Origin of the sequence: Streptomyces sp. NPDC052036, assembly GCF_040680495.1 — a bacterium.
In the GTDB taxonomy this organism is placed as follows: Bacteria; Actinomycetota; Actinomycetes; order Streptomycetales; family Streptomycetaceae; genus Streptomyces.
This window is the reverse complement of the sequence record NZ_JBFAWW010000025.1, coordinates 1-57,671: the sequence shown is the minus strand read 5'-3', so window position 1 is coordinate 57,671 and position 57,671 is coordinate 1. Positions and strand designations below refer to the sequence as shown.

Here is a 57,671-nt window from a genome sequence, read left to right as displayed (position 1 = left end):
CCCGCCGAACTGCCCGCCGTCTCCCGGCTTCTGCTGGCCAGCGGCCCCCTGGACGAACAGGGCCGCCTTCCCCAGGACACGGCGGTCTGGCTGCGCGCCTGACCGCCGTCCCGCACCGCGCTATCCCACCACCCCCACCATGAAGGGATCAGCACATGCACGGGACCACCCGCACGGTCAGATCTGTCAGGCGCATGCCAGCAATCGGGGCGGCCGTCGCCCTCGCCGCCGGCATGCTCGTCACCCTCGGCGCACCGGCCGCCCACGCGGACGCGGGCGCCTCCCTGCCCTTCACCTCGGTCGAGGCCGAGTCCGCCACCACCAACGGAACGAAGATCGGCCCCGACTACACCCAGGGCAGCCTCGCCTCCGAGGCCTCCGGCCGCCAGGCCGTCCGGCTCACCTCCGGACAGCGTGTCGAGTTCACCGTGCCCCGGGCCGCCAACGCCGTGAACCTCGCCTACAGCGTGCCGGACGGCCAGTCCGGCACGCTCAACGTGTACGTCAACGGAACCAGGCTGACGAAGACCGTGGCCGTCACCTCCAAGTACTCCTACGTCGACACCGGCTGGATCCCCGGCGCCAGGACCCACCACTTCTTCGACAACGCCCGCCTGCTGCTGGGCCAGAACGTCCAGCCGGGCGACAGGATCGCCTTCGAGTCGACCGGTACCCAGGTCACCGTCGACGTCGCCGACTTCGAGCAGGTGGCCGCCGCCGCGAGCCAGCCCGCCGGATCGGTCTCCGTCACCTCCAAGGGCGCCGACCCCAGCGGCCAGGGCGACTCCACCCAGGCCTTCCGCGACGCCATCGCCGCGGCCCAGGGGGGAGTGGTCTGGATCCCGCCGGGCGACTACCGACTGACGTCCTCGCTGAGCGGGGTGCAGAACGTGACCCTCCAGGGCGCCGGCAGCTGGTGGTCCGTGGTGCACACCTCCCGCTTCATCGACCAGTCCGGCTCCTCCGGCAACGTCCACATCAAGGACTTCGCCGTCCTCGGCGAGGTCACCGAGCGGGTGGACTCCAGCCCCGACAACTTCGTCAACGGCTCGCTGGGCCCGAACTCCTCCGTCTCCGGGATGTGGATCCAGCATCTGAAGGTCGGCCTGTGGCTGACCGGCAACAACGACAACCTGGTCGTCGAGAACAACCGCATCCTCGACACCACCGCCGACGGTCTCAACCTCAACGGCACCGCCAAAGGCGTCCGGGTCCGCAACAACTTCCTGCGCAACCAGGGCGATGACGCGCTCGCCATGTGGTCGCTGTACTCGCCGGACACCGACAGCAGCTTCGAGAACAACACCATCTCGCAGCCCAACCTCGCCAACGGCATCGCGATCTACGGCGGCACGGACCTCGCGGTGCGCAACAACCTGATCTCCGACACCAACGCCCTCGGCAGCGGTATCGCGATCTCCAACCAGAAGTTCCTGGACCCGTTCTCCCCGCTGGCCGGCACCATCACCGTCGACGGCAACACGCTCGTGCGCACCGGCGCGATGAACCCCAACTGGAACCACCCCATGGGCGCGCTGCGCGTCGACTCCTACGACAGCGCGATCAACGCCACCGTGAACATCACCAACACCACGATCACCGACAGTCCTTACAGCGCCTTCGAGTTCGTCTCCGGCGGCGGGCAGGGCTATCCCGTCCGGAACGTCACGGTGGACGGCGCCACCGTGCGCAACACCGGCACCGTCGTCGTCCAGGCCGAGGCCCCGGGCGCCGCCACCCTCCGCAATGTCACCGCCACCTCGGTGGGCTCGGCGGGCGTCTACAACTGCCCGTACCCGGCCAACTCCGGCGGCTTCGCGCTCACCGACGGCGGCGGCAACTCCGGCTGGAACAGCACCTGGTCGGACTGCTCGACCTGGCCCCAGCCCGGCCAGGGCAACCCGCCCCCGGACCCGGGCCGCAACCTCGCCAAGGGCCGCCCGGCCACCGCGAGCGGCTCCCAGGACGTCTACACCCCGGGCAAGGCGGTCGACGGGGACGCGAACAGCTACTGGGAGTCGACCAACAACGCCTTCCCCCAGTCGTTCACCGTCGACCTCGGATCGTCGCAGGCGGTACGCCGGCTGGTGCTGAAACTGCCGCCGCTCTCGGCCTGGCAGGCACGCGCCCAGACCCTGTCCGTACTCGGCAGCACGGACGGCTCCGGGTACACGACCGTGGTCGGCTCCGCGGACTACCGCTTCGACCCGGCCACCGGCAACACGGTGACCGTCACCCTGCCCGGCGGCACGAACCTGCGCTATCTGCGGCTGAACGTGACCGCCAACACCGGGTGGCCGGCCGCGCAGTTCAGCGAGGTGGAGGCGTACCTCTCGTGATCCCGCGAGGAGCCGCGGCCCCGCGCGGAGTCCTGACGCCCTGAGGGCCGCGCGTCCCGCCGTCCGCCTCGCCCCGGGCGAGACGGACGGCGGGTGCGCATCTCACGCCCGGGGCAGCGGCGGCAGACGGCTGTCGTAGAGCCAGGCGCGCAGCAGCGGCTCGGTGACGAGGGGCGAGCAGCGCCCGGCATGGGCGACGAAGGCGGACGTGGTGGCACTGGCACCGCGATGGATACGGTGCCAGGAGCGCAGCATGGCGAAGAAGCGGTCCTCGCCCATGGTGAGACGCAGCGCGTGCAGGGTGCACGCGCCACGGGTGTAGACACGGTCGTCGAAGATACGGCGCCGGCCCGGGTCGGCGATCCGCAGATCCTGTGCGCCCCGTGCCAGTCTGTGCCATTCCGCGCGGGCGATGGTGTCGGCCGAGTCCTCGCCGATGTGCTCCGACCACAGCCACTCGCCGTAGGTCGCGAACCCCTCGTTGAGCCAGATGTCACGCCAGTCCCGCAGGCTCACGCTGTTGCCGTACCACTGGTGGACGAGTTCATGGGCGACGAGCGTCTCCCAGCCGCGCTCGCCGTCGATGTGATTGCTTCCGAAGACGGAGAGCGTCTGGTTCTCCACCGGCTCGTCCAGCTCCGCGTCCACGACCACCGCGCCGTAGGTCTCGAAGGGGTACGGGCCGAACCAGCCGGTGAACGCGCCGAGCATCTGCGGCTGGCGGCCCAGGTCGTGACGGGCCGGGTCCGCGAGCCGCGCCGGGTAGGCGTTGCGTCCGGCGACCAGGCGGCCGGTCGCGCTGTCCCGGGCCCTGAAGGTCTCGTGTCCGAAGCGCCCGGTGTACAGCGCGGCGAGATAGGGAGCCATGGGACCGGGGTGGTGGTAGGTCCAGCGCTCCTCGGGGCCGAGGGCGCGCCGTTCCCGCAGGGTGCCGTTGGCGAGCACCTGGTGGCCGTGGGGCACGGTCACCCGGAACGTGAACGCGGCCTTGTCGTCCGGGCGGTCGTTGCAGGGGAACCACGAGGGGGCGCCGAGCGGCTGGGCGGCCACCAGCGTTCCGTCGTGCGCGTCCCCGGTGCGGTCCCAGCCGATGGGCCCGAAAGGTGTGCGCAGGGGACCCGGCCGGCCGCCGTAGCCGATCTCCAAGGCAAAGGGGGTACCCGCCGCCAGCGGGCGCGGGGCCGAGAGGAACAGCTTGTTCCGCCGTCGCCGGGTGTGGACCTCCACCCCGTCGACCCGGGCGGTGTGCACCGCCAGCCGGGCGAGGTCGAGTTCCACCCGCCGCAGCGGACGGTCGGCCACCGCCCGGATCCGCGCCCGGCCTTCGAGTGTGCCGCCCGCCGGGTCGTAGGCCAGCCGCAGATCGTAGGAGAGGGTGTGGTGCCCGTAGGACCCATGGCTCGCGAAGTAGCGCTCGGCCGGTCTCGGGAGGCGGTCCGCGGCCGTGGCCGCGAGCGGAACGAGCACCGCGCCCCGGATCAGGGCTCGTCGGCTGCACCGTGTCATGCCGCCTCCCCTCCGGCGAGCACCGCCGTGGCACGGGTCGCGGTGGCGCCCGCGATGGGGTTGCCGGCCCAGCGCGTGCCGTCGGGCACGGTCTCGCCGCGCATCACGAGGGACGACGCACCGATCGACGCGCCGACGCCGACCGCGGTGCCGGGCAGCGCGATGCTGTGCGGTCCCAGGGACGCTCCCGCCGCCAGACGTACGGTGTCCATCCGCATGATCCGGTCGTGGAAGAGATGTGTCTGGAGCACACAGCCGCGGTTGACGCTGACCCCGTCGCCGAGGCTGACCAGATCGGTCTCCGGCAACCAGTAGGTGTCGCACCACACTCCGCGTCCGATGCGCGCACCGAGGCTGCGCAGCCACCAGTTGAGCGCCGGGGTCCCCAGGAAGGCCCCCGCTCCCCAGGGCACCGCCAAGGACTCCACGAACGTGTCGAACAGCTCGTTGCGCCACACGAACGACGACCACAACGGGCGCTCACCCGGTTGGAACCGGCCCACGAGCAGCCACTTGGCGCCGGTGGCCGTGAGACAGGCCGCCAGGCCCGCCGCCAGCAGCAGCGGGGCGCCGACGAGCGCCGCCAGCGGCAGCCCGCCCACATCCAGGGCGTCCTGCTCGCCGAGCAGCACGCACTCCGCCAGCAGCGTGCTCATCACCACCGGCAGCAGACGGCACAGCTCCACGGCCGCGCGGGCCGCCACCAGCCGCCGGGGCGGGGCGAACGTCCGTGCGGGATCGGCGTTCCCCGGCACCCGGGGCAGCGGCATCGCGGGCCGCCCGATCCACGACATACCCGGCCTGCCGTGCGCCGGCGCGTCGGACAGCACCCCCACCAGCTCTCGGTCGGCGACCTCACGGCCGGGGCCCACGATCCCGGAGTTGCCGACGAACGCGCGCTCACCGACGCGCACCCGCCCCAACCGCATCCACCCGCCGCGCAGTTCGAACGGTGCGACGAGCGTGTCGTCGGCGAGGAACGCCCCGTCCGACACCTCCAGCAGGGACGGCAGGGGCAGTACGGTCGAGATCTCGGTGCCCCGGCCGACCCGTGCGCCGAGCAGACGCAGCCAGAGCGGTGTGGCCAGGCTCGCGTAGAGCGGGAAGAGGCTGCCCCGGGCCCCGTCGAGCAGCCGGGTCACCAGCCACACCCGCCAGGCCACTCCACCGTCCGCGCGGTGCACACCCGGCTCGACGGACCGGCTCAGCAGCCGTACGGCGCCCGCGGTGACGAGTATCGCGCACACCGTCGTCACGACCGCGAACACCGGGGCGGCTGCCAGCAGACGCAGCGCCGCACCCGACAGGGTCGGCACCCGGCGCACCAGAAGATAGGTGGCTCCCAGGGCGGGGGCGGCGGCGAGCAGGGACAACAGCGGCAGTGCGGCGAGGGACAGCGCGTAGGCCAGGTCCCAGCGGCGCCGGCGCGCGCCCGCGGGCGTCGTCGGGCCGCCGTCCGCGATGCGTTCGGCCGGCTCGGCCGGGCGGGCGGGGGAGCCGGTCCAGGTCCGGCCGTCCGGGATCCGGGCGTCCAGACAGCTTCCGGCCGTGAGTTCCCCGTCCCGGCCCACGACGGCACCCGGCAGCAGCATGGCGCGGTGGCCCACCCGCGCCCCGGCGCCGACCGTGACCTTCCCGACGTGCAGCGTGTCCCCGTCGAGCCACCAGCCCGCCAGGTCCGCCCCGGGTTCGATGCCGCACCCGTCGCCCAGTTCGGCCAGACCCGTCACTGGGGGCATGGCGTGCAGTTGGACGTCACGGCCGGTGGTGCAGCCCAGCATCCGGGCGTACCGGGCGGCCCACGGCGTGCCGAGCAGGGACGGTACGCCGAAGGCCGCCACCGCCCGTTCCGCGCTCCACAGCCGCAGATGCACCCGCCCGCCCCGGGGATGGGCACCGGGGGCGATCGAGCCGGCCAGCGCGCGGGCCAGCCCCGCACCGATCAGACACCGTGACGGCGCGCTGAACAGCACCACCCAGCCCACAACCACCAGCCACCACGCGGTGTGCGGCGTCCAGGCACGCGGAGCGGCCCAGCCGAGCACATTGTCCGCCGCCGCGAGCCCGACCAGGCCGCGCAGCCCCGTGATGCCGTAGGCGGCCGACTGGACCAGGAACTGGACGAGGGCGGTCCGCCTCGGCACCGGCCGAGCCGGGCGCACCTCGTCGGCGGTGCCCGCCAGGGAGTCGAGGTGCGCGGCCATGCGGTGCAGCACCGAGTGCCGGTAGAGGTCGGCGACGGACACCCCCGGGTAGTGCTCCCGCAGCACCGACGCCATACGGGCGGCGGTCAGGCTGGTGCCGCCGAGGTCCACGAAGTCGCTGTCCGGACCGGGACGGAGGCCGAGCAACTGCTCCCACACGTCCGCCAGCCGGGCGGCCGTCCCGTGCAGCCGGGGCGCGGGGTCGTCCGCGCCGTGCTCGGCCCCGCCGAGCGGCACCGGCCAGGGCAGGGCGTTGCGATCGACCTTCCCGGAGGCCCGGGTGGGCAGATCCGCCACCTCCGCAAGGAGCGGCACCAGTGGGGTGGGCAGCCGCTCCACGAGCAGCGCCCGGGACTTGTCGGCCTGGAAGAGCGAATGCCCGTCGGCGGCCCGCTCCGGCACCACATAGCCCACCAGCACCTGGGCCTCGGCCGGCGTCGTGCGGACGGCCGCCGCCGCACCGCGCACGCCCGGGAGGGCGAGCAGGGCCGCGTCGATCTCGCCGAGTTCGACCCGCCGGCCGCCGAGCTTGACCTGATCGTCGGCGCGCCCCACGAACACCAGGCCCTCGGCGTCGGCGCGCACGAGATCGCCCGAGCGGTAGGCGCGCGGAGTGTCCAGCGCGGCGCAGGGCCGGTAACGGCCGGCGTCCTTGACGGGGTCGAGATAGCGGGCGGTGCCCGTCCCGGCGATGATCAGCTCGCCCTCCTCGCCGTACGCCACGGGCCGACCGGCCTCGTCGACGACCGCCAACTGCCAGCCGGCGAGCGGCAGTCCGATGCGTACCGGACGGCCGCGCCGCAGACGGGCGGCGCAGGCCACGACGGTGGTCTCGGTCGGACCGTAGGTGTTCCACATCTCCCGGTCCGAGTCGGCGAACCGGTCGACGAGCCCCGGAGGACACGCCTCACCGCCCAGGATCAGCAGCCGGACCCGCCGCAGCGCCTCCTCGGGCCACATCGCCAGCAGGGTGGGCACGGTGGAGACGACGGTGATGTCCTGTTCGGCGAGCCAGGGGCCGAGGTCGTGGCCGGCCCGTACCAAGGAGCGTTCGGCCGGCACGAGACACGCGCCGTGCCGCCAGGCCAGCCACATCTCCTCGCAGGAGGCGTCGAAGGCGACGGACAGCCCCGCGAGGACGCGGTCCCCCGGGCCGATCGGCCGCTCCCGCAGGAACAGCAGCGCCTCGGCGTCGACGAAGGCCGCGGCCGACCGGTGGGTGACCGCGACGCCCTTGGGCGCGCCGGTCGAACCGGAGGTGAAGATGATCCACGCGTCGTCGCCGGGAGCGGGCCCGAAGCGGCCCGACGCCGCCCCCGACGGGGCTGCGAGCCGCTCGGACTGCGGATACGGACCCAGCACCGCGCACACCCCGGCCTCGCGGAAGACGGTGGCGGCCCGCTCGTCGGGGTCGTCGGCGTCGACCGGTACATAGGCCGCTCCGCAGCGCAGCACCGCGAGGATCGACACATACAACTCGGCGGTGCCCGACGGCACCCGGATGCCCACCCGGTCGCCGGGACCGATCCCGAGATCGGCCAGCCGGCGTGCGCGGCGGAGGACCTCGGCGCACAGCTCGCGGTAGGAGAGCACCTCAGCGGCCGTCTGCAGTGCGGGCGCCCGAGGGTGGGTGGCGGCGGTGGCCTCCAGGACATCGATCAGGGTGCGCGGTGGAGGAGCCTGCCCGGTGCGGAAGAGGGCCCGGTCGCCGCGCGACACGAACGGTTCGGGGGACGGCGGGGAGAGGGGCGAAGGCAATGTGGTGCCTCTGTCTTTCGGTGCGGATGGGCGCAACGCCCTTGTCGACCCGTCAGATGAGGTGGCCGCGGAGGCGGTTCACCAACTCCTCGCAAGCAATGCGGCCCTGATTCTCGACCCGTGCATGGGAGAAAATTGATGCGCTGAAAACTTAACGTTCGCCCAGCTCAGAGGGGTTACGCATGGTCCTTGTGATGAGGGAAAGAAACTGCCGAGAGAATGGTTTGACTCTTGCTTCGATCCGCGGGGAGATCGCCGGAAGACGCCTTTCCCCTATTCCCCGGCCAGGGCGGAAGCGGTGGGCTCGCGCAGGGCTTTCCAGCAGGTGGTGACGGGGCTCGGGAGGGTTTTGGGGAGGTCTTGGTCCGGGCCGCATCTGCCGTACCGGCGGCTTTCACACGGGCGCCATCGCACCCTTTCCTGACGTTTGGTGTTCCTGGAACACTCCCTTCGCGCAGGTTCTCTCATCAACGGGCGTTCCATGCCCCGCTCAGGACAAGAGGTCACTCCGTCATGTCTCAAGTGAATCGGCGCCGCTTCCTCCAACTGGCGGGCGGCACCGCCGCGTTCAGTGCGCTCTCCGGCACCATCGAGCGCGCCGCGGCCCTTCCCGCGCACCACCGCTCCGGCACCATCGAGGACGTCGAACACATCGTCGTCCTGATGCAAGAGAACCGTTCCTTCGACCACTACTTCGGCACGCTCAGAGGCGTCCGGGGCTTCGGCGACCCGCGCCCGGTCAGTCTCCAGAACGGCAAGCCGGTCTGGCACCAGTCGGACGGCACCAAGGACGTCCTGCCGTTCCACCCGGACGCCGACGACCTGGGTCTCGCGTTCATCCAGGACCTTCCGCACGGCTGGAACGACGGTCACACCGCCTTCAACGGCGGCAAGTACGACAAGTGGGTGCCCGCCAAGTCCGCCACCACGATGGCGTATCTGACCCGCGAGGACATCCCCTTCCACTACGCGCTCGCCGACACCTTCACCATCTGCGACGCGTACCACTGCTCGTTCATCGGCTCCACCGACCCGAACCGCTACTACATGTGGACGGGCTACACGGGCAACGACGGCCAGGGCGGCGGCCCGGTCCTCGGCAACGACGAGGCCGGCTACAGCTGGACGACCTACCCCGAGCGCCTGGAGTCCGCCGGTGTCTCCTGGAAGATCTACCAGGACGTCGGTGACGGCCTCGACGCGAAGGGTTCCTGGGGCTGGATCCAGGACGCCTACCGGGGCAACTACGGCGACAACTCGCTGCTCTACTTCAAGCAGTACCAGAACGCGGCGCCCGGCGACCCGCTCTACGACAAGGCACGCACCGGCACCGACGCCCGCACGGGCGAGGGCTTCTTCGACCGGCTCAAGGCCGATGTGAAGGGCGGCAAGCTGCCGCAGGTCTCCTGGATCGTCGCCCCCGAGGCGTTCACCGAGCACCCCAACTGGCCCGCCAACTACGGCGCCTGGTACGTCTCCCAGGTCCTCGACGCGCTCACCTCCGACCCGCAGGTGTGGGCGAAGACGGCCCTGTTCATCACGTACGACGAGAACGACGGCTTCTTCGACCACCTCGTCCCGCCGTTCCCGCCGGCCTCCGCCGCACAGGGCAGGTCCACGGTCGACGTCGGCCCGGACCTCTTCGCGGGTGACGCCGGCCACCCGGCCGGTCCCTACGGACTCGGGCAGCGCGTGCCGATGCTGGTCGTCTCGCCCTGGAGCAAGGGCGGATACGTCTGCTCGGAGACCCTCGACCACACCTCGATCATCCGGTTCATCGAGCGGCGCTTCGGCGTCCACGAGCCGAACATCTCGCCCTGGCGGCGCGCGATCTGCGGCGACCTGACCTCCGCGTTCGACTTCTCCCGCAGCGACACCAAGCCGGTGTCGCTGCCGGCCACGGACGGCTACCAGCCGCCGGACCACAACCGGCACCCCGACTATGTGCCGACCCCGCCCGCCAACCCCGTCCTGCCCACGCAGGAACACGGCTCGCGCCCCACCCGTCCGCTCAGGTACGCGCCCGTCGTGGACGGCTCCGCGGACACCGCGAACGGGAAGTTCACGCTGGCCCTCGCCTCCGGCGCACAGGCAGGCGCCGCCTTCCTCATCACGTCCGGCAACCGCACCGACGGCCCCTGGACCTACACCACCGAGGCCGGCAAGACCGTCTCGGACACCTGGAACTCGGCTTACTCGGGCGGCTCCTACGACCTGACCGTGCACGGCCCGAACGGCTTCCTGCGCGTCTTCCAGGGGTCGAACAAGACGGCCGGCCCGGAGGTCGTCGCACGGCACACCGGCGACGACGTCGAGCTGACCTTCACCCACAAGGGTTCCGGCACGGTGCGGCTCAAGGTCGTCTGTGCGTACGGCGGTCATGCGCAGGCCGTCACGGTCCGCGCCGGTGCCACCGTGCGGCGCACCTTCGGCTTGGGGGCCGGCAGGCGCTGGTACGACCTCACCGTGACGTCCGAGGCCGACCCCGCCTTCCTGCGCCGCTTCGCCGGACACGTCGAGAACGGGCGGCCGGGCGTGAGCGACCCGGCGATCGTCACCGGCTGACCCGGGACCCGGGACCGCCGCGCGAGCCCCGGCGGCGGTCCCGGGCGGGGGCGGTGGAGGCACGGCAAGGGCGAGGGCGGCCTGATCGCCCCGTATCGAACGCCCGGCCGAGAACCGCCGGTCTCGGGGTAGTGTGCCCCGGTGACCACGCAATCGAACACACCTGCAGGTTGGTACCCGGATCCGCACGGTACGCCGGGCACCCTGCGGTACTGGGACGGCGCCCAGTGGACCCAGCACACCCACGCGGACCCGCAGGGCGGGGCCGCCGCCCAGCCGGCGCACCAGGCACCCCCGGTGCCGCAGCAGGCATACGGCCGGGCCGCCGCCGCCCCCGACTCGCGTGTCCAGCGTCAGGTGCAGCAGCAGGCCGGGGTCGCCCCCAGCGGCGCCGGCGGCGGCACCCTGTTCAGCGAACCGGTGCTGGTCGTGAACCAGAAGGCCAAGCTGATCGAGCTGACGAACGAGTACAGCGTCTTCGACCAGAACGGCAACCAGCTCGGTGCGGTCACCGAGGTCGGGCAGAGCGCGCTGCGGAAGATCCTGCGCTTCGTCTCCAGCATCGACCAGTTCCTGACGCACAAGCTGGAGATCCGGGACGCCTACGGGCAGCCGCAGCTCGTGCTGGTCCGGCCCGCGAAGATCTTCAAGTCTAGGGTGCTGATCCAGCGCCCGGACGGACAGCCGGTGGGCGAGATCGTCCAGCAGAACATGATCGGGAAGATCAACTTCGCGATGAACGCGGACGGCCGGCAGGTCGGCGCGATCAAGGCGGAGAACTGGCGCGCCTGGAACTTCTCCATCGTCGACCACGCCGGGAACGAGGTGGCCCGGATCACCAAGACCTGGGAGGGTCTGGCGAAGACGATGTTCACCACGGCGGACAACTACGTCCTGCAGATCCACTACCAGCTGCCCGAGCCGCTGCTGAGCCTGGTCGTGGCGACGGCGCTGACCGTGGACACCGCGCTCAAGCAGGACTCCCGGGGCTGGGGCTGAGCCCGGGAAGGGACGACAGACAAAGGGACGACAACGGAGGAGGCCGGCACGTACGCATACGTGCCGGCCTCCGCCCGTTCACAGCGTGGTGAGGTGCCCCGGTGACGGGGGTGCCGTCTGCTGGGGCAGCAACGGCGGCTCGAAGGGGAGCGGCTCGGACTCCCGCCCGAGCACCGCGGCCACGGGGCGGTCGGTTCCCGCCCCGGTGTCCGCCGCCGGGGCCGGGGCGGGGGCCGACCGGGACAGCGTCAGCACGCCCCAGGAGGCCAGAGCGGTGCCCAACGCCGTGAGCAGCAGGCCCGCCGCGCCGCCCTGGAGATGCTCGCCGAGGAAGGAGAGGCCGATTATTCCGGCCGCGACCGGATTGGCGAGGGTCACCACCGCGAGCGGTGCGCCGAGGCCGTCCTGGTAGGCCGTCTGGGAGAGCAGCAGACCACCCGTCGCGAACGCCGCGACCAGCAGCGCCACCACGACGACCTGGACACTGAGCACCGACTGCGAGCGGTCCGTCGCCGCCACCGTCACGGTCTGCGTCAGCGCCGAGGCGACACCCGAGGCGACACCGGAGGCGGTCGCGTGCCGCAGCCCGGGGCGGGAGCCCAGCGAGAGCCCCCCGGCCGAGCGGGAGTGGGGGAGGGTCAGTGTGCCGATCAGGCTGGCGGTCGCGCCCGCCACGGCCAGTGCCTCCGGCAGGCTGAGCACGTTGTCGGGCTCGGGTCCGGATGCCGTCACCAGCAGCGCGGCCAGACCGGCCAGGGTGAGGACGGTGCCTCGCCACTCCACCGCGCTGACCCGGCGTCCCGCCGCCCGCGCGCCGAGCGGCACCGCGGCGACCAAGGTGAGCGCGCCGAGCGGCTGGACCAGGGTCAGCGGGCCGAACTTGAGGGCGGCGACATGCAGCAGGGCCGCGGAGGCGTTGAGGAGGACCGACCACCACCAGGCGCCACTGGTGAACAGCCGCAGGGTGCCGGCGCCCGAGGACCGGGCGGCGAGTCGTTCCTGCGCCACGGCGGCGGCCGCGTAGGCGACGGCCGAGAACAGGGACAGGACGACGGCGAGGAGCGTGGCGCTCATCGGCCCGCTCCCACCAGGCCGGGGCCCCCGGCAGCCGGTGCGTCGGGCATGAGCGTCGAGCGCCGGGCGGCGGCCGGGGTGTCGGGCAGGGCTGCCGGGCGCCGAGTGGCCGACGTGTCCGCCAAGGCCGCCGAGCGCCGAGCGAGAGGTGCGGGCTGGGCGGGCCTCGGCGCGGGCAGCGTGGGGCGCGCCGTGCGCGATCCGTCCGGTGCCGACGACGGCGCGCGGACCACCGCGAGCGCGACTGCGAGCAGCGCGCCCGCCACGATCGCGTCGAGCCAGTAGTGGTTCGCCGTGCCGACGATCACGACCAGGGTCAGCAGCGGATGCAGCAGCCACAGCCACCGCAGCCGCGACCGGGTGGCCACGATCAGGCCGATCGCGACCATCAGGGCCCACCCGAAGTGCAGCGACGGCATGGCGGCGAACTGGTTCGCCATCGAGTCGGTCTGCGGCTCGGCCCCGTAGACCGTGGGGCCGTAGACCTGCCCGGTGTCCACCAGGTGAGCCACGTCCAGCATGCGCGGTGGGGCGAGCGGAAACGTCAGGTGCAGCGCCAGCGCGGCGCCGGTGAGCAGCGCGAGGACCCGGCGGGCCCACAGGTAGTGGTCCGGGCGCCGTAGGTACAGCCAGACGAGGAACGCGGCGGTGGCCGTGAAGTGGACGGCCACGTAGTAGAGGTTCGCGGTGCGGACCAGGACGTGCCCGTGCAGCAGCACGGACTGTAGGGCGCCCTCGCCCGGCAGATGCAGGGAGCGCTCCCAGCGCCATACGTGGTGGGCGTTGCGGTAGGCCTCGGCGGTGTGGCCGTTCGCCAGCTGCCGGCCGAACTTGTAGACGAGGAAGAGCCCCGCCACGAGAAGGAGCTCCCGGACGAGGGGCGGCCGGTGTATCGCGGCTGCCCCGTCACTTTCAGGCTCGGTTCGGGAATCCATCCCCCGACCCCTTTGCTGATGGTCTTGCGTGAGGTGGTGCGTGGTGAGCCCAGGAAAGGGTCCACTCGACAGACGATTGGGTCCTGTCCAAGGCTCATCGATACGACAGTGTACCGATACGCTCGCGTACCGGTACACTGTCGTATCGATATACTGGTGTGAAGCGGCCCACGGGCCGGGCGCACTACGGAGGAGGAGCCAGCCATGACGTCGCAGGCAGCGGAGGCACCGGATTCGGTTGCCGCTTCGCGCCGCTCCAAGCTCACGCCGCAGCGTGAGCGGGAGTTCTTCGACGCTGTGCTCGAGCAGATCCGCGAATGCGGCTACGACTCGGTCACCATGGAGGGCATCGCCGCCAGCACCCGGTGCAGCAAGTCGACGCTGTACCGGCAGTGGAAGACCAAGCCGCAGTTCGTGGCCGCCGCCCTCAGATCCAGCCGCACAAAGCGGATCGCGGGCATCGACACCGGTTCCCTCGCCGGGGACCTGCGCGGCGCCGCACGGGCCGCGGCCGCGTGGTCCCGTCGCGACACCAAGCTGCTCCAGGCCCTCGGTCCCGCCGTCGTGCAGGACCAGGAACTCGCCCAGGCGCTGCGCGAGGCGCTCGTCGAACCCGAGACCAAGGCGCTGCGGGAGATCCTGCGGCGCGGGGTGGAGCGCGGCGAGGTGCCCGCCGACCATCCGGCCCTCGAGTTCATCCCCGTCCAGCTGCTGGGCGTGCTCCGCGCCCGGCCGCTGCTGGAGGGGCAGTACGTGGACGAGGAGTACTTCATGCGTTACGTCGAGGTGGCGGTGCTCCCGCTGCTGGGACTGGCCTAGAGACCGGGCCGCCGTCCGTGGGATGACCGGACGTCGGCCCTCGCGCCGCACCGTGGGGACGGGGGCGGCGCACACCCCGGCCGGGTGGGGTTCCTCTTGAGCGGAGGGGAACCCTGCCCGGCCGCACTACGGCCGGCCGGGCGATGGTTCAGACGTTCTGCCCGTCGCCGCCCGCGGAGGCCGCCTTGATGCCCGCGGTGACCTGGTCGAGGACGGACGGCTGCGGCGCCTTCGAGCCGATGTCTATACCGAAGCGGACGACGACCAGCTGCCCTGAGCCGGCGGGCGAGGGGAACACCAGCGACTCGACATAGCCGTCCGCGCCTTTCCCGGTGACCGCCTTCCAGCGGACCAGATAGCCCTTCTGTCCCGCCACCGTCACCGCCTTCGAGGCGAGCACCTGGTGCGAGGTGATCCCGCCGTAGCTCGCGCCGCCGTAGGACTCCTCGGCATTCTTGGCGATGTCCTGCTTGGCCGCGGCCTCCGCCGTGGTGGCCGTCAGCCCCTGCGCCTTCGCGGACGCCGAGTACGCCCCGCCGGTGTTGCACGTCTTCGTCGTGTCACCGGGGCACTTGTACTCGCCCTTCGACTGGATCGCCGCGCCGCCCTCGATGAGGTTGCCGCTCCAGCCGCTCGGTACGGGGATGCTGATGCCGTTGAACGGGTCGGTGGCGTACCCGTCCTCGGTCCCCCCGGACCCGTCCGATCCGCCTGACCCGTCCGATCCGCCTGACCCGTCCGATCCGCCTGACCCGTTCGATCCGCCTGACCCGTTCGATCCGCCGGAGCCGTCCGATCCGCCGGAGCCGTCGGGGCCGCCCTGGCCGCCGAAGGGCCCGCCCTGGTCGCCGAAGGGATCGCCCTGGCCCCCCTGCCCCCCTTGCCCGTTCTGCCCGCCTCGGCCCCCCTGGCCCTCCGGACCGCCGAAGCCCCCCTGGCCCCCCGCTCCCTGGGAACGCGCGGAGTTCCCGCCGCCGCCGTTCGCGGTGAGCGCGTAGACACCGCCGCCTATGCCCGCGAGCACGGCGATCGCCGCCACGACGGCCGTCCCGGTCCGCAGGCCGCGCCGCGCCGGGGCGGGCGGGGCGGCCGGAACCGCCGGATACGGCGCGGCGGCGAACGGGCCGCCCGGATACGGTCCGACGCCCGGCGGCTGTGCCGGCGGAGCCCATGCGGCGGCCTGATCCGCAGGTCGGGTCCGGTCCGTCCACGCCTTGCCGTCCCACCAGCGCTCGGTGGCGGGCCCGTCACTTGTCTGCCCGGGGTCGGGGTACCACCCGGGAGGAGTCACCTGCGTCATGGGACCACCGTAGGAGGCATGCGTGAAAGAGGGATGAGAGCCCCCCGACCGGCCGGATCGCGCCGGTTCTCCGGCGGACCGTCAGTGGCCGCCGAAGGGACCCGTTTTGCGAGAAGTTGACCGACGAAACCTTTCCTCGGCTGGTCGGCGGCCCGTCGCGTCGCCCCAGGGCATCGCAAGTCACCCATCACGGCAACAGGTGCCCCGACCCGGCTCCGCCGGAGCCCGGGGGCGGCTAGGCTCGATGTCTGTACGTCGTTTGGGCGACCTGGGGAGGTACCGGGATGACGGAGGCACGGCCCGGAGCGGCCGCCTCGGCTTCCCTGTGGGAACGCGACGCGGAAATCGCCGTCGTCACCGAGGCGGTGGACGCCTTACGTGACGACGCCTCGCCCTCCGCGTCGGGGAGCCTGCTGGTGATCGGCGGGGAGGCCGGCATCGGCAAGACCGCGCTTCTCACCGAGACACGCCGTATCGCGGAGCGGCGCGGCTGCACGGTGTGGTCGGCGCGCGGGGGAGAGACCGTCACGTCCGTCCCCTTCAATGTCGTACGGCAGCTGCTCCAGCCCGCGTTGCTCTCCCTGATGCCGGAGGAGGCGCGGGAGTACCTGGGCGACTGGTACGACGTCGCGGGCCCCGCCCTCGGGATAACGGAACCGGGCGAACGGCAGGCCGACCCGCAGGGTGTGTGCGACGGCCTGGTCGTCGCCGTCTCCCGGCTCGCCAAACGGGAGTGGCCCCTGGTCCTGCTCATCGACGACGCGCAGTGGGCCGACCTGGAGACCCTCCACTGGCTCGCCGCGTTCTGCGAGCGCCTCGACGAACTGCGCGTCCTGGTCGTGGTCGCCCTGCGCACCGGCGAGGTCACCGGCGACAGCGCCCGTCACCTGGACACGATCGCCGCGGCCGCCCACCGCCCGATCAGCACGCTGAGCGAACTCACCCCGGACGCGACCGCCGGAATCACCCGCGCCACCCTCGGCGCGCACGCCGACGCGCCGTTCTGCCGCGAGGTGTGGGCCGTGACCGGCGGCAACCCGTACGAGACCGTCGAACTCCTCGCCAAGGTGCAGGACAGTCAGCTCGAACCGGTCGAGGCGTCGGCCGCCGAACTGCGCGCCCTGAACCGCTCGGCCCGCGGCAACGGTCTCGTCGCCCGACTGGAGAGCCTCGGCATCGAGGCCACCCGGTTCGCCTGGGCCGCAGCCATCCTCGGCACCGGCATCACCGTCGACCTGGTGGCCCAGCTCGCCACCATGCGCCATGAGGAGGCGGTGCGGTGCGCCGAACTCCTCGGCGCGGCCCGCATCCTGGCCGAGCCCGATCCGGCCGCCCGCCAGGCGGCCGAGGGCGAGCTGGAGTTCGTCCACCCGCTGATCGCCAGTGCCGTCTACCGCTCCATCCCCGACGGGCTGCGCACCGCCATGCACGGGATCGCCGCGCAGGTCGTGACAGACTCCGGACTCGGGGCGGCAGCCGCCTCCCGCCACCTCCTGGAGGTCCATCCGGACGACGACGAGGAACTCGTGGAGCAGATGCGCGAGGCGGCGCGCGAGCACCTCGCCGTCGGCGCCCCCGAAGCGGCCCGCCGCTGTCTGGAGCGGGCCCTGCTGGAGCCGCCGCTGCCCGAGGTCCACCCGCATGTGCTCTACGAACTGGGCTGCGCCACCCTGCTGACCTCGCCCGCCACCACCATCGACTACCTTCAGGCGGCCCTCGCCATACCCGGCCTGGAGGGCGCGGTACGCGTCGACGCCGTCTGCCGCCTGTCCCAGGCCCTGCTGCACAACGACCAGCTGGACGAGGCGGTCCGCACCGTCGACGAGGAGGCCGCCCGCCTCGAGCCAGGGCCCTCCCGGATGCGTCTGCAGGCCGTGCACTACATGTGGGAGGGCATCCACGCGGCCGAGGAGGACTCACCGGACCGCTCGCGGGAGCTGGCCGAACTCGCCCGCACCTGCGCCGGGCGGGACAACGCCGAACGCGCGCTGCTCATCCTGCGCGGCTTCGACGCGATGACCCACGGCGAGAACGCCGAGGAGATCGTGGAGCTGTGCGACCGCGCCCTCGTCAACGGCCGCCTCGCTCCCGGACTCGGCTGGACCGACACCGAGTGGGGCATCGAACTGCTGCTGATGCTGGGCAGTGCCTACGCTTACACCGACCGCCTCGACCGGGCCGAGAGCCTGTTCACGGAGGCCCTGCGCGCCTACGAGTCCGCCGGGTGGAGCGGCGGTCACCTCGCCCTGGCGCACGCCTACGTCGGACTGGCCCACCGCAGGCGGGGCCGGCTCAGAGAGGCGGAGACCTCTCTGCGTGAATCCCTGCGCCTCGCGGAGCGCGTCGGCCGCGGACTGCCTCTGTACTGGTCCGCGACCTGCGGGCTCGTCGACACCCTGCTCGCCCGCGGGCATGTCGAGGAGGCCTGGGCGCTCGCCGAGCGATACGGTTTCGCGCCGCCGTACCCCTCCACCATCGTGCTGCCCGACACCCGGTGCGTCCGCGGCCGGCTGCTGCTCGCCGTCGGCCGGACCGAGGAGGGAGTGGGCGAACTGGAGGCCGCCGAGAAGGCGGCCGCCGGGCGCGGTCACAACACCGTACTGGCTCCCTGGGCCGCCGACCTCGCCCGTGCACTGGCCGCCGACGATCCGCGCCGTGCCGCCGAACTCGCCCTGTCCGCCCGCCGGCAGGCCGAGCTGTTCGGCACGGATACCGCGATCGGAGAGGCACTGCGGGTGGCCGCCGCCCTGGAGACGGGCCAGCGCGCCGCCGCACTGTACGCCCGGGCGGTGACCTATCTGGAGGCGTCGCCCTGTGCCTACGAGCACGCCCTCGCCCGTGTCGAGTACGGCGTGGCCACCCGGTCGGCGGCCGAGCTGAAGAGGGGCCTGACGCTGGCGCGGTCGTGCGGGGCGGACGGGCTGGCGGCCCAGGCACAACGGGCGCTGGAGGACGGCCCGGGGATCGCGTGACGCTCGGCCGCGGCGCGGCCGGTCGATGCGTGACCGACCCCGGTGCCACGGCCGCGGGGTGATACCCCGTCGGCAGTCGGCGCCGAGCGCGTCGGCCGCGGCGAGCGCGCGGCGAGGCTGTCGGTGCCGCCCCCGCGCGTTGGGCCGTTCAGCGGACCGCGCCCACCGCTCACCGGATCACCGACCTAGACTGGCGGTCACGGCAGCCCCCGCATACGTATCCGGCAAGGAAGGCGGCACCCCGTGGACCGGACCCTCGTCACCGCTTCCCCGCACCCGGCCGCCGACTGGTGGGTCACCGCCGACCAGGCGCGGCACGCGGCGCAGAGCGGACTGTCCGATGCCGCGACGGCCCCCGATCTGCTACGTGCGCTCGCCGAACTCGACCGGGCTCGCCGGGAGACGGTGGTCGCCGTCGGTGCCGCCGTGGAGGCGCTGCTCGAAGGCGGTGTCGCCTGGGAGGCGATCGCGGCGGCTTTGGGACTCGGCTCGGCCGACGACGCCCGCACGGCGCTCGCCCCCGCCCGTCGTGACGCCGGTACGGCGATCCGACGCCGGCTCAGCCGCCGGGCGTAGAGCGGACGGGGTGACAGCGGCTCGCCCGCCCCGGCTCACTCCTTCGCGAGCACGACCCAGACCTGCCCCTGCGCGAAGTTCATCGGTGTGCCGTCCGCCGTGGTGAACCGTGTGCCGTCCGCCGCCGACGCCCGCCGCCACTGAACGTCGAACACCTTTCCGTCGCGCAGGACTTGAGCCTTCCCGGAGCCCACCGTCTCCGTGTACGGCGAGTTGTTGCCGAGGACGTCGTGGAGGCCGGACGTGCGCACCCGTACGGACTGCACCACCACGGTCGCCGGGGCCACCCGCGTCCCGTCCGTCGTCACCGTCGGGGTCCCGTCCATGGCCACCAGCCAGCGACTGCGCTCGACGGACCAGGTGAAGGTGAAGCGGGAGGACGGGAAGCGGACCGTGTGCGTGGTCTCAGGGGTGCCGCCCGCCGGTGCGGCGCCGAAGCGGAAGCCGGTGGTCAGCGCGGCGGCTCCCGGCGCGGACCTCATCAGGCGCTGCGGTCGCAGATAGAGGTTGTGCGGGGCGGCCTTGTGGGGGTCACGGAAGTAGGCGTCGGAGTTCCTGTCCGGCGGTGCCGGGGTCAGGGGTGCCTTGCCGATGAGAGGCAGAAGCTTGTGCTGCGCACCGGAGAAGGCGAGCGTCGGTCCGTGGAACTGGCGCAGCAGCTCCAGATCCGACTCACGGGCACTGCGCACCGGGCCGACCACCGTCGGCAGTTTCGTCGCGAACACCGCCATCAGCCGGCTGAGCCCGGCCTCGACCTGCTCGGCGTAGACGAGGTCCGCCTGGTCCAGACCCGTCTGCGGGCGCGCCGCGGCCACGTTGTCGATCTTCACCGCGAGTACCGGCCCGGAGGAGGCGGGTGAGGGGGATCGGCCGCCGTCCTGTCCATGGCCCCTGGGGGCACCGCCCCCGGTGCATCCCGCCACCGGGCCAACCGTGATCGCGACGGCCAGCAGCGCCGCCGTCGTCCTGCCGTGCCGTCTCCGCGCGGTCTGTCGCATGCCCATACTGAACCTATAAGCACACGATCGGTGTCGATAAACACTGACAAACACGTGTCAGGGTCAGTCGGCAGTGCCGAGGATCTCCGCGAGGTCGTACCGCACCGGCTCCTCCAGCTGGGCGTAGGTGCAGCTCTCGGGAGCGCGGTCCGGGCGCCAGCGGCGGAAACGGGCGGTGTGCCGGAAGCGCACCCTGTTCTCCATGTGGTCGTACGCCACCTCGGCCACCCGCTCGGGCCGCAGCGGCACCCAGGACAGGTCCTTCTTCCCCGACCAGCGGCTGGGCGCACCGGGCAGCCGGGCCGTTTCGTGCGCCGCCTCGTCCGACCAGGCCGCCCACGGATGGCCCCCGGCGTCCTCCATCCGCAGCGGTTCCAGCTCCGCCACGAGTTCCTCGCGCCGTTTCATGGAGAACGCGGCGGACACCCCCACATGCTGGAGGGCACCCCGGTCGTCGTACAGCCCGAGCAGCAGGGAGCCCACGACCGGGCCGCTCTTGTGGAAGCGGTAGCCCGCGACCACCACGTCCGCCGTGCGCTCGTGCTTGATCTTGTACATCGCGCGTTCGTCGGGACGGTAGGACAGCGACAACGGTTTGGCGATCACTCCGTCCAGACCCGCGCCCTCGTAGTGCCGGAACCAGTCCTGCGCCACCGCGCGGTCCGTCGTCGCGGGCGCGAGGTGGACCGGCGGCGTCACCGACGACAGCGTCTGCTCGAGCAGCGGGCGCCGTTCGGTCAGCGGGAGGGTGAGCAGCGACCGGTCGTCCAGCGCCAGCAGGTCGAACGCCACGAACGAGGCCGGGGTCCGCTCCGCGAGGGTGCGCACCCGGGAGGCCGCCGGATGGATCCGCTCCGTCAGCGCGTCGAAGTCGAGGTGCCCCTCCCGGACGATCACGATCTCCCCGTCCAGCACACAGCGCTTCGGCAACCGCTCCCGCAGCGCCTCCACCAGCTCCGGGAAATACCTCGTCAGCGGCTTTCCCGTACGGCTGCCCAGCTCCACCTCGGGGCCGTCGCGGAAGACGATCGCCCGGAACCCGTCCCACTTCGCCTCGTACTGCATGTCCGGCGGGATCTTCGCCACCGGCTTGGCGAGCATCGGCTTGACGGGCGGCATCACCGGCAGATCCATGGCTTTGACTCTAGGAGCGGATCCAGGCCCCCGCCTGTCGAGTACGCGCCTGAGTACGGGCCTTAAGTACGTGCCCGTCAAGCGGGGCCGGGGCGGCCACCGCCGCCCGCCCGCCGGCCGGACCGGCGCGGGGACGCGGGCGGAGCGGCGGCCGTCGGGTCCCTCACCGCTTGTGGCCGTTGCCGCGTCCGTTGGGATGCAGGACGACCTTGGTCCAGCCCTCGTCACGGGCGTCGAAGTGCTCGTAGGCGGTGGGGGCCTCGTCCAGGCTGAGTTCGTGGGAGACGACGAAGCTGGGCTGGGCCTTGTCGCCGGCGATGAGGTCCAGCAGCGCACGGGTGTACTGCTTGACCGGCGCCTGCCCGGTTCCCATCTGCTGGCCCTTGAGCCACATCATGCCGAAGTCGATCGGGACCTTGCCGTGCGCCTCCGGCCTCCTCGCCCAGACGCAGCGCGTTGAAGTCGCCGTAGGGCACACGCAGCAGTTCGGCCTGGCCGCCCTGGTAGGGGCCCATGCCGGCGGGCCCATGCCGGCGAATCCGTAGGCAGCTCCGGCGAGCGCCGGTTCCGGCTGCATGGTCAGGCAGTAGTTGGCGAGACCCCGCTCGCACTGCTTGCAGAGGCCGCAGGCGATGTTGAAGGGCAGGACCACGTACTGGCCGACCTGGACCTTGCGGACGGCCGAGCCGACCTCCACGACCTGGCCCATGTTCTCGTGTCCCAGGGTGCGGCCGGGCTCGAACGAGGTGCGGCTCTCGTACATGTGGAGGTCCGAACCGCAGATGTTGGTGGTGGTGATCTTGACGATGACGTCACAGGGGTGCTCGATCTGCGCGTCCGGTACGTCCTTCACCGTGACCGTTCGCGGGCCTTCGTAGACCGCTGCTTTCATGATTGCTTCCTTCGGTGCCGCGCGGCACGACCGCGGCGCGGCGGTGATGAGGTGGCGCGGAGAATCCTGAAGTGGTGTGGTTGCCGCCGGCCCGCCGCGCGCAGCCGCAGCGCTCCGGCGGCGTGCCGTCCGAGTCCCCCCACGGCTCCCGGCGCGAAACGGCCAGGCTCCGATCCGGGCGTCGACGGATCCCGGACGGTCCCGCGCCCGCCGCGCCGTGCCATGTGTCCGTTGTGCGGAGCATGTCCCGTGCGCCTACCGTGGCTCGCATGGGAGATGCGGTGGAACTGGAGGCGGCAGGCCGGACGGTACGGCTGTCCAGTCCGGGCAAGGTCTTCTTCCCGGAGCGCGGCTTCACCAAGCTGGACCTCGCGCAGTACTACCTGGCCGTCGGCCCCGGCATTCTGCGCGCCCTGCGTGACCGGCCCACCACCCTGGAGCGCTATCCGGACGGCGTGACCGGCGAGTCCTTCTTCCAGAAGCGGGCACCCAAGAACATGCCCGACTGGATCCCCACCGCCCACATCACCTTTCCGAGTGGCCGCAGCGCCGACGAGATGTGCCCCACCGAGGTCGCCGCCGTGGTGTGGGCCGCGCAGTACGGCACCCTCACCTTCCATCCGTGGCCGGTGCGCCGCGACGACGTCGACCGCCCCGACGAACTCCGCCTCGACCTCGATCCGCAGCCCGGCACCGACTACGCCGACGCGGTGCGCGCCGCCCATGAACTGCGCGCCGTACTTGACGAGTTCGGCGGACTTCGCGGCTGGCCCAAGACCTCCGGCGGCCGGGGGCTGCATGTCTTCGTGCCCATCGAACCGCGCTGGACCTTCACTCAGGTGCGCCGCGCCGCCATCGCCGTGGGGCGCGAGCTGGAGCGCCGGATGCCCCGGCACGTGACCATCGCCTGGTGGAAGGAGGAACGGGGCGAAAAGGTGTTTATCGATTACAACCAGACAGCGCGTGACCGCACCATCGCCTCCGCCTACTCCGTACGTCCCCGGCCGCACGCCCCGGTGTCCGCGCCGCTGTGCTGGGAGGAGGTCCCCGACGTGGTGCCCGAGGACTTCGACCTGGCGACCATGCCGGGGCGGTTCGCCCGGCTCGGTGACGTCCACGCGGACATGGACGACCATGCCTTCTCCCTGGAGGCACTCCTCGATCTGGCCCGCCGGGACGAACGCGACCACGGCCTCGGTGATCTGCCCTATCCGCCGGAGTATCCGAAGATGCCGGGCGAGCCGAAGCGGGTCCAGCCGAGCCGTGCCCGGCGGAACGACACGCCGCCGACATAAGACAAGTGTCGATATGGCCGCAATACGCGGCATTTGTCCTCAATGCGGATAAGATCACTGCATGCCGCTACCGCCCTCGGTTCGTCCCAGCGGCTCTTCTCCGTGAACTCGGAACAGGATGGGGAGTCCGGCATGGACAGACGCAGTTTCAACCGCCGGATGCTGCTCGGGAGTGCGGCCGTTGCGACGTCGCTGTCCGTGGCCCCGGAGGCCGCCGGTACGCCGCTGCGCACGGCGCCCCCCGGAGGCAAGGTCAGGCACATCACGCTGTACGCCGAGAGACTCCGCAACGGGGAGATGGGCTACGGACTGCAGCGGGGGAAGGCGACCATCCCCGGTCCGCTGATCGAGCTCATCGAGGGCGACACGCTGTACATCCACTTCGTGAACACGATGGATGTCACGGTGAGCCTGCATGTGCACGGCCTGGACTACCAGATCTCCCAGGACGGAACCCGCTGGAGCCGCAGTGCGGTACGGCCGGGCGCCACCCGCACCTACATCTGGCGCACCCATGCCCCCGGCCGTCGTGCGGACGGCACTTGGCGGGAGGGCAGCGCGGGCTACTGGCACTATCACGACCACATCGTCGGTTCGGACCACGGCACGGGCGGTATCCGCAGGGGTCTGTACGGGCCGGTGATCGTGCGCCGCGCGGGCGACATCCTCCCCCTCAAGACGCACACGATCGTCTTCAACGAGACGATGATCAACAACCGCAGCTCGCACACCGGCCCCGACTTCGCGGCGACGCTCGGGGACCGCGTCGAGTTCGTGATGATCACGCACGGCGACGACTTCCACACCTTCCATATGCACGGCCATCGTTGGGCGCACAACCGCACCGGTCTGCTGAGCGGACCGAGCGATCCGAGCCCGATCATCGACAACAGGATCGTGGGCCCCGGAGACTCCTTCGGCTTCCAGGTGCTCGCGGGGGAGGGCGTCGGGCCGGGGGCGTGGATGTACCACTGCCATGTGCAGCACCACGCCGACCGGGGCATGGCCGGGCTGTTCCTGGTGAAGAACCCCAACGGAACGATTCCGACCTACGAGGTGCACCGGCACTGACGGGCGTCGGAGGGCTCGGCGGTACCGGTCGAGCCCGGCGGGGAGCGCTCTCAGCGGGTAGTGCGGCGCGGGCTATCCTGATCCGCAACCGCCGAGGGAGGGGGCCCCACGTGACCGAGTCCGCGCCGCGTCCCACCCTGGAGGCCGTGGCCGCCCGGGCCGGGGTCTCGCGGGCCACCGTGTCCCGGGTCGTCAACGGCGGGGACGGTGTGCGCAAACCCCTCGTCGAGCGGGTGCGCCGGGCCGTCGAGGAACTCGGATACGTGCCGAACCAGGCCGCGCGCAGCCTGGTGACCAAGCGGCACGACGCGATCGCCGTCGTCATCGCCGAACCGGAGACCCGGGTCTTCGCCGACCCCTTCTTCGCCCTGCAACTGCGCGGTATCAGCAAGGAACTGACGGCACATGACTCGCAGCTCGTGCTGCTGCTGACCGAGGGGCGCGCCGACCACGCCCGGGTCGGCCGGTATCTCGCCGGCGGTCATGTCGACGGCGCCCTCGTCTTCTCGCTGCACCTGGAGGACCCGCTGCCCGAACTGGTGCGGCACGCCGGGGTGCCCACGGTGTTCGGCGGGCGGCCCGGCTGGGGCGACGGCACGGGCGGCGCGGTGTACGTGGACAGCGACAACCGCGGCGGGGCCCGCGAGGCCGTACGCCATCTCGTGGGCCTCGGCCGCCGTCGTATCGCCCACATCACCGGCGCCCTCGACCAGACGTCAGCGGTGGACCGGCTCGACGGGTTCCGGGACGTCATGGCCGACGCCGGCCCGGAGCTGATCGCCGACGGGGACTTCACCCCGGCCGGTGGCGAGCGCGCCATGCGGCGGCTTCTGGAGCGTTGCCCGGATCTGGACGCCGTGTTCGCCGCGAACGACCTGAGCGCGTCCGGCGCCCTGCGCGTGCTGCGCGCGCTGGGGCGCCGGGTGCCCGAGGACGTCGCCGTCATCGGCTTCGACGACATGCTGCCGGTCGCCGAGCAGACCGATCCGCCCCTCACCACGGTCCGCCAGGACATAGAGGAGATGGGGCGGCTGATGGCGCGGCTGCTGCTGCGCGGACTGGACCGGCGCGGTGGCGCGCCGGACCCGGGCGACACGTCCGCCGTGGGAGAGAGGCCGTCCGCTGTGGTGCTGCCGACGACACTGGTGCGACGCGCGTCCGCCTGAGCCCGGGCGCCCGACCGGTGGGCGGGAGCGGGCGAGGGCGGGCGCGCGGCCCGGGTGTCATGCGCCGACGGTCACCGTGAAACGCCTCGGGTTGCCGTCGTACGCCGCCCCCGACACGTCCGGCTGGCCGTCCGGGCGGACGTCGTCGTACGGGAACGCGTACCCGATCGGTGTGTTCGCGTGCACGACCCGCGCCCAGTGGTTGGTCACCTGGCCCTGGTAGTAGTCGGCGGCGGTCACACCGCCCGGCTGGTCGGGGTGGGTGAGCATCAGGGAGCGGTTGAAGCCGGCGGCGAGGCGGGCGAGCAGCGCCTTCCGGTCGTCCGGGTCGCCGGGGTTGTTGGCGAAGGGGCCGTGGTTGCAGGTGAAGATGTCCCGCGAGGTGGGCTTGGCGAAGCTGTGCCCGCCGGTGAAGGCGAGGATGTCCCCGGTGACCCGTCCGGTGAACACGCCCCGGCCGCCCTGGAGGTCGATGCGCAGATCGGTGCCGCGGTACTTCTGCCAGACCTGGTCGACGTAGGCGGTCCACAGATCACGGAAGGGCATCTTGTCGGGCTGGTCGAAGTACGGCGCCATCAGGTTCTGCGGAGAGATGACCCGGAGCACCTTGCCGTCGGAGCCGTGGACCACCAGCCGGTCCCAGGGCTGTCCGTCCTTCGCCGTCTGGGCCGTGAGGTCCGAGGCGATCCGGTCCACCGCTCCGTCGGGCAGCGGTGCGACCGTGTGCGTGGCGTCGCCCTCCAGGGTGAGCCCGATCGGGAGTGCGGTGACCAGGTCGACATAGCTGATGTTGGCGTACAGCTGGCTGGAGTTGAAGGTGAACTCGCAGAACGACCATGTCTTGCCGTAGTTGGGGTCCGCGGGTGTCGCGAACGCCGGCTCGACCAGGGCGGGGCCCGGGTTGAGGTAGAAGGCGAGGGTGTCGTCGCGGACGAAGTAGATCCGAGCGCCGTACATCTGAGGAAGGGTCAGTACCGTCGGGGACGAGCCAGCGGGACCCAGAGGGATGGCGCAGTCGACGGGCAGCGGGGTCCCCGGTGCGGCGGGCGACCCCGGCCGGTAGACGCTGCCGTCGGCCCGAAGGAGCATCCAGTTGCCCGTCGACTGCTCGTGCCCGGTCACATACGCGCGGACCGTGCCCGGCAACGAGACGTTGCGCAGGGCGAGTTGACAGGTCGCGGGGGTCGCCTGGGCGGACTTGGAGGCGAGGGCTCCGGAGGCCGCGGCCGCGGCGGCTCCGGTCAGAAACACTCGACGCGATATCACCGGTCGTCTCCCGGGGGGTGGGGGGTGGGGAGCGCAGGGAGGGTGGGGCAGAGGGGGGGTCCCCGCGGTGCGCTCCACTGTTCCCAGGAGAGGTTGAGGCGTCAAGGGTCATGACTGAGAGCGCTCTCGAAAATTTCATGCGTTCAAGAAGTGATGGCAACTCACAGGAAAGCCAGTAGTGTTGGGGCCCGGTGCCGGGTGCGGCAGGACCACCGACGCGGGGCGGTGAGATCCGGGACGCGGGCTCCGGACCTCACCGCCCCGGCGAGGTCAGCCTTGCTGACGTGGGGCGCTCTTGAGGACCGCGAAGTGCGCTCCGTACGGGTCGACGAGCCTGGCGATACGGCCCACCCCTTCGAGGTCCGTGGCCGGCAGTCGGACCGTGCCGCCCAGCTCCTGGACCTTGCTCACCGTCGCATCGGCGTCCGTGACGGAGAAGTACGGCAGCCAGTGCGCGCCGAATCCCGCTTCCAGGGGGTCGTCGGCCAGCGGTACGAGGCCGCCGAACATGGCGTCCGCACCCGCGCCCTCGGGGTTGATGCAGGTGTAGGTGCCGCCGGGGAAGGGCACGCCCTCGGTCTCCCAGCCGAGCACCCGGTGGTAGAACGCGGCGGCGCGGGCGATGTCCGGGGTGTACAGCTCGACCCAGCACGCCGCCCCGGGCGAACCGGCCACCTCGATGCCCTTGGTCCGGGCCGGCTGCCAGATGCCGAAGGGGACGCCCGCGGGGTCGGCGAGGATGGCCATATGGCCCTCGCCCATGACGTCCATGGGCTGGACCCGCACGGTGCCACCGGCCTGCTCGGCCGCCTTCACCGTGGCCTCGGCGTCGGAGCTCTGGAAGTAGATGGTCCAGGAGGGCGGCCCCTGCTCCTCGGTGATCTCCATGCCACCGGCCGCGGTCTTGCCGGAGAGCTGGAAGAAGCCGTACTCCCCGGCTTCGGGGCCCGCCGACTCGAACTGCCAGCCGAAGAGGCCGCCGTAGAAGGACACGGCGCCGTCGATGTCCGGGGTGCCGACATCCAGCCAGTTCGGGGCGCCGTCGACGAAGCGGGTGGTGAGCATGAGTGCCCTCCTTCGAGGGTCCTGCGAGGGTTCCCGGTGCCTGCACTGCCGAGTCTTGCACCGCCCACTGACAATCGCCCGGCAATCGCCGAAGGAGTTATGGGTTCGGTCCCCGTGACGGTGGGTGACGGGTAGAGTGTGTCTGCGTGGCGGCCCTTTGTGGCGTGTGATGCCGCGCGCCGCCGTGCGGCGCCCCCTTCGGCGCGGCCACCATGGAAGCCGTGGGCGAGGCCTCGGGTAGAGGCGTTGATCTCGCGTTGATCAGACGTTTTTCGCGGCGCGAAACGCTTTCGACCATGCACATCGAAGCGAGCATCGTGTCCGACATCGCCTGGCAGGAGCAGGCGCTGTGCGCGCAGACGGGGGCCGATTTCTTCTTCCCGGAGCCGGGCAGTTCGGTGCGGGAGGCGAAGCGGATCTGCGGGCTGTGCGCGATCCGCTCCGCGTGTCTCGACTACGCGCTCGCCCACGACGAACGGTTCGGCGTCTGGGGCGGGCTGTCCGAGAAGGAGCGGCTGCATCTGCGGCGGGGACGGGAGAACGGATGAGATCCGGCCGGACCGTCGTGGGACACCTCGGACCGGCCCGTTGAGCGGCGCACGGGAGCCGGGGGGTGCGACAGCGGGGGAGCACCCGTGGGACCCCGGACCACGGGGTCCGTCCGGATGCGCGTCCGGACGCGCGGGACGATGCTGGAGACATGTCCGGACGGGCTCCTGTCATCGTTCATCCACCGTCGGGCACCGGCGGCCGGCGGGTGACCGCGCGCGGGGAGAGTCTGGGGCTGGCGTTCTCGGACGAGGACGTGATCGAGTTTCTGGGCCGGGCGGGCCTGCCCGACGCCGAGGACCTGCTCGACGATCCCGCATGGGTGAAGTGGCGCGGAGCGGAGGCGCACCATTACGAGGCCGTGTAGGAGAACTCCGCCTTGCCGAGGCCTTGCGGAAGATCTAGTGCGGAAGATCTGGTGCCGTGCCAGGCGCCGCGAGCCGGTGAACCTTTCCCGTCGCGGCACTAGCTGACCGGTGCCAGTACCGCGAGCGTCTCGTAGGCCTCGCGCAGCGCCAGTCGGAGTATGACCGGCGGATGCAGCGCCGCGCACGAGTCGGGGGGAACGATCCACTCCAGCGAGCGGGCTGTCCGGTGCGGCGGGGGCACCGCGACCCACGCCCCCCTGCTCGCATGCCGTACCCCCTCCCCGGACCAGTGGCAGGCCGGATCCGGGGGCACGAGGAAGCCCACCCGGTGCGCCGCCGAGTCCACCAGCGTCGGCCCGGGGGCGCGCGCGGGGTCGTACCACAGGATGTCCAGGGTGAGCAGGCCGAGTTGGCGGGGGACACTCACCAGGTCCCAGTGGCGCCCGGCCTCCATCAGGACCGTTCCGTCACCCGGCAGCCATGCCCGATCGCCCGCCCGAGGGTCCGGCGTGGCGGCGGCAAGCCACTCCACGCCGTGTGTCCACATCGCATTCGTCATCAGAAGCTCCAGGGGCCACCCGGCCCGACCAGGCGTAGTACGGGGACTGGGCCGGGTGAATGCCCGCGAGGGAACACCGACCGGCATATGCATGCTGATGCATGGTTCCCCCTGGCAAAAGGGTGGCGAAGCCTGGCGTTTACTGCGGAAACGTTAAGACGGCGTTCGGGGCGGTGCCGAGCGCCCGCGTCACGCCCCCGCGCGCGCTGCCATGCGAGCCTTGCGCGCCGCCAGCCGCTCGTCGAACTTCAGGGCCTCGGCGTCGAGCCCGCCCATGAACAGGCCGAGTTCCTCCTGGGCCTGGCGGCCCTCGGGGCCGAGACCGTCGATCTCCAGGACCTTCAGATGGCGCAGCACCGGCTGGAGCACGTCGTCGTGGTGGATGCGCAGGTTGTAGACCTCGCCGATCGCCATCTGCGCGGCGGCGCGCTCGAAGCCGGGGATACCGTGGCCCGGCATACGGAAGTTGACCACGACGTCCCGGACCGCCTGCATGGTGGGGTCGGGCGCGATCTCGAACGCGGCCTTCAGCAGGTTCCGGTAGAAGACCATGTGCAGGTTCTCGTCGGTCGCGATACGCGCGAGCATCCGGTCGCAGACCGGGTCGCCGGACTGGTGGCCGGTGTTGCGGTGCGAGATGCGGGTGGCCAGCTCCTGGAAGGCGACGTACGCGACGGAGTGCAGCATCGAGTGCCCGTTGTCCGACGTGAAGCCCTCGCTCATGTGCGACATGCGGAACCGTTCCAGCTTGTCGGGGTCGACCGCGCGCGAGGCGAGCAGATAGTCGCGCATCACGATGCCGTGCCGGCCCTCCTCGGCGGTCCAGCGGTGCACCCAGGTGCCCCAGGCCCCGTCCCGGCCGAAGAGGGAGGCGATCTCGTGGTGGTAGCTGGGGAGGTTGTCCTCCGTCAGCAGATTGACGACCAGCGCGATCCGGCCGATCTCGGTGACCTTGGACTGCTCCTTGTCCCAGGCCGTGCCGTCCTCGAAGAAGCCGGGGAAGTTGCGGCCGTCGCTCCACGGCACGTACTCGTGCGGCATCCAGTCCTTGGCGACCTTCAGATGGCGGTTCAGCTCCTTTTCGACCACTTCCTCCAGGGCGTACAGCAGCCGGGCGTCGGTCCAGGCGGACGGGCTGCCAAGGTGAGGGGAAGTGATCGTCACGGGAACTCCATGGGGACGTCGAGCAAACCGGCGAGCGGCGCCGGAACCTACGGGATCGTAGGCTACGTAGCCGTAGGTTACGAACCCGTAGGTTAAGCGCGCTGTAAAATCGGTGCTCAGGCAGGGGGCCTCATGAGGCGTCAGCCCGGGACACGGCAGGTGAGGGGTATACCGAAGGCCCCGGGGAAGCCCGGTCCACGGGGCCAAAGGGGTCAGTGCGCTCGGCGGGTCAGCCGTACAGCCCCCGCAGACGCACCGAGAGGCACGTCACACAGCCCTCCAGCTTCTCGAACTCGCTGATGTCCACCAGGACCGGCTCATGCCCGAGGTCGGCGAGCAACTCGGCCGTCTTCGGGGCACTGTCCGCCATCAGCAGCTTGTCGCCGCCGAGCAGCACGACGTGCGCACCGGACTCCTCCGGAACCGGCAGGAAGCGCGGGAACAGTGCCGGCTTGTCGACGTGCGGCACATGGCCGATGACGGTGCCGTCGGGGAGCGCGGTGACCGCCGACTTCAGGTGCAGCACCCGGGTGACCGGCACGGCGACCACCCGGGCGCCCAGCGGTTCGAAGACCGCGCGCACCTGCTGGATCGCGGCCCTGTTGGTACGGCCGCTGCGGCCGACGTAGATCGTGTCGTCGACCTTGAGGATGTCCCCTCCGTCGAGGGTGCCCGGCTCCCAGACCCAGTTCACCGAGCAGCCGAGCTGGGCCACGGCCTCCTCGACGCCCGCCGTCTCCCCGCGCCGGGACTCGGCGCCGGGCCGGGCTATCAGCGCCACGTTCTTGTACATCACCACCGCGTCCTCGACGAACGCCGAGTCCGGACAGTCGTCGGCGGGTTCCACCTCGACGGTCTCCCAGCCATGCGTGCGCAGGGCCTTCGTGTACGCCTCCCACTGCTCCACGGCGCGGTCGACGTCGACCTTCTCCCGCTGGACGTGGGTGACCAGCCCCTCGGCGAGGCGAGGGCTCGGTCGGCGGACGAGGGCCTTCTTGCTGGGCACGTGGAACTCCGTCTCGGCTGATGGTGTCGCCCGCCATCATGCAGGCCCGTATCCCGGGGACAAAGCCCCGGGTACGCCTCCCTTCTACGCCGGACGTCCGACGGCTTCCGGCGTGGTCTCCGTGAGTTCGCCGTCGAACAGCAGCCAGCGCGTGATGCCGATCGACTCCAGGAACGGCATGTCGTGCCCGGCCACGATCAGCGCTCCCTCGTACGACTCCAGGGCCGTGGTCAGCTGTCGCACGCTCGCCAAGTCCAGGTTGTTGGTCGGCTCGTCCAGCATCAGCAGCTGCGGTGCCGGCTCGGCGAGCATCAGCGCGGCCAGGGCGGCACGGAAACGCTCGCCGCCGGACAGGGTCCCGGCCGGCTGGTCGGCCCGCGCGCCACGGAACAGGAAGCGGGCCAGCCGGGCCCGGATCCGGTTGTCGGTGGCGCCCGGCGCGAACCGGGCCACGTTCTGCGCGACCGTCAGCCCGTCGTCGAGGACGTCCAGCCGCTGCGGCAGAAAGCGCAGCGGCACATGGGCCCTCACCTCGCCCGTCACCGGCTCAAGCTCACCGGCGATCGTCCGCAGCAGAGTGGTCTTGCCCGCGCCGTTGCGCCCGATCAGCGCGATCCGCTCGGGACCGTGCAGGTCGAGGCTGCCGGCCACCCGCGCGCCGTACGCCAGTTCCAGATCCCTCAGTGTGAGCACCGACCGCCCCGGCGGGACCGCCGTGTACGGCAGGTCGACACGGATCTCGTCGTCGTCCCGTACCGCACCGGCCGCCTCGTCGAGGCGCTCCCTGGCCTCGGCGAGCCGCTCCTCGTGCAGGATGCGATGCTTGCCCGCGGACTCCTGAGCCGCCCGTTTGCGTCCTCCCATGACGATCTTCGGTTCGCGTTTGCTGTCCCACATCCGCTGGCCGTACCGCTTGCGGCGGGCCAGCTTGACCTGGGCGTCGCTCAGCTCCCGCTGCTGCTTGCGCACGTCCGCCTCGGCGACGCGCACCATGCGCTCCGCCGCCTCCTGCTCGGCTGCCAGCGCCTCCTCGTAGGCGGAGAAGGTGCCGCCGAACCAGACGACCTCCCCGGAGCGCAGATCCGCGATCTGGTCGACCAGGTCGAGGAGTTCACGGTCGTGGCTGACCACGACCATCACTCCCGACCATGCCTCGACCGCGGCGTACAGCCGTCGGCGCGCGTACAGATCGAGGTTGTTGGTGGGCTCGTCCAGCAGGAGCACCTCGGGGCGGCGCAGCAGCAGCGCGGCCAGGCGCAGCAGGACGGACTCCCCTCCGGAGACCTCTCCGATGGTGCGGTCCAGGCCGATGTGACCGAGCCCGAGTTCGCCGAGCATCGCCTCGGCGCGTTCCTCCACGTCCCAGTCGTCGCCCAGGGCCGTGAAGTGCTCCTCGGCCACGTCGCCCGCCTCGATGGCGTGCAGCGCGGCGCGCTTCGCGGCGATACCGAGCGCCTCGTCCACGCGCAGCGCGGTGTCGAGTGTGACGTTCTGCGGCAGCCAGCCGATTTCGCCGGTGACGCGCACGGTGCCCTCGGCCGGGACGAGTTTCCCGGCGATCAGCTTCAACAGGGTGGACTTGCCCGCTCCGTTGACGCCGACGAGCCCTGTCCGGCCGGAGCCGATCGCGAGCTGGAGGTCCTCGAAGACGGGGGTGCCGTCGGGCCAGGAGAAGGACAGGGACGTGACGGTGATGGCAGGGGTGTGTGACATGCGGGCCTCGCGACTGCTCGTAGTGGGTGGGGCGACGCGTGTGAGACACCGCAAGAGGGCGACGGTCCGCGGACACGGAGAAAGTCCCGCGCCGGATGTAAGGACGGCTCGAACGCCGAGGTCGCACGCTACGCACACAGACGCGGACAGCGCTGTGTGACGCGGTGTCTCAGGACCTCAGACGAGCAACGTCCTTCTCCAATCGACGGCAACAGGACGTGCTCCACGGTAGGAAGGGGCCCCAGGGGTGTCAACGCAATATTCGGCGGCCCCGTCCGCGTCCGGCCGGCGCCCCGGTGTGCCCCCCCGTCGCGCACTCGTGTCCCCCACCCGTCCGTGGTTTCTTCCGCACCGAGGGTTCGCCGTCACCTCTCTAGCGGGCATTCGTATTCACGTCCGTACGGGGCACCCGTATTCCGCACCGACCCCGCGCGCAAGGAGGCCTCGTGTCCGACGGATCCCCCTCGCTGCCCGCCCGGCTGTATCTGCTTGCCTGGGACACCGCCCGGCGCAGACTCCGCCCTGACCCCGGCCTCGCCCCTGTGGTGCGTGCGGGCGCCCTGACCGAGCTGACCGGGCGCGGACTGCTCGTCGACGCGGACGGTGTGGCCACCCCGCGCGATCTCGACGCCCACAGCGGCGACCCCGTCCTCGACGGACTCCTCGAACTCGTCATGGAGTCCGGGCCCCGTCCCTGGGAGTCCTGGGTGACGTGCTACGCCGGTGTCACCCTCCGCGCGGTCCGCGCGCAGCTCGCCGCCGCGGGGTTTCTGCGCGCCGACAGCAGGAGGGGTCTCGGGCTCCTCCGGCCCGTGGCGTACACCTTGGAGCGGGTGCAGGCGGTGGAAGCGCTGCAACACAAGGCGCGGCAGACGCTCACGGGCCCCGAACCCGTCGCGGAGGTCCTGGAGGACGACGCGGCCCTCGTGGCCCTGGCCGCCGCGGCCGGACTGCCCACCGTGACAGGCCCCGCGGACCGCGATGGGTACGGGGAGCGGATCGAGGCCCTGACGGTCCGCGGGAGCCGCGCCGTGCCCGTGCTGGCGAGGGTGGTCCTCGCAGTGCGCACGGCCGTGTCCGGACCGGACACCGCCGCGCCACCTGCCCGGACCGGCGGCTGACACCCCGAAGGAGTACGTATCTGTCGGATTGCCGCCAGCGACGGCCCCCGCAGGCTGGTTGGCTCGGTCCATGACCGACGCCACTTTCCTGCGAGAGCAGGCCCTCTCCTTCCACGCCCTGCACACCCCCGGCCGGCCCCTGGTGCTGCCGAACGCCTGGGACACCGTCAGCGCACGGCTCGTCGCGCGGGCGGGCGCGGCAGCCGTCGCCACCACCAGCGCCGGGATCGCCTGGGACCTGGGCACCGCCGACGGGGACCGGCTGACCCGCGACGACGCCCTCCGGGCCCTGGCGCGCATCGCGGGCGCGGTGACCGTACCCGTGAGCGCGGACATCGAGACCGGTTACGCGGCCGACGCGGAGGGCGTCGCTGACACCGTCGTGGCGGTGCTCGCGGCGGGTGCTGTCGGCGTGAACATCGAGGACGGTGTGTACGCCGGAGCCGCCCTGCTGCGCCCGGTCGCGGAACAGGCGGCGCGCATCGCCGCGGCGCGCGCGGCCGCCGACGCCGCAGGGGTGCCGCTGTTCGTCAACGCGCGCGTGGACACGTATCTGAGGGGCGCGGGCGGACTGGGGGAGACCCTGGAGCGGGCCGCGGCCTTCCTCGCCGCGGGGGCGGACGGCGTCTTCGTGCCCGGGGTCGCCGACCCGGTGACCGTGCAGGCGCTCGCCGAGGGCATCGAGGGGCCGCTGAACGTGCTGATCGGGCCCGGCGCGCCGACGGTCCCCGAACTCGCCGCCCTCGGGGTCGCCCGGGTCAGTGCCGGGTCGGGCGTCGCACAGGCCGCCCATGGTCTCGTCCACCGTGCCGCGCGGGAGCTGCTGGGCACGGGAACCTACGGGGCGCTGGCCGGCGGACTCTCCTACGGAGAGCTGAACAGGCTGCCGGACGCGGGCCGTTGACCGTCGCCCTCGGCACGCGGCGTCCTACGACCTGTTTCGCCGCGGGGCGCGTTCAGCACGCGTCCCGCATCAGCTCCGCCAGGTCGTGGTCCAGGTCCACCTGCAGGTGCTCCAGACCGGTCGGCACCAGCTCCGTGCTTCGCTGCAGAAAGCGCCGGATCTCCTCGGAGTGCACATGCACCACGGCCGTGCCTTCCGGGGCGTGGAACTCAAGGACGGTGCGGTCGTAGCCGTAGGGCCGAACCCGGACGTCGCCGTGTCCCTCGGCGCCCTCCAGGCCCGCCGCGAGCAGCTCGCGGGAAAACGTCCAGCAGACCTCGACGCCTTCGAGGGTGGCGGGGGCCGGGAAGGTCATACGCACGGCGAACGGGTCTCGCCGGTCGTAGTGGAGCATGGCCGGGATGCTCGGCATCCGCGGCGCGGCGGCGACGAGACGGGCCTCCACGGGCTGCTCGATGAGGGTGGACAACGCCTTGCTCCCTTGTGACGGCTGGACGGACTGGGGCGGATGCGGCCTGAGCATCTGAAGAGACGATGGAATCGGCCGATCCGTGCACATGAATTGCGAGTGACCTCTGTCACCGAGACCATGCTCCTGAGGCGGGGGTTACTGATCGTTCTCGGTCCCGCGGTTTCCGGTACACCGGAGAGGACATCGGGCACGACCGCGCGGTTCCCGGGCGAGGCCATCTGGACGGCACCGGGCCGGTGGGCTAACTTCGCGCGCCATGACAGCCATGGGGAGCAGGGGACGTACGGGCCGGACGGTGGCCGCGGGAGTGTGTGCGGTGGTGCTCGCCGCACTGGCGGCGACGCCCGCTCAGGCGCACGAGACAGGGCGGCCGGTGCCGCACTGGCAGCTCAAGGACACCGGTACCGACGCCCGCTTCCGCGGGCTGTCGGCGGTCAGCCGCGACACCGCCTGGCTGGCCGGATCCAAAGGCACCGTGCTGCGCACCACGGACGGGGGCGCGCACTGGCGGAACGTCTCCCCGCCGGGCGGCGCGGATCTGGAGTTCCGTGACGTCGAGGCGTTCGACGCCCGGCACGCGGTGGTGCTGGCCATCGGCGAGGGCGAGGCCTCCCGGCTGCTGCGCACCGACGACGGCGGACGGACCTGGACCGAGACGTTCCGCAACACCGACGCCAGGGCCTTCTACGACTGCCTCGCCTTCTTCGACCGGCGCCACGGCCTCGCCGTGAGCGACCCGGTCGACGGGAAGTTCCGTCTCCTGTCCACCAGCGACGGCGGCCGCTCCTGGACGGCTCTGCCCAGTGCTGGGATGCCCGCCGCCCAGGACGGCGAGGCCGGCTTCGCGGCCGGCGGCCAGTGTCTGGTCACCTCGGGGTCGCACGATGTGTGGCTCGCCACCGGCGGCGGTGCGCACGCGCGCGTGCTCCACTCCGCGGACCGCGGTGTGACCTGGACGGCCGCGGACACATCGATTCCCGCGGGCGATCCGGCACGCGGTGTCTTCGCGCTCGCCTTCCGCGACCGCACGCACGGCCTGGCGGTCGGCGGCGACTACCGCGCCGACCAGCCGTCACCGCGGTCCGCCGCGATGAGCCGGGACGGCGGTCGCACCTGGACGCCCGCCGCACAGCCCCCGCCGGCCTACCGCTCCGGTGTCACCTGGCTCCCGCACAGCCGCACGACCGCACTTGCCGTCGGCCCGACCGGCACCGACCTCACCACGGACGCCGGCCGCACCTGGAAAACCATCGACACGGGGTCGTACGACACCGTGAACTGCGCACCCGACCGGGGCTGCTGGGCCTCCGGCGAGAAGGGGCGGGCCGCCCGGCTGGAGCCCTGAACGGTGATCCCGGTCGAATAGGGGTACTCGGCCCGCATCCGCACCGAGAGGAAGTGACCGGTCATGCCACGTGGCTCCAGCCCCAAGCGGGAACGTCAGTACGAGCACATCAAGGAGAGCGCGCTCGACCGGGGGGAGAGCCGGCAGCGCGCCGAGGAGATCGCGGCCCGCACCGTGAACAAGGAACGCGCCCGCTCCGGCGAGTCCAAGACCGCGAGCCGCACGTCGACCCAGGACATGTCGTCCGGCAGGCGCGGCGGACAGCGCTCGGGCCACGGCTCCCAGGGGCCGACCTACGACCAGCTCTACGAGGAGGCCAAGCAGCGCAACATCCGAGGCCGTTCGGACATGAACAAGAGCGAACTGAAGCGTGCGCTGGGCAAGTGACACCGGGCCGCGGGGCCGTACGCTCGACACACCATGACGATCGTACGCATCCCCGCGGGCTGGCCCGCGAGCGAAGAAGAAGCCCGGGCCGCACAGGACGAGTTGCGCGGCCGGGTGGTCCTCGACGAGCCGGGGCCGCCGCCCGGAACCGGCCGGGTGACCGGGGTCGATGTGGCCTACGACGACGAGCGCGGGGTGGTCGCGGCGGCGGCCGTCGTGCTGGACGCGGCCACGCTCGACGTGCTCGCCGAGGCCACCGCCGTCGGCGAGGTCTCCTTCCCCTATGTGCCCGGTCTGCTCGCCTTCCGCGAGGTGCCCACGGTGCTGGCCGCCCTGGACGCCCTCGACCGGGACCCCGGGCTGGTGGTGTGCGACGGCTACGGCCTCGCCCACCCACGCCGCTTCGGGCTGGCGAGCCACCTCGGCGTCCTCACCGGGCTGCCCACGATCGGCGTGGCCAAGAACCCCTTCACCTTCACCTACGAGGAGCCGGACCGGCCGCGCGGCAGCGCCAGCCCCCTGCGCGCCGGCGCGGACGAGGTCGGCCGGGCCGTGCGCACCCAGGCGGGCGTCAAACCGGTGTTCGTCTCGGTCGGACACCGCGTCGGCCTCGACCGCGCCTGCGCCCACACCCTCGCGCTCGCACCGAAGTACCGGCTGCCCGAGTCCACCCGGCGCGCGGACGCCCTCTGCCGTCGCGCTCTGAAGGAGACGGTGGGCCGGGCGGGCGCGTCTAGCTGAGCGCGCCACCGGGACCCCGACGCCGCGGCGCTACCGGCGGGCCGCCACCCGGAAGGTGATGCCCGCCGCACGGAGGCGCCCGATGAGGGCGTTGCCCAGGGCCTCCGCGGTCGTCACCTGGCCGGAGGTGTCCGGCAGCTCGTCGAGCGCGAGGGACAGGGCCGACTCCGCGAACATCTTGGCCGTCTCGTCGTAGCCCGGGTCCCCGCCCGCGACCTCCGTGAACACGCGCCGCCCGCCGCCCTCGCCCACGAACCGCACCGTGAACCAGCTCGCGGCCCGCTTCTCGGGATCCGGCCCGTCCCCGGGCCTGAGCCGGTCCGACAGCCACCGCCGGGCGGGCGGCAGCTGTGCGGCCGTGAACAGCGCGCCCGCGGCCATGACCCCACCCAGCGCGTAGGGCAGGGTCTCGACGGCCGCGTAGTGCCGGTAGCGGAAGTCCGGACCGTAGCGCTCCAGCACCCGGGCCGAGCGGCGTACCACTTGGGCGTCGATGGTGGGCAGCGGCAGCGCCCAGGCGCCGACCTCCTTCGCGAATCGCGGTGCGCCGAGGGGAGCCTGGGCCCGCCGTCCCAGCAGGCGCGGCTCGTGCCGTCCGCGGTCCCGGGCCGCGGCCAGCATGTGCGGCCCGCGCGCCATCTGGCCGAGCGCGGAGGCGAACGTGCCACCCGAGAACATCGCCTCCGCGCGGACGAATCCGTCGACCCTCAGCGGCACCCCCTCGGGGAGCTGCTGGACGGTGAAGTACGCCCCCAGGTCGTGCGGAACGGAGTCGAACCCGCACGCGTGCACGAGGCGTGCCCCCGTCTCCCGCGCGCGTGCGTCGTGTCGTACATACATGAGGTCGACGAACTCGGCCTCGCCGCTGAGGTCCAGATAGTCGGTGCCCGCGTCGGCGCAGGCCGCCACCAGTTCCTCGCCGTACTCCAGATAGGGCCCGACAGTGGTGGCGAGTACGCGCGCGGAGCGGGCGAGTTCCCGCAGCGACCGAGGGTCCGCGACGTCGGCCCGCAGCACACCGGGCTCGGCGGGCCCGGTCAGCTGCTCCCGCAGTCGCTCCAGCTTCTCGGTGCTGCGGCCCGCCAGGGCCCAGCGCAGCCCTTCAGGGGCGTGCGCGGCGAGGTACCGCGCGGTGAGCGCGCCCACGAATCCCGTGGCGCCGAACAGCACGACGTCGTACGCGCGCTCCGTCTTCAGCCTGCCCATGACACCTCTCCGCCCGTGCCGTTGTCGGTGGCTGAGGCTAGCGTGAGAGGCGGGTCATCGAGCGACGAGGTCGGCGCGAGGCCCACGACCAGGTGATTCGTCCATCCGAGTGTCGGCCGGTGTGCTGACCGGGTGTTTCTGTGGGCTAATGTGACTAAGCGCTTGCTCGCTTTGCTCGCTCAGCTCTTGCCCGGACTGGAACACGTTCTTAACATCAGTGGTGTCACATCGGTGATGTCACGAAGCTGGGGGCCTGATGGCAGAGGCAGAGTCGCCGGGGCAGGGGCCCCTGACCGGCGTGCGTGTCGTCGAACTGGCGGGCATCGGGCCCGGCCCGTTCGCTGCCATGCTCCTCGCCGACCTCGGCGCGGACGTCGTGCGGGTCGAGCGGCCGAGCGGCCCGGGCCTCGCTATCGACCCCGACTTCGACCTCACCAACCGCGGCAAGCGCTCGGTGATCGTCGACCTGAAGTCGGAGCAGGGCCTCGCGCACGTCCTCGACCTGGTCGAACGCGCCGACGTCCTCATCGAGGGCTACCGCCCCGGTGTGGCCGAGCGCCTGGGCATCGGCCCCGAGGCCTGCCACGCCCGCAACCCGAGCCTCGTCTACGGCCGGATGACCGGCTGGGGCCAGGAGGGCCCGCTGGCCCCGCGCGCCGGTCACGACATCGCCTACATCGCGGTCACCGGCACACTCGGCCTGATCGGCGCCGCGGACGCGCCGCCCGCCGTCCCCGCCAACCTCGTCGGCGACTATGCGGGCGGCTCGCTCTATCTGGTCGTCGGCGTCCTCGCCGCCCTCCACCACGCCCGTGCGACGGGCACCGGACAGGTCGTGGACGCCGCGATCGTCGACGGCGCCGCGCATCTGGCCTCGATGATCCACGGCATGCTCGCGGCCGGCGGCTGGCAGGACCGCCGCGGCGTCAACCTCCTCGACGGCGGCTGCCCCTTCTACGGCACCTACGAGACGGCCGACGGACAGTACATGGCGGTGGGCGCCCTGGAGCCGCAGTTCTACGAGGAGTTCGTGGATCTGCTGGGCCTCGGCGGCCAGGCACCGGCCCGCAAGGACGTGGCCCGCTGGGGCGAGCTGCGCGAGGCCGTCGCCGCCCGTTTCAAGACGCGCACCCGTGAGGAGTGGACCGCCCTCTTCGAGGGCTCCGACGCGTGCGTGGCGCCCGTCCTCTCCCTCCGTGAGGCCCCGGCCCACCCCCATCTCGCCGCCCGCGGCACCTTCACCGACGTCGACGGCATCACCCAGCCGGCACCGGCACCCCGCTTCTCGGTCACCCGGACGGCGGTGCGCAGCGGACCGGCACGGCCCGGCGCCGACACCGAGGACGTCGCGCGCGACTGGGACGTACCCCGACTCCTGGGGGAGGCCGACGGATGATGATGGAACACCGCGTCCCCCGTGCCGCCGGAGCCCGCACCGACGGCCGTATCCCGACCATTCACGCCGGGACCGCCGGGATCATGAAGAGCATCTCCGGTCGTCCCACGCTCGGCCGACCCTCCCGAAAGGCTTACCAGTGAGCACCGAAGCGTATGTGTACGACGCGATCCGCACCCCGCGCGGACGCGGCAAGGCGAACGGCGCCTTGCACGGCACCAAGCCCATCGACCTGGTGGTGGGACTGATCCACGAGATCCGGCGGCGTTTCCCGGACCTCGACCCTGCCGCGATCGACGACGTCGTGCTCGGCGTCGTCAGCCCGGTCGGCGACCAGGGCTCCGACATCGCCCGTATCGCCGCGATCGCCGCGGGCCTGCCCGAGACGGTGGCCGGCGTCCAGGAGAACCGCTTCTGTGCGTCCGGTCTCGAGGCCGTCAACCTGGCCGCCGCGAAGGTCCGCTCGGGCTGGGAGGACCTGGTGCTCGCGGGCGGCGTCGAGTCGATGTCGCGGGTGCCGATGGCCTCGGACGGCGGCGCCTGGTTCGCCGACCCTATGACCAACCTGGCCGCCAACTTCGTGCCGCAGGGCATCAGCGCCGACCTCATCGCCACCATCGAGGGCTTCTCCCGGCGGGACGTCGACGAGTACGCCGCACTGTCCCAGGAGCGGGCCGCGGCCGCCTGGAAGGACGCCCGGTTCGAGAAGTCCGTGGTCCCCGTGACGGACCGCAGCGGCCTCGTCGTCCTCGACCACGACGAGCACATGCGGCCCGGCACCACGGCCGACTCGCTCGCGAAGCTCAAGCCGTCGTTCGCGGACATCGGCGAACTGGGCGGCTTCGACGCGGTGGCGCTGCAGAAGTACCACTGGGTCGAGCAGATCGACCATGTCCACCACGCGGGCAACTCCTCCGGCATCGTGGACGGCGCGGCCCTCGTCGCCATCGGCTCGAAGGAGGTCGGCGAGCGGTACGGACTGCGGCCCCGGGCCCGGATCGTCTCGGCGGCGGTCTGCGGCTCCGAGCCGACGATCATGCTGACCGGCCCCGCGCCCGCCACCCGCAAGGCGCTCGCCAAGGCCGGGCTGACGATCGACGACATCGACCTGGTCGAGATCAACGAGGCGTTCGCCGCGGTCGTGCTGCGCTTCGCGAAGGACATGGGCCTGCCCCTGGACAAGATCAACGTCAACGGCGGCGCCATCGCCCTGGGACACCCGCTCGGCGCGACGGGCGCCATGATCCTCGGCACGCTGGTGGACGAGCTGGAGCGACAGGACAAGCGGTACGGCCTGGCCACGCTGTGCGTGGGCGGCGGCATGGGCATCGCCACCATCGTCGAACGCGTCTGACCTTCCCCAACGGATCGAACGGATCTTACGGAGCACCCCTGATGAGCATTGAGCCCACCACCATCCGCTGGGAGCAGGACGCCACCGGCGTCGTCACCCTCGTCCTCGACGACCCCAACCAGTCCGCGAACACCATGAACCAGGCGTTCAAAGAGTCGATCGCGGCGGTCGCGGAGCGCGCCGAGGCCGAGAAGGACTCCATCCGCGGCATCATCTACACCTCCGCGAAGAAGACCTTCTTCGCCGGCGGTGACCTCAAGGACATGATGAAGGCCGGCCCCGAGGACGCCCAGCAGGCGTTCGAGACCGGTGTGGCGATCAAGCACTCGCTGCGCCGCATCGAGACCCTCGGCAAGCCGGTCGTCGCCGCCATCAACGGCGCGGCCCTCGGCGGCGGCTACGAGATCGCGCTTGCCTCGCACCACCGCATCGCCCTCGACGCCCCCGGCTCCAAGATCGGCCTGCCGGAGGTCACCCTCGGTCTGCTGCCGGCGGGCGGCGGCGTCACGCGCACCGTACGCCTGATGGGCATCGCCGACGCGCTGCTCAGGGTGCTGCTCCAGGGCACCCAGTACGCGCCCCGGCGCGCCCTGGAGAACGGTCTCGTCCACGAGGTGGCCGCCACCCCCGAGGAGATGCTGGACAAGGCCCGCGCCTTCATCGACGCCCACCCCGAGTCGCAGCAGCCCTGGGACAGGCCGGGCTACAAGATCCCGGGCGGTACGCCGTCCAACCCGAAGTTCGCCGCGAACCTGCCCGCCTTCCCGGCCAGTCTGCGCAAGCAGCTGAACGGCGCCCCCTACCCGGCGCCGCGCAACATCCTCGCGGCGGCCGTCGAGGGCTCCCAGGTCGACTTCGAGACCGCCCTGACGATCGAGGCACGCTACTTCACCGAGCTGGTCACCGGGCAGACCGCGAAGAACATGATCCAGGCGTTCTTCTTCGACCTCCAGGCCGTCAACTCCGGCGCCAACCGCCCGAAGGGGATCGAGCCCCGCCAGGTCCGCAAGGTGGCCGTCCTCGGCGCCGGGATGATGGGCGCGGGCATCGCCTACTCGTGCGCCCGCGCGGGCATCGAGGTCGTCCTCAAGGACGTCTCCCCGGAAGCGGCCGCCAAGGGCAAGGCCTACTCCGAGAAGCTCTGCGCCAAGGCGGTCGCCAAGGGACGTACGACGCAGGAGAAGGCGGACGCCCTGCTCGCGCGCATCACGCCCTCCGCCGAGGCCGCCGACCTCGCGGGCTGTGACGCCGTCATCGAGGCCGTGTTCGAGGACACGGCGCTCAAGCACAAGGTGTTCCAGGAGATCGAGAACGTCGTCGAGCCCGACGCGCTGCTGTGCTCCAACACCTCCACCCTGCCGATCACCGCACTCGCCGAGGGCGTGCAGCGGCAGTCCGACTTCATCGGCCTGCACTTCTTCTCCCCCGTCGACAAGATGCCGCTCGTCGAGATCATCAAGGGCGAGCGGACCGGTGACGAGGCGCTGGCGCGCGCCTTCGACCTGGTCCGGCAGATCAACAAGACGCCGATCGTCGTCAACGACTCGCGCGGTTTCTTCACCTCCCGGGTCATCGGCCACTTCATCAACGAAGGCGTCGCGATGGTCGGCGAGGGCATCGAGCCCGCCTCCGTCGAGCAGGCCGCCGCGCAGGCGGGCTACCCGGCCAAGGTGCTGTCCCTGATGGACGAGCTGACGCTCACCCTGCCGCGCAAGATCCGGAACGAGTCGAAGCGGGCCGTCGAGGAGGCGGGCGGCACCTGGACCCCGCACCCGGCCGAGGCCGTCATCGACCGTATGGTCGACGAGTTCGGGCGCCCCGGGCGCAGCGGCGGCGCCGGCTTCTACGAGTACGGCGAGGACGGCAAGCGCGGCCTGCTGTGGCCGGGCCTGCGGGAGCACTTCACCAAGCCGGGCTACTCGATCCCGTTCGAGGACATGCAGGAGCGCATGCTGTTCTCCGAGGCGCTGGACACGGTCCGGCTCCTGGAGGAGGGCGTACTGACCTCCGTCGCCGACGCCAACATCGGCTCGATCTTCGGGATCGGCTTCCCCGGCTGGACGGGCGGTGTCCTTCAGTACATCAACGGCTACGAGGGCGGCCTGCCCGGGTTCGTGGCGCGCGCCCGGGAGCTCGCCGAGCGGTACGGCGAGCGGTTCACGCCGCCCACGCTGCTGGTGGAGAAGGCGGAGAAGGGCGAGCGGTTCACCGACGCGCGCTGAGCCCGCGGTGACCTCGGGGGCCCGGTTCCCGCACCGGGCCCCCACCCCGCCGTTCAGGACTCCCGCGCCGGCTCCCCGTCCGTGAGCCACTCGCGCAGCTCCTCCCTCAGGGACCGCTGGAACGTGGTGAGCAGGGCCTGCACCACCAGCGGCTGCATATGGGCCGAGAGCGACTTCACCTCCGTGGAGTCGCGCTCGGCGACCGCCTCACGCAACAGCCGCGACAGCTCGCGCGCCGCCGCCCGCGAGTGCTCGATCAGCACACCCCGGGCGGCGAGGACCGTGTCCAGACCGAGGGGCACATCGAGCAGCTCGACGCCGAGCCGCAGCAGCCCCGGATCCACGCGGTACGCGTCGCCGTCTCCGTCTGCGCCTGCGCCTGCGCCTGCGCCTCCGTCTTCGTACGGCACGGCCACGCTCATCGCCGCCAGCCGCTCCAGGTCCTCCTCGCCGAGCGGTCGCCCCGCCCGCCGCTGAAGCTCCTCACGTGTCATCGTCTCGACGGTGTCCGGCGCCCAGGACGCCACGACCGCGCGATGGATGGCGAGGTCTCGCGCGCTCACGTCCGCCGGCAGCTGCCGCAGATGGCGCTCGATCGCGGCCAGCGTCATGCCCCGGCGCTGCAGCTCCTCGATGAGAGCGAGCCGCGCCAGGTGCGCCTGCCCGTAGCGGCCCACCCTCCGGGGGCCGATCACGGGCGGCGGAAGCAGACCCTTCGCGCTGTAGAAGCGGACGGTGCGGACCGTGACGCCCGCGCGCGCTGCCAGCTCGTCGACGGTGAGCGTCGGCTCCTCGGTCTCGGTCGTCATGTGCAGCAGTATCGCTGTCCCACCACCACTGTGACACCGGAGCGGACCCAGCACAGCCTTGTGGCGAACAGGCAACGGGAATGTGGCGATCATGTGAGAAGTGCCGCTATGTGACGTGCGCCATCGCATACAGGGTGATCTACGAGGGAAAGTGGCGCCTTGGTCTGTACCGCGCCAGCGGTTCCCCGGGCCGAGCCCCATCCGGACACCCGCGCATCATCCCCGCGTGGGCGCACCAGAGAGTAGATCCACTTGAGCAAGGACGCCGTGAACACGGCCGCGGTTGCATCCCACCAGGATGCGGCGCGGACGCCCGCGGACGCGGGCGATGCCGGCTACAGCAAGGACCTCAAGGCCCGCCACGTCAACATGATCGCGATCGGCGGAGCGATCGGCACTGGTCTCTTCCTGGGCGCCGGTGGCCGGCTGCACAACGCGGGACCCGCCCTCGCGGTGGCCTACCTGGTCTGCGGTGTCTTCGCCTTCTTCGTCGTCCGCGCCCTCGGTGAGCTGGTGCTGTACCGGCCGTCCTCGGGGTCCTTCGTGTCGTACGCGCGCGAGTTCCTCGGTGAGAAGGGCGCCTATGTCGCCGGCTGGATGTACTTCCTCAACTGGTCGACGACCGGTATCGCCGACATCACCGCGATCGCGCTGTACACCCACTACTGGAGCTTCTTCACCTCGATCCCGCAGTGGGTGCTCGCCCTGATCGCCCTCGCGGTCGTCCTGGCCGTGAACCTGATCTCGGTGAAGATCTTCGGCGAGATGGAGTTCTGGTTCGCGATCATCAAGGTCGCCACGCTGGTGAGCTTCATGTTCGTCGGTATCTTCCTGCTGGCCACGCAGCACAAGGTCGGCGGCCAGACGCCGGGCCTGAGCGTGATCAGCGACCACGGCGGCGTCTTCCCGCACGGCCTCATGCCCGTCGTCCTCGTGATGCAGGGCGTGATCTTCGCCTACGCGGCGCTCGAACTGGTCGGAGTCGCCGCGGGCGAGACCGCCGAGCCGGAGAAGGTCGTCCCGCGCGCGGTGAACTCGATCATGTGGCGTGTGGGTCTCTTCTACGTCGGCTCGGTGGTCCTGCTCGCGCTGCTGCTGCCGGGTTCCGTGTACTCCGGGGACGAGAGCCCCTTCGTCACCGTGCTGTCGAAGATCGGTGTCCAGGGCGCCGGCGACGTGATGAACCTCGTCGTGCTGACCGCCGCGATGTCCTCGCTGAACTCCGGCCTCTACTCCACCGGCCGCATCCTGCGCTCGATGGCCATGGCGGGTTCCGCGCCCAAGTTCACGGCACGGATGAACCGCAGCCAGGTCCCGTACGGCGGCATCCTGCTGACCTGCGCGGTCTGTGTGCTCGGCGTCGGCCTGAACTACCTCATGCCGAGCCAGGCGTTCGAGATCGTGCTGAACGTGGCGTCCCTCGGCATCATCAGCACCTGGGTCATCATCATGATCTGCCACCTGATCTTCGTCCGCCGTGCCAAGGCGGGGCTGGTCACCCGGCCGTCCTTCCAGCTGCCCGGCAGCCCCGTGACGGAGATCGTCACCGTGGTCTTCCTGGTGGTCGTGCTCGGCCTGATGTGGAACGACCCCGAGGTCGGCCGCAAGACGCTGCTCCTCATCCCGGTGGTGGCAGCGCTGCTCGTCGGCGGCTGGTTCGCGCTGCGCCGCAGGATCGAGACGACCGCGGACCAGGAACTGACGGACCTGACGAAGTAGCGGCACACCCCCCACTGTCAGTGGGGGCCCATACGGTGGCGTCATGTCGGAGATCACATATGTCCGGGGTGAAGCCACCGTGCCGTCCCATGACCACGACGGCTGACGGCGCCCCGTCGCAGCCCGGGGTTCGGCTTCGCCGGGTGGCGTGGAGCCGGGGGGCGGTCCGGGTGGGCCGGACCGTGGGCGGTCCGGCCCCGACTTCGGCGGAACGCCGCCTGGTCAGCCCGAGTGGACGTCGTTCGTCGCCTCGATCTGCTTCCACGACCTGGGCCGGACGGGAGCGCTGGCCGCCCGGGTGAGCGCCACGGCGCGTGCCGCGCTCGCGGCCGGCTTGGACGGCTGGAACAGCCAGGTGTCGAAGAGCGCGGCCAGCGGCTTGCCGGACACCTTCTCCGCGTAGGCCTGGAAGTCGGCGACCGACGCGTTGCCGTACGCGTGCTCCTTCGGCCAGCCCTTCAGGATGGCGAAGAACGCGTCGTCCCCGACCGCGTTGCGCAGCGCCTGGACGGCGAGCGCCCCCCGGTCGTAGACCGCCGTGTCGAACTGGTTGTCGGGGCCCGGGTCACCGGGCTTGACCGTCCAGAACGTGTCGTCGGCCGGGTGCGAGGCGTACACGTAGTCCGCCAGCTCCTGTGCCGTGCCCTCGCCCTCGTGCTCCGACCACAGCCACTGGGCGTACCGCGCGAAGCCCTCGTTGATCCAGATGTCCTTCCAGCCCTTCAGTGACACGTCGTCGCCGTACCACTGGTGCGCCAGCTCGTGCACGACGACCGACGTGTTCGAACCGCTCGCGAACTGCTTGGGGCTGTAGTAGACCCGGGTCTGCGTCTCCAGCGCGTACCCCGTGGTGGTGTTCGGCACGTATCCGCCGACGGAGTCGAACGGGTACGGCCCGAGGTAGCCGGTCAGCCAGTCGACGAGCTCCCCGGTCCGCTCCACGCTCGCCCGCGCCGCCCCGTCGTTGTCGCCAAGGTCCTTGCTGTACGCGTTGATCACCGGGACCCCGGCCGACGTCGTCCCGGTGGTGATGTCGAACTTCCCGATCGCGAGCGTGGTCAGATAGGTCGCCTGCGGCTTGGCGGACCGCCAGGTGTAGCGGGTCCAGCCGAGCTTCGAACTCGTCGACTGCAGCGTGCCGTTGGAGATCGCCTGGGTGCCGTCCGGCACGGCCACCGACACGTCGTACGTCGCCTTGTCGAGCGGGTGGTCGTTGCTCGGGAACCACCACCACGCCGACTCGGGCTCGTCCGCCGCCACCGCGCCGTCCGGGGTGCGGTGCCAGGTGGTGAAGCCGTACGCGCTCTTCGAGGACGGCACTCCGCTGTAGCGCACCACGACGGTGACGGGCGTGCCCTTCGGCAGCGGGGTGGCCGGGGTGATCACCAGCTCGTGCTGGCCGGAGGTGGTGAACGCCGCCTTCGCGCCGTTCACCCGCACCTCGCTGACGTCGAGCAGAAAGTCCAGGTCGAACCGGGACAGGTCCTGCGTCGTCCGCGCGAGGATCGTCGCCGTGCCCTCCAGTTCGTCCGACTGCGGCTGGTACTTCAGCCGCAGGTCGTAGTGGGAGACGTCGTATCCGCCGTTGCCGTAGTACGGGTAGTAGGGGTCGCCGATCCCCGGAGCGCCGGGCTGGAAGCCGGCCGCCGATGCCGGGATCGCCAGCAACAGGGAGGCCGCCGCGAGTGCGCCCGATGCGATGAGTCTGCGGTGCACGAGAGCTCCAAGTCGTAGGGGCACGAGATCTGTTCGGAGCCTATTCAGTCCCTGTGCGCCCGAGCGTGTCCATGGCACCTCCCGTCACACGATCGCCATCCGGCCGTCATGAGCGACGCCGACCCACCGCACTTTCCCGGCCATCCCGTTCCGGGTGCCCCGTACTGTCGTCAGTTGCCCTCTTCTGTACGGGAGTTGACGGCTGTACCGTCCCGCGCATGCCAAAACGCATGCGCTTCACGATCTGGAGACCGCTCGCGACAGCGGCCGTCGCCGCCCTGCTGGCCGCCTTTCTCACCCCGGTGGCCGCGCACGGCGCGCCACGGGAGAGCCGGCCCGTCTACTCCTACGAGAACGCCATCCGCGAATCCGTCTGGGTGGACACCGGCCTCGACGGCGACGGCGACGGGAAGAGCGACCGGGTCGCCGTCGACATCGTGCGCCCGCGCGAACCCGCCGCGCAGGGCCGCCGGATACCCGTGATCATGGATGCCAGCCCGTACTACTCCTGCTGCGGGCGGGGCAACGAGAACCAGCTGAAAACCTACGACGCGAGCGGCAACGTGGTCCAAATGCCGCTTTTCTACGACAACTACTTCGTTCCCCGCGGCTATGCCGTCGTCGGCGTCGACCTGGCCGGAACGAATCGCTCCGACGGATGTGTGGACGTCGGCGGACGCTCCGACATCCAGTCGGCCAAGGCCGTGATCGACTGGCTGAACGGCCGGGCCAAGGGCTACACCACCCGCACCGGGGGCGTACGCGCCAAGGCCGGCTGGACCAATGGACGTACCGGCATGATCGGCAAGAGCTGGGACGGCACGATCGCCAACGGCGTCGCCGCCACCGGCGTCAAGAACCTGAAGACCATCGTGCCGATCAGCGCCATCTCCTCCTGGTACGACTACTACTTCGCCAAGGGCGCACCCCTGTACGACTCGGGCCCCGACTGGCTCTCCGACTACGTCGACAGCCCCGACGCCCGCGCCAAGTGCGCCGCCGTGCAGCGCAAGCTCGTCGACGGCGCGCCGCGCACGGGCGACTGGACGCCGCTGTGGACCGAGCGTGACTATGTGAAGGACGCGAGCAAGGTCCGCGCCAGCGTCTTCCTCGTCCAGGGCATGCAGGACCTCAACGTCCGCACCAAGCACTTCGGCCAGTGGTGGAACGCCCTCGTGAAGAACGGCGTGCACCGCAAGATCTGGCTCTCGCAGACCGGCCATGTCGACCCCTTCGACTACCGGCGCGCCTCGTGGGTGGACACGCTGCACCGCTGGTTCGACCACGAACTCCTCGGCTACGACAACGGCATCGACCGTGAGCCCATGGCCGACGTCGAGCGCCACCCCGACCAGTGGGTCACCTCCACCGTGTGGCCGCCCCAGGGCACGGCGACGACCACTCTGCGCCCGGCCCGCGGTACCCAGGCCGGCGTCGGCACCCTCGGCCTGCGCACCGGCACGGGCACCGAGACCTTCACCGACGACCCGGGGCTGAGCGAGACCGACTGGGCCGCGCACCTCGACGAGTCCACCGGGAGCAAGGCCGGATTCATCACCCCGCCCCTGTCGCGGGACCTGCGGGTGTCCGGTTCCTCCACGGTGACCGTCACCGTCACCCCGACCACCTCCACGGCCCACCTCTCCGCCGTACTGGTCGACCTCGGCCCCGACACCATCCGCGACTACGCCGACGCCGGCGAGGGCATCACCACCCTCACCGACCGCACCTGCTGGGGCGCGAGCACGGCCGGCGACAGCGCCTGCTTCAAGGTCACCCAGGCCACGAAGACCGACGTCACCGCCACGGTGTTCAGCCGGGGCTGGGCCGATCTCGGCCACTACGCCTCGGACCGGAAGGGCGTTGCGCTCACCCCGGGCAGGGCCTACCCGATCACCCTCGATCTGGCCGCGACCGACCATGTCGTCCCCAAGGGCCACCGGCTCGCGCTGATCGTCGCCGGGACCGACAAGGACCTCATCGACCCTCCGTCGAGCACTCCCACCCTGACCGTCGACCTCTCCCGTACGGCCGCCCATGTGCCGCTCGTGGGAGGAACGGCCGCGTTCGCGCACGCCCTGGCCGGCTCCCCGGCCACCGCGGCCTCGGCGACCACAGCGCGCGGGGTACGTGCCCCGCACACCGTCCGCCGTGTGCCGGGGGACGGCCGATGAGGACACGGCCCTGCCGCCCGCGCAGACGGCGGCCGTGATGACGGCAGGGCCGCCGGCATCGCGGTAACACGGTCCTCTTCGCGGTAAGAGGGTCCGTCATGCGGTGAGGCGGCTGCGCATGCGATGCGCATGCCGTCGATGCGGTCTGTCGGCCGACTTCGCCGGAAGTCGGCCGACAGACGGCTCGTATCACCGTCCGTGTGGGAGCACTCACCGTATGTCTGCCGAGTACGCGACCTTCGGCCTGGCACCGGCCATACGCGCCGGTGGCGTTCTGCCGGGCGGTGACCACCAGACGCACCGCGACGTCGTCGACTTCGTCATCGACGGGCGCCCGCTGCTGTTCCGGCTCTCCGACCTGGACGCCGTCTCTCCGCTCGCTTCCGACATACCCCCCGCGATCTTCACCGCGCAGGTGCGGGGCCTGCTGCTGGAGACCGACGCCCCACTGGCGGGCGGCCGCCGCATCATCTACGGCTGCCCCGAGTGCGAGGACCTGGCCTGCGGAGCCGTCACCGCGGTCATCGAGCGGCACGGCGACGACTTCGTCTGGCGCGACTTCGTATGGCAGAGCGACGAAAGGGCCGACCTGGAGCTGAACGGCTACCACGGGATAGGGCCGTTCCGTTTCCGCGGGGACGAGTACCGCGGGGCCCTGGGCGCGCTGCTCGACGGCGGCTCCCCGGGGGCGGCGCCGGGTCCTGCTGATCGGCGCCCGGGTCGCCGTACTGGCCCGGCTCGCCGCCGCGCTGCGCACCATCGGCGTCGGCGCGGAGATCACGCGGGACGCCGTCGGCGTACCCGCCGACGAACTGCGCACCTACGGCGCGGTCGTCTTCGGCCCGGCGGTCGGCGAGCGGGAGCGCGCGGCCGTACGTGACGCGTTCGAGCGCGCCGGGGCCGAGGTGGCCTATGTCGACGGACTCACCCCGGTCGTCCCTCTCCTCGTCGCCCGTGTCGAGCAGGCCCTGGACCGCAGCCCGCCGGAGCGGCGCCGGCTGCTGCGGCTGGCCGTCGTCGACCGTGCGGCGGACATCGAGGTCGCCTCCACCTGCCGGGTGCGGGTCACCGCGTACCGGCTGGACCGCCTGCGCCGCGTCCACACCCACGAGGTCTTCGACGGCGTCCTGGACCCGGGCCGCCATCGCATCGCCCTGGATCCCGCGACGACCCGGGGGACGCCCTACGTGATGGCCCGGACGCCGGGAAGCGTGCTGGTCACGGCGGTGGGGCGGTGAGGCGCGCGGCGGACCTCCGTCCGGGACTCCTGTCTGAGACCTCGCCGGGCCCCGGGGCCGTTCCTGTTGGGCCGGCGGTTGCGCGGTCGTTAGGATCGGCGGTCTGATGACTGCCACCCTCGTCGCCAAGGACCTCGCCGCCGGCCACGGCGACCGCTCGTTGTTCTCCGGGCTCGACCTCGTCGTCGCACCCGGCGATGTGATCGGCCTCGTCGGCGCCAACGGCGCCGGCAAATCCACTCTGCTGCGCCTGCTCGCCGGACTGCTCAGCCCCGAGCGGGGCGAGCTGCGCCTGTCGCCGCCGACCGCGACCGTCGGTCACCTGCCGCAGGAACCGGAGCGCAGACCGGGGGAGACCGTACGGGAGTTCCTGGCGCGCCGCACGGGCGTGGCCGAGGCCCAGCAACGGATGGACGAGGCCACCCAGGGGCTCGTCGACGGTGCGCCCGGTGCCGACGACGCGTACGCCGTGAGCCTGGAGCGCTGGCTCGGCCTCGGCGGCGCGGACCTCGACGAGCGCGCCGAGGAGGTCGCCGACTCCCTCGGACTGGGCGTCGGCCTGGACCAGCCGATGACGTCCCTGTCCGGCGGCCAGGCGGCTCGCGCCGGCCTCGCCTCGCTGCTGCTGTCGCGCTACGACGTGTTCCTGCTCGACGAGCCGACGAACGACCTGGACCTGGACGGCCTGGAGCGCCTGGAGCGCTTCGTCGGCGGACTGCGGGCCGGCACCGTGGTCGTCAGCCACGACCGCGAGTTCCTCACCCGCACGGTCACCAAGGTCCTCGAACTCGACCTGGCGCAGGGGCAGACCAATCTCTACGGCGGCGGATACCAGGCCTATCTGGAGGAACGCGAGCGGGACCGTCGGCACGCGCGTGAGGAGTACGAGGAGTACGCCGACAAGAAGGCGGGTCTCCAGGAGCGGGCCCAGACGCAGCGCGCCTGGATGGACAAGGGCGTGAAGAACGCGCGCCGCAAGGCGGGCAACGACAACGACAAGATCGGCCGCAAGTTCCGTAGCGAGGCCAGCGAGAAGCAGGCCGCGAAGGCCCGGCAGACCCAGCGCATGATCGAGCGCCTGGAGGCGGTCGAGGAACCCCGCAAGGAGTGGGAACTGCGCATGGAGATCGCGTCGGCCCCGCGTTCGGGCGCGGTGGTCGCGACGCTCCGGGACGCCGAGGTGCGGCGCGGGGACTTCACCTTCGGGCCGGTGTCGCTCCAGATCGACTGGGCGGACCGGGTGGCGGTCACGGGTGCGAACGGCGCGGGCAAGTCCACGCTGCTCGGCGCGCTGCTGGGCCGTACCCCCCTGGACGCCGGCCGGGCGACCCTCGGCTCCGGCGTCCTGGTCGGCGAGGTGGACCAGGCCCGCGCCCTCTTCCACGGCTCGGAGGCCCTGCTGGACGCGTTCCGCGCGGCGGTCCCGGACACGGAACCGGCCGAGGTCCGCACCCTGCTCGCCAAGTTCGGGCTGAAGGCGGACCACGTCCTGCGCCCGGCGGTGACCCTCTCCCCGGGGGAGCGCACCCGGGCCGCCCTCGCCCTGCTCCAGGGCCGGGGCGTCAACCTCCTGGTGCTGGACGAGCCCACCAACCACCTCGACCTGCCGGCCATCGAACAGCTGGAAGCGGCCCTGGACTCCTACGAGGGCACGCTGCTCCTGGTCACCCACGACCGCCGGATGCTGGATGCGGTCCGGGTGACCCGCCGGCTGGAAGTGGCCGACGGCAAGGTGACGGAGCGCTAGGTCCCCTCGGCGCGGACCACGCGGGCGCCGAGCGCCCCGGACGAACGGGTGCTGCCCCCCGTGGCACCACGGGGGGCAGCACCCGGACGGCTCAGCGGCGGCCGTTCTTCGGGTCGAGCAGGCCGGCGCGGCGCAGTGCGTCGGCCATCGCGCTGTTGGCCGGCGCGGGCGCCTGGCGGGATGATCCGCCGCCCTGCCGCGAGCCGCCGCCCTGGCGGCCCTGCCGCTGCTGCGGGGGACGCCCGCCGCGCTGCTGGCGGCCGCCGCCCTGCTCAGCCGCGGGAGCGGCCTCGTCGTCCAGCCGCAGGGTCAGCGAGATCCGCTTGCGCGGGATGTCGACGTCCAGCACCTTCACCTTGACGATGTCGCCCGGCTTCACCACGTCCCGCGGGTCCTTGACGAACGTCTTGGACATCGCGGAGACATGCACCAGCCCGTCCTGGTGGACGCCGATGTCCACGAAGGCACCGAAGGCGGCGACATTCGTGACCACGCCTTCCAGGACCATCCCCGAGGACAGGTCGGAGATCTTCTCCACGCCCTCCTTGAAGGTGGCCGTCTTGAAGGCGGGCCGCGGGTCGCGCCCCGGCTTCTCCAGCTCCTTCAGGATGTCGGTCACGGTCGGCAGACCGAACGTCTCGTCCACGAACTCGGACGCCTTCAGCGAGCGCAGCACCGCCGTGTTGCCGACCAGCGAGGCCATCTCCTGGCCCGTGGTCTTCACCATGCGGCGGACCACCGGGTACGCCTCCGGGTGCACGCTGGAGGCGTCCAGCGGGTCGTCACCGCCCCGGATCCGCAGGAAGCCCGCGCACTGCTCGTACGCCTTGGGGCCGAGCCGTGCCACGTTCTTCAGCTGCGAGCGCGAGGTGAACGGGCCGTTGGAGTCCCGGTGGGCCACGATGTTCTCGGCGAGCCCGGAGGAGATGCCGGAGACCCGGGCGAGCAGCGGGGCCGACGCCGTGTTGACGTCCACGCCCACGCCGTTCACACAGTCCTCGACCACCGCGTCCAGCGAGCGCGACAGCTTCACTTCGGACAGGTCGTGCTGATACTGGCCGACGCCGATCGACTTCGGGTCGATCTTCACCAGCTCGGCGAGCGGGTCCTGCAGCCGACGGGCGATGGAGACCGCGCCGCGCAACGACACGTCCATGTCCGGCAGCTCCTGCGAGGCGAACGCCGAGGCGGAGTACACCGAGGCACCGGCCTCGGAGACCATCACCTTGGTGAGCTTCAGCTCCGGGTGCTTGGTGATCAGCTCACCGGCCAGCTTGTCCGTCTCGCGTGACGCCGTGCCGTTGCCGATCGCCACCAGGTCGACCGCGTGCTCCTTGGCGAGGCGCGCCAGCTTGGCGATGGCCTCGTCCCACTTGTTGGCCGGCACATGCGGGTAGATGACGTCCGTCGCCACGACCTTGCCGGTCGCGTCCACCACGGCCACCTTCACGCCCGTACGGAAGCCGGGGTCCAGGCCGAGCGTCGCGCGCGTACCGGCCGGGGCGGCGAGCAGCAGGTCGCGCAGGTTCGCCGCGAAGACCGTCACCGCCTCGTCCTCGGCCGCCGTGCGCAGCCGCAGCCGCAGATCGATCCCGAGGTGAACCAGGAGGCGGGTGCGCCAGGCCCAACGGACCGTGTCCGCCAGCCACTTGTCGGCCGGTCGGCCCTGGTCGGCGATCCCGAAGCGGCTCGCCACGGTCCCCTCGTACGACGACGGACCGTCCCTCGGCTCCTCCGGCTCCAGGACCAGGTCGAGGACCTCTTCCTTCTCGCCGCGCAGCATCGCGAGAACGCGGTGGGAGGGCAGCTCGGTGAAGGGCTCGGCGAAGTCGAAGTAGTCGGCGAACTTGGCGCCCGCCTCCTCCTTGCCGTCGCGCACCTTGGCGGCGAGGCGTCCGCGCACCCACATGCGCTCGCGCAGCTCGCCGATCAGATCCGCGTCCTCCGAGAACCGCTCGGTGAGGATCGCCCGTGCGCCGTCGAGCGCGGCCTGCGCGTCGGACACGCCCTTGTCGGCGTCGACGAAGGCGGCGGCCGCCGCGAGCGGATCCACCGACGGGTCGCCGAGCAGACCCTCGGCCAGCGGCTCCAGACCGGCCTCACGGGCGATCTGCGCCTTGGTGCGCCGCTTCGGCTTGTACGGCAGATAGATGTCCTCCAGGCGCGCCTTGGTCTCCGCGCCCCGGATCTGGGCCTCCAGCTCCTCGGTGAGCTTGCCCTGCTCGCGCACCGACTCCAGGATCGCGGCGCGCCGCTCCTCCAGCTCCCGCAGATAGCGCAGCCGCTCCTCGATCGTGCGCAGCTGCGCGTCGTCGAGCATCTCGGTCGCTTCCTTGCGGTAGCGGGCGATGAAGGGCACTGTCGAGCCGCCGTCGAGCAGCTCGACCGCGGCCTTCACCTGCCGCTCCCGTACGCCGAGCTCCTCGGCGATCCTGCCTTCGATGGACCCTACTTCGAGGGACCTTCCGGGTGTCGTCACGATCCCGTACCGCCTTCTTCACTGAGGTTGCGCGGCAATTGTGGCAGGTCGCACCGACAACAAGGGGTCAGGGCAGGGTTCCGGCGGACCGGGGGCGCTGTCCGGGCCCCGCCGCTTCCGGGGACGGGCCCCTCGGTCCGGGTGTGCGTTCCGCCGTGCCGAGGCCGCAGCCCTGCGGAAGGGCCTGGCCAGAGCCCGGAACGGCTCGGTCACCGCCGCGGCGACGACCCTCCCCCTGCGGCCCGGCACCGCGACACGCGGACGCAACCCGACTGCCCTCTTCGGCCGCCCCTCGGCGTGTCCGCCGGGGCGAGGTCCGGACGCCTCATCCCTTGCCGATCAGGCCCTCGGGGAAGGCACCGGCCTCCCGGGCCCTGCTGATCAGGGCGCCCGCCAGCTCCGTCAGGCGCGCGACGCCCTCGGCACCGAGGTGTTCGTAAGGGGCCCGGTCGAGGCGGTCGGTCTCCGCCTCGATCTCCCTGCGCAGCGCGCTGCCCGCCTCGGTCAACTCGCCGTCCGCGTCGAGCAGTCCCCGCTCATGCAGCCGCCCGCACGCCGCGTCCCAGTCCGCCCTGCTCCAGCCACGGGTGGCGAGCACCCACTTCGAGGACATGCCCTTGCCCGTCGCGCCGTGCGTCACGAGCGCCTCCATCGGGTCGAGCTCCGCGCGCAGCAGCACCGCGAGATGGCCGTCGCCCCGGTGTTCGCGCAGCAGCGTGGCCGCGTGCCAGAACGCCAGATGCGGCTCCTGCGGCACCGGCAGGTCGGCGTGCGCCGCGTACAGGGGGCGCGCGTGCGGGACGCACGCCTCGGTGGCGCGCAGCGCCAGCTCCGCCGCCTCGGCCGTCTCCTTCGCGGCGGCCACCTCCTCGCCGAGCAGCCGCCGCACGGTCGCGTCGACGGCACGCGCGCGTGCCGCCAGCACCGCCGCCGGGGACGCCGTCTCCCACACGGCGGGCACGTGCCGTGCCACCAGCTCGGGGCTGAAGTTGTAGAACGTGGCCGTCACCACGCCCGCGCCCACCGCTCCCATCGCGGCGGACCGCACCGCGAAGTAGGCGGCCCGCTGGTGGTCGACGCCCAGGGCGGCCATTTCGCGTTTCAGATCCGGTGAGAAGTAGTGCAGCGAGTGAAAGGGATTGATCAGGTTGTGGCAGCGCCGTGCGGCGCGCTCCGGGAGACGAGTCGTCATGCGCCGTAGGTTACCGACTGGTTGGTAGGTGCGAACCGTGCGCGACGCGATGGCAGAAAAGGGGCTCTCCTGCCGTATGTGTGGGCGCCCTGAACTGCCCCGATACAGGAAACACGCCGCCTCCTGTGATCCTTGAGGTGTCTAGGCTCAAGTTGG

General features: G+C 71.7%; 42 protein-coding genes and 2 pseudogenes (1 of these 44 running past the window's edge). 24 read left to right on the top strand and 20 right to left on the bottom strand.

What is annotated here, in order from left to right:
• Together AB0L95_RS28750 and AB0L95_RS28745 are read left to right on the top strand one after the other, a co-directional pair.
• Nucleotides 1–102, top strand: the end of a protein-coding gene (locus AB0L95_RS28750) for a glycoside hydrolase family 13 protein (RefSeq protein WP_365166258.1). 1,509 nt of this gene lie to the left of the window's left edge; 102 of the gene's 1,611 nt are visible here — the last part of the coding sequence; the start codon falls outside the window, past its left edge; it ends in the stop codon at nt 100–102.
• 53 nt (nt 103–155) lie between these two features.
• Entirely contained in the window at nt 156–2,339 is a 2,184-nt protein-coding gene (locus tag AB0L95_RS28745) for a discoidin domain-containing protein (protein ID WP_365166255.1), read from the top strand.
• 102 nt (nt 2,340–2,441) lie between these two features.
• Here AB0L95_RS28745 and AB0L95_RS28740 read toward each other — a convergent pair whose 3' ends face one another.
• Together AB0L95_RS28740 and AB0L95_RS28735 are read right to left on the bottom strand one after the other, a co-directional pair.
• Nucleotides 2,442–3,845, bottom strand: a complete 1,404-nt coding sequence (locus tag AB0L95_RS28740; protein WP_365166253.1) for a M1 family metallopeptidase — start codon at nt 3,843–3,845, stop codon at nt 2,442–2,444.
• Nucleotides 3,842–7,768 (bottom strand): Pls/PosA family non-ribosomal peptide synthetase, encoded by a 3,927-nt coding sequence (locus tag AB0L95_RS28735; protein WP_365166347.1) that lies wholly within the window; start codon nt 7,766–7,768, stop codon nt 3,842–3,844. The genes AB0L95_RS28740 and AB0L95_RS28735 overlap by 4 nt, the downstream gene beginning before the upstream one ends.
• 552 nt (nt 7,769–8,320) lie before the next feature.
• On the opposite strand from AB0L95_RS28735, the gene AB0L95_RS28730 reads away from it, so the two are divergent.
• Both AB0L95_RS28730 and AB0L95_RS28725 read left to right on the top strand, forming a co-directional pair.
• Entirely contained in the window at nt 8,321–10,372 is a 2,052-nt protein-coding gene (locus AB0L95_RS28730) for a phosphocholine-specific phospholipase C (RefSeq protein ID WP_365166251.1), read from the top strand.
• Between the two features lie 141 nt (nt 10,373–10,513).
• Nucleotides 10,514–11,371 (top strand): phospholipid scramblase-related protein, encoded by an 858-nt coding sequence (locus AB0L95_RS28725; protein WP_365166248.1) that lies wholly within the window; start codon nt 10,514–10,516, stop codon nt 11,369–11,371.
• A 78-nt stretch (nt 11,372–11,449) separates the two neighbouring features.
• On the opposite strand, the gene AB0L95_RS28720 is transcribed toward AB0L95_RS28725, so the two are convergent.
• Together AB0L95_RS28720 and AB0L95_RS28715 are read right to left on the bottom strand one after the other, a co-directional pair.
• Nucleotides 11,450–12,445 carry a hypothetical protein gene (locus AB0L95_RS28720; protein WP_365166246.1) on the bottom strand — a complete coding sequence of 332 codons (996 nt, stop codon included), beginning with the start codon at nt 12,443–12,445 and terminating at the stop codon, nt 11,450–11,452.
• Nucleotides 12,442–13,380, bottom strand: a complete 939-nt coding sequence (locus AB0L95_RS28715) for a phosphatase PAP2 family protein (protein ID WP_365166244.1) — start codon at nt 13,378–13,380, stop codon at nt 12,442–12,444. The genes AB0L95_RS28720 and AB0L95_RS28715 overlap by 4 nt, the downstream gene beginning before the upstream one ends.
• Nucleotides 13,381–13,584: 204 nt before the next feature.
• Here AB0L95_RS28715 and AB0L95_RS28710 point away from each other — a divergent pair, with 204 nt between their 5' ends.
• The gene (locus tag AB0L95_RS28710) at nt 13,585–14,199 is read left to right on the top strand and encodes a TetR/AcrR family transcriptional regulator (RefSeq protein WP_365166241.1); all 615 of its coding nucleotides are present in this window, start codon (nt 13,585–13,587) and stop codon (nt 14,197–14,199) included.
• Between the two features lie 148 nt (nt 14,200–14,347).
• On the opposite strand, the gene AB0L95_RS28705 is transcribed toward AB0L95_RS28710, so the two are convergent.
• Nucleotides 14,348–15,499 (bottom strand): DUF2510 domain-containing protein, encoded by a 1,152-nt coding sequence (locus AB0L95_RS28705; protein WP_365166239.1) that lies wholly within the window; start codon nt 15,497–15,499, stop codon nt 14,348–14,350.
• 284 nt (nt 15,500–15,783) lie between these two features.
• Here AB0L95_RS28705 and AB0L95_RS28700 point away from each other — a divergent pair, with 284 nt between their 5' ends.
• Both AB0L95_RS28700 and AB0L95_RS28695 read left to right on the top strand, forming a co-directional pair.
• Nucleotides 15,784–18,471 carry an AAA family ATPase gene (locus tag AB0L95_RS28700; protein WP_365166236.1) on the top strand — a complete coding sequence of 896 codons (2,688 nt, stop codon included), beginning with the start codon at nt 15,784–15,786 and terminating at the stop codon, nt 18,469–18,471.
• Nucleotides 18,472–18,714: 243 nt separating this feature from the next.
• Entirely contained in the window at nt 18,715–19,047 is a 333-nt protein-coding gene (locus tag AB0L95_RS28695) for a hypothetical protein (RefSeq protein ID WP_365166233.1), read from the top strand.
• Between the two features lie 35 nt (nt 19,048–19,082).
• Here the strand turns inward: AB0L95_RS28695 and AB0L95_RS28690 are convergent, their stop codons facing one another.
• The 3 genes and pseudogenes from AB0L95_RS28690 to AB0L95_RS28680 all read right to left on the bottom strand — a co-directional run bounded on the left by AB0L95_RS28690 (nt 19,083) and on the right by AB0L95_RS28680 (nt 22,071).
• Nucleotides 19,083–20,045 carry a DUF3048 domain-containing protein gene (locus AB0L95_RS28690; RefSeq protein ID WP_365166231.1) on the bottom strand — a complete coding sequence of 321 codons (963 nt, stop codon included), beginning with the start codon at nt 20,043–20,045 and terminating at the stop codon, nt 19,083–19,085.
• A 63-nt stretch (nt 20,046–20,108) separates the two neighbouring features.
• Nucleotides 20,109–21,179, bottom strand: a complete 1,071-nt coding sequence (locus AB0L95_RS28685) for an ATP-dependent DNA ligase (protein ID WP_365166229.1) — start codon at nt 21,177–21,179, stop codon at nt 20,109–20,111.
• Between the two features lie 163 nt (nt 21,180–21,342).
• Nucleotides 21,343–22,071 (bottom strand): annotated as a pseudogene (locus AB0L95_RS28680) (alcohol dehydrogenase catalytic domain-containing protein).
• Between the two features lie 269 nt (nt 22,072–22,340).
• On the opposite strand from AB0L95_RS28680, the gene ligD reads away from it, so the two are divergent.
• The 3 genes from ligD to AB0L95_RS28665 all read left to right on the top strand — a co-directional run bounded on the left by ligD (nt 22,341) and on the right by AB0L95_RS28665 (nt 25,603).
• Nucleotides 22,341–23,366: a non-homologous end-joining DNA ligase gene (gene ligD / locus AB0L95_RS28675; RefSeq protein WP_365166227.1), complete on the top strand. Its 1,026-nt coding sequence runs from the start codon at nt 22,341–22,343 to the stop codon at nt 23,364–23,366.
• A 132-nt stretch (nt 23,367–23,498) separates the two neighbouring features.
• On the top strand, nt 23,499–24,437 hold the full coding sequence (locus tag AB0L95_RS28670; RefSeq protein WP_365166224.1) for a multicopper oxidase domain-containing protein: 939 nt from the start codon (nt 23,499–23,501) through the stop codon (nt 24,435–24,437).
• A 110-nt stretch (nt 24,438–24,547) separates the two neighbouring features.
• A complete protein-coding gene (locus tag AB0L95_RS28665) occupies nt 24,548–25,603 on the top strand; it encodes a LacI family DNA-binding transcriptional regulator (protein WP_365166222.1) in 1,056 nt (351 codons plus the stop codon).
• Between the two features lie 57 nt (nt 25,604–25,660).
• On the opposite strand, the gene AB0L95_RS28660 is transcribed toward AB0L95_RS28665, so the two are convergent.
• Nucleotides 25,661–26,869 (bottom strand): glycoside hydrolase family 64 protein, encoded by a 1,209-nt coding sequence (locus AB0L95_RS28660; RefSeq protein ID WP_365166219.1) that lies wholly within the window; start codon nt 26,867–26,869, stop codon nt 25,661–25,663.
• Between the two features lie 270 nt (nt 26,870–27,139).
• Entirely contained in the window at nt 27,140–27,934 is a 795-nt protein-coding gene (locus tag AB0L95_RS28655; protein ID WP_365166216.1) for a VOC family protein, read from the bottom strand.
• A gap of 296 nt (nt 27,935–28,230) precedes the next feature.
• Here AB0L95_RS28655 and AB0L95_RS28650 point away from each other — a divergent pair, with 296 nt between their 5' ends.
• Nucleotides 28,231–28,482 (top strand): WhiB family transcriptional regulator, encoded by a 252-nt coding sequence (locus AB0L95_RS28650; RefSeq protein WP_365166214.1) that lies wholly within the window; start codon nt 28,231–28,233, stop codon nt 28,480–28,482.
• Nucleotides 28,483–28,634: 152 nt separating this feature from the next.
• Nucleotides 28,635–28,850 (top strand): hypothetical protein, encoded by a 216-nt coding sequence (locus AB0L95_RS28645; RefSeq protein ID WP_311694183.1) that lies wholly within the window; start codon nt 28,635–28,637, stop codon nt 28,848–28,850.
• A gap of 98 nt (nt 28,851–28,948) precedes the next feature.
• On the opposite strand, the gene AB0L95_RS28640 is transcribed toward AB0L95_RS28645, so the two are convergent.
• The 4 genes from AB0L95_RS28640 to AB0L95_RS28625 all read right to left on the bottom strand — a co-directional run bounded on the left by AB0L95_RS28640 (nt 28,949) and on the right by AB0L95_RS28625 (nt 33,293).
• On the bottom strand, nt 28,949–29,410 hold the full coding sequence (locus AB0L95_RS28640; RefSeq protein ID WP_365166212.1) for a hypothetical protein: 462 nt from the start codon (nt 29,408–29,410) through the stop codon (nt 28,949–28,951).
• Nucleotides 29,411–29,599: 189 nt separating this feature from the next.
• Nucleotides 29,600–30,574, bottom strand: coding sequence for an acyl-ACP desaturase (locus AB0L95_RS28635; RefSeq protein ID WP_365166210.1), 975 nt, complete (start codon nt 30,572–30,574; stop codon nt 29,600–29,602).
• 229 nt (nt 30,575–30,803) lie between these two features.
• Nucleotides 30,804–31,580 (bottom strand): dimethylargininase, encoded by a 777-nt coding sequence (gene ddaH, locus AB0L95_RS28630; protein ID WP_365166208.1) that lies wholly within the window; start codon nt 31,578–31,580, stop codon nt 30,804–30,806.
• Nucleotides 31,581–31,664: 84 nt separating this feature from the next.
• A complete protein-coding gene (locus AB0L95_RS28625) occupies nt 31,665–33,293 on the bottom strand; it encodes an ATP-binding cassette domain-containing protein (protein WP_365166206.1) in 1,629 nt (542 codons plus the stop codon).
• A gap of 446 nt (nt 33,294–33,739) precedes the next feature.
• Between AB0L95_RS28625 and AB0L95_RS28620 the strand changes: the two genes are divergently transcribed.
• Both AB0L95_RS28620 and AB0L95_RS28615 read left to right on the top strand, forming a co-directional pair.
• Nucleotides 33,740–34,414: a GPP34 family phosphoprotein gene (locus AB0L95_RS28620; protein ID WP_365166204.1), complete on the top strand. Its 675-nt coding sequence runs from the start codon at nt 33,740–33,742 to the stop codon at nt 34,412–34,414.
• A gap of 70 nt (nt 34,415–34,484) precedes the next feature.
• Nucleotides 34,485–35,318: an isocitrate lyase/phosphoenolpyruvate mutase family protein gene (locus AB0L95_RS28615; protein WP_365166202.1), complete on the top strand. Its 834-nt coding sequence runs from the start codon at nt 34,485–34,487 to the stop codon at nt 35,316–35,318.
• A gap of 52 nt (nt 35,319–35,370) precedes the next feature.
• Here AB0L95_RS28615 and AB0L95_RS28610 read toward each other — a convergent pair whose 3' ends face one another.
• The gene (locus AB0L95_RS28610) at nt 35,371–35,787 is read right to left on the bottom strand and encodes an SsgA family sporulation/cell division regulator (protein ID WP_365166200.1); all 417 of its coding nucleotides are present in this window, start codon (nt 35,785–35,787) and stop codon (nt 35,371–35,373) included.
• A gap of 268 nt (nt 35,788–36,055) precedes the next feature.
• Here AB0L95_RS28610 and AB0L95_RS28605 point away from each other — a divergent pair, with 268 nt between their 5' ends.
• The 3 genes from AB0L95_RS28605 (at nt 36,056) to AB0L95_RS28595 (ending at nt 38,263) form a co-directional block, all read left to right on the top strand.
• Nucleotides 36,056–37,135: a YCF48-related protein gene (locus AB0L95_RS28605; protein ID WP_365166345.1), complete on the top strand. Its 1,080-nt coding sequence runs from the start codon at nt 36,056–36,058 to the stop codon at nt 37,133–37,135.
• Between the two features lie 63 nt (nt 37,136–37,198).
• Complete coding sequence (locus AB0L95_RS28600) at nt 37,199–37,522, top strand: plasmid stabilization protein (RefSeq protein ID WP_365166197.1); 324 nt, start codon at nt 37,199–37,201, stop codon at nt 37,520–37,522.
• Between the two features lie 33 nt (nt 37,523–37,555).
• Nucleotides 37,556–38,263 (top strand): endonuclease V, encoded by a 708-nt coding sequence (locus AB0L95_RS28595; RefSeq protein ID WP_365166194.1) that lies wholly within the window; start codon nt 37,556–37,558, stop codon nt 38,261–38,263.
• A 30-nt stretch (nt 38,264–38,293) separates the two neighbouring features.
• Here AB0L95_RS28595 and AB0L95_RS28590 read toward each other — a convergent pair whose 3' ends face one another.
• Nucleotides 38,294–39,469 (bottom strand): saccharopine dehydrogenase NADP-binding domain-containing protein, encoded by a 1,176-nt coding sequence (locus AB0L95_RS28590; RefSeq protein ID WP_365166191.1) that lies wholly within the window; start codon nt 39,467–39,469, stop codon nt 38,294–38,296.
• 256 nt (nt 39,470–39,725) lie between these two features.
• On the opposite strand from AB0L95_RS28590, the gene AB0L95_RS28585 reads away from it, so the two are divergent.
• From AB0L95_RS28585 to AB0L95_RS28575, 3 genes are all read left to right on the top strand, one after another.
• A complete protein-coding gene (locus AB0L95_RS28585; RefSeq protein WP_365166188.1) occupies nt 39,726–40,865 on the top strand; it encodes a CaiB/BaiF CoA-transferase family protein in 1,140 nt (379 codons plus the stop codon).
• Between the two features lie 139 nt (nt 40,866–41,004).
• A complete protein-coding gene (locus AB0L95_RS28580) occupies nt 41,005–42,219 on the top strand; it encodes an acetyl-CoA C-acetyltransferase (protein ID WP_365166186.1) in 1,215 nt (404 codons plus the stop codon).
• Nucleotides 42,220–42,260: 41 nt separating this feature from the next.
• A complete protein-coding gene (locus tag AB0L95_RS28575) occupies nt 42,261–44,441 on the top strand; it encodes a 3-hydroxyacyl-CoA dehydrogenase NAD-binding domain-containing protein (protein ID WP_365166183.1) in 2,181 nt (726 codons plus the stop codon).
• A gap of 53 nt (nt 44,442–44,494) precedes the next feature.
• Here the strand turns inward: AB0L95_RS28575 and AB0L95_RS28570 are convergent, their stop codons facing one another.
• Entirely contained in the window at nt 44,495–45,250 is a 756-nt protein-coding gene (locus AB0L95_RS28570; protein ID WP_365166181.1) for a MerR family transcriptional regulator, read from the bottom strand.
• 252 nt (nt 45,251–45,502) lie between these two features.
• Here AB0L95_RS28570 and AB0L95_RS28565 point away from each other — a divergent pair, with 252 nt between their 5' ends.
• On the top strand, nt 45,503–46,969 hold the full coding sequence (locus tag AB0L95_RS28565; RefSeq protein WP_365166178.1) for an amino acid permease: 1,467 nt from the start codon (nt 45,503–45,505) through the stop codon (nt 46,967–46,969).
• Between the two features lie 222 nt (nt 46,970–47,191).
• Here the strand turns inward: AB0L95_RS28565 and AB0L95_RS28560 are convergent, their stop codons facing one another.
• On the bottom strand, nt 47,192–48,685 hold the full coding sequence (locus AB0L95_RS28560; protein ID WP_365166175.1) for a M1 family metallopeptidase: 1,494 nt from the start codon (nt 48,683–48,685) through the stop codon (nt 47,192–47,194).
• A gap of 218 nt (nt 48,686–48,903) precedes the next feature.
• On the opposite strand from AB0L95_RS28560, the gene AB0L95_RS28555 reads away from it, so the two are divergent.
• The 3 genes and pseudogenes from AB0L95_RS28555 to AB0L95_RS28545 all read left to right on the top strand — a co-directional run bounded on the left by AB0L95_RS28555 (nt 48,904) and on the right by AB0L95_RS28545 (nt 53,844).
• Entirely contained in the window at nt 48,904–50,859 is a 1,956-nt protein-coding gene (locus AB0L95_RS28555) for a Xaa-Pro dipeptidyl-peptidase (RefSeq protein WP_365166173.1), read from the top strand.
• A 217-nt stretch (nt 50,860–51,076) separates the two neighbouring features.
• Nucleotides 51,077–52,097: pseudogene (locus AB0L95_RS28550) on the top strand (oxidoreductase).
• A 106-nt stretch (nt 52,098–52,203) separates the two neighbouring features.
• On the top strand, nt 52,204–53,844 hold the full coding sequence (locus AB0L95_RS28545; RefSeq protein WP_365166170.1) for an ABC-F family ATP-binding cassette domain-containing protein: 1,641 nt from the start codon (nt 52,204–52,206) through the stop codon (nt 53,842–53,844).
• A 91-nt stretch (nt 53,845–53,935) separates the two neighbouring features.
• On the opposite strand, the gene AB0L95_RS28540 is transcribed toward AB0L95_RS28545, so the two are convergent.
• A complete protein-coding gene (locus AB0L95_RS28540; RefSeq protein ID WP_365166167.1) occupies nt 53,936–56,323 on the bottom strand; it encodes a Tex family protein in 2,388 nt (795 codons plus the stop codon).
• A gap of 325 nt (nt 56,324–56,648) precedes the next feature.
• The gene (locus AB0L95_RS28535) at nt 56,649–57,515 is read right to left on the bottom strand and encodes a hypothetical protein (RefSeq protein WP_365166165.1); all 867 of its coding nucleotides are present in this window, start codon (nt 57,513–57,515) and stop codon (nt 56,649–56,651) included.
• Nucleotides 57,516–57,671: the final 156 nt, after the last annotated feature.

What these genes read in the sequence shown, in the direction of transcription:
- AB0L95_RS28745 (WP_365166255.1), top strand. Translation starts at nt 156, where the DNA reads ATGCACGGGACCACCCGCACGGTCAGATCTGTCAGGCGCATGCCAGCA.
- AB0L95_RS28740 (WP_365166253.1), bottom strand. Translation starts at nt 3,845, where the DNA reads ATGACACGGTGCAGCCGACGAGCCCTGATCCGGGGCGCGGTGCTCGTT.
- AB0L95_RS28730 (WP_365166251.1), top strand. Translation starts at nt 8,321, where the DNA reads ATGTCTCAAGTGAATCGGCGCCGCTTCCTCCAACTGGCGGGCGGCACC.
- AB0L95_RS28720 (WP_365166246.1), bottom strand. Translation starts at nt 12,445, where the DNA reads ATGAGCGCCACGCTCCTCGCCGTCGTCCTGTCCCTGTTCTCGGCCGTC.
- AB0L95_RS28715 (WP_365166244.1), bottom strand. Translation starts at nt 13,380, where the DNA reads ATGGATTCCCGAACCGAGCCTGAAAGTGACGGGGCAGCCGCGATACAC.
- AB0L95_RS28710 (WP_365166241.1), top strand. Translation starts at nt 13,585, where the DNA reads ATGACGTCGCAGGCAGCGGAGGCACCGGATTCGGTTGCCGCTTCGCGC.
- AB0L95_RS28705 (WP_365166239.1), bottom strand. Translation starts at nt 15,499, where the DNA reads ATGACGCAGGTGACTCCTCCCGGGTGGTACCCCGACCCCGGGCAGACA.
- AB0L95_RS28700 (WP_365166236.1), top strand. Translation starts at nt 15,784, where the DNA reads ATGACGGAGGCACGGCCCGGAGCGGCCGCCTCGGCTTCCCTGTGGGAA.
- AB0L95_RS28690 (WP_365166231.1), bottom strand. Translation starts at nt 20,045, where the DNA reads ATGCGACAGACCGCGCGGAGACGGCACGGCAGGACGACGGCGGCGCTG.
- AB0L95_RS28685 (WP_365166229.1), bottom strand. Translation starts at nt 21,179, where the DNA reads ATGGATCTGCCGGTGATGCCGCCCGTCAAGCCGATGCTCGCCAAGCCG.
- ligD (WP_365166227.1), top strand. Translation starts at nt 22,341, where the DNA reads ATGGGAGATGCGGTGGAACTGGAGGCGGCAGGCCGGACGGTACGGCTG.
- AB0L95_RS28670 (WP_365166224.1), top strand. Translation starts at nt 23,499, where the DNA reads ATGGACAGACGCAGTTTCAACCGCCGGATGCTGCTCGGGAGTGCGGCC.
- AB0L95_RS28655 (WP_365166216.1), bottom strand. Translation starts at nt 27,934, where the DNA reads ATGCTCACCACCCGCTTCGTCGACGGCGCCCCGAACTGGCTGGATGTC.
- AB0L95_RS28650 (WP_365166214.1), top strand. Translation starts at nt 28,231, where the DNA reads ATGCACATCGAAGCGAGCATCGTGTCCGACATCGCCTGGCAGGAGCAG.
- AB0L95_RS28645 (WP_311694183.1), top strand. Translation starts at nt 28,635, where the DNA reads ATGTCCGGACGGGCTCCTGTCATCGTTCATCCACCGTCGGGCACCGGC.
- AB0L95_RS28640 (WP_365166212.1), bottom strand. Translation starts at nt 29,410, where the DNA reads ATGACGAATGCGATGTGGACACACGGCGTGGAGTGGCTTGCCGCCGCC.
- AB0L95_RS28625 (WP_365166206.1), bottom strand. Translation starts at nt 33,293, where the DNA reads ATGTCACACACCCCTGCCATCACCGTCACGTCCCTGTCCTTCTCCTGG.
- AB0L95_RS28615 (WP_365166202.1), top strand. Translation starts at nt 34,485, where the DNA reads ATGACCGACGCCACTTTCCTGCGAGAGCAGGCCCTCTCCTTCCACGCC.
- AB0L95_RS28605 (WP_365166345.1), top strand. Translation starts at nt 36,056, where the DNA reads ATGGGGAGCAGGGGACGTACGGGCCGGACGGTGGCCGCGGGAGTGTGT.
- AB0L95_RS28600 (WP_365166197.1), top strand. Translation starts at nt 37,199, where the DNA reads ATGCCACGTGGCTCCAGCCCCAAGCGGGAACGTCAGTACGAGCACATC.
- AB0L95_RS28595 (WP_365166194.1), top strand. Translation starts at nt 37,556, where the DNA reads ATGACGATCGTACGCATCCCCGCGGGCTGGCCCGCGAGCGAAGAAGAA.
- AB0L95_RS28590 (WP_365166191.1), bottom strand. Translation starts at nt 39,469, where the DNA reads ATGGGCAGGCTGAAGACGGAGCGCGCGTACGACGTCGTGCTGTTCGGC.
- AB0L95_RS28585 (WP_365166188.1), top strand. Translation starts at nt 39,726, where the DNA reads ATGGCAGAGGCAGAGTCGCCGGGGCAGGGGCCCCTGACCGGCGTGCGT.
- AB0L95_RS28575 (WP_365166183.1), top strand. Translation starts at nt 42,261, where the DNA reads ATGAGCATTGAGCCCACCACCATCCGCTGGGAGCAGGACGCCACCGGC.
- AB0L95_RS28570 (WP_365166181.1), bottom strand. Translation starts at nt 45,250, where the DNA reads ATGACGACCGAGACCGAGGAGCCGACGCTCACCGTCGACGAGCTGGCA.
- AB0L95_RS28555 (WP_365166173.1), top strand. Translation starts at nt 48,904, where the DNA reads ATGCCAAAACGCATGCGCTTCACGATCTGGAGACCGCTCGCGACAGCG.
- AB0L95_RS28545 (WP_365166170.1), top strand. Translation starts at nt 52,204, where the DNA reads ATGACTGCCACCCTCGTCGCCAAGGACCTCGCCGCCGGCCACGGCGAC.
- AB0L95_RS28535 (WP_365166165.1), bottom strand. Translation starts at nt 57,515, where the DNA reads ATGACGACTCGTCTCCCGGAGCGCGCCGCACGGCGCTGCCACAACCTG.